Genomic DNA, 57,671 nt, shown 5'->3' with positions numbered 1-57,671 from the left:
CTGCCTGTGGAAATCGCCATCTCCATCGCCGGCGAAATCATCGCCACTTACAACGCCAATTTCGGCCAGCACAGCGCCCGCGCCGAACCGATTGCCCGATTGCTGCCCGCCTCGCGCCGCAGTCAGGCCGCCAAACTCAAAGCCTCAAACTGATTAGAGAACCCTCATGCCTCTGACTCGCAAAGCCTACCGCGCCGCCATTCTGCACAGCATTGCCGACCCTGCCGAAGTCGGCATCGAAGCCTCCTATGAATATTTCGAGGACGGCCTGCTGGTGATCGACGATGGCAAGATCAGCGCCCTCGGCCACGCCAGCGAACTGCTGCCAACCCTGCCGGCGGATATCGAGATCAACCATTATCAGGACGCGCTGATCACCCCGGGCTTTATCGACACACACATTCACCTGCCGCAGACCGGCATGGTCGGCGCCTACGGCGAGCAATTGCTCGACTGGCTGAACACCTACACCTTTCCCTGCGAAAGCCAGTTTGGCGACAAGGCCCACGCCGACGAAGTGGCCGATATTTTCATCAAGGAACTGCTGCGCAACGGCACCACCACGGCGCTGGTGTTCGGCAGCGTGCATCCGCAATCGGTGAATTCGTTTTTCGAGGCCGCCGAGAAGCTTGATCTGCGCATGATCGCCGGCAAGGTGATGATGGACCGCAATGCCCCGGATTATCTGGTCGATACCGCCGAATCCAGCTACGTCGACAGCAAGGCGCTGATCGAGCGCTGGCACGGCAAGGGTCGCTTGCACTACGCGGTGACGCCGCGCTTCGCCCCCACCAGCACACCGGAACAACTGACGCTGGCCGGGCAATTGCTGACGGAATATCCGGATCTGTACATGCAGACCCACATCAGCGAGAACCTCAAGGAGATAGAGTGGGTCAAGGAGCTGTTCCCGGAGCGCAAGGGCTACCTCGACGTCTACGATCATTACCAATTGCTCGGCGAACGCTCGGTATTCGCCCACGGCGTGCATTTGTGCGACGAAGAATGCGCGCGACTGGCGGAAACCGGCTCGGCGATCTCGTTCTGCCCGACCTCGAACCTCTTCCTCGGCAGCGGCCTGTTCAACCTGCCGATGGCGGAAAAGCACAAGCTCAATGTCGGCCTTGGCACCGACGTCGGCGGCGGTACCAGTTTCTCCCTGCTGCAAACCCTCAACGAAGCCTACAAGGTGATGCAATTGCAGGGTGCGCGGTTGAGCCCGTTCAAGTCGCTGTATCTGGCGACGCTGGGTGGTGCGCGGGCGCTGCGCCTGGAAGACAAGATCGGTAACCTGCAACCGGGTTCGGATGCCGACTTCCTGGTGCTGGATTACAACGCCACGCCGCTGCTGAGCTACCGCTTGAAGCAGTCCAATAACATTGCCGAGACGTTGTTTGTACTGATGACGCTGGGGGATGACCGGACGGTGGCGCAGACGTATGCGGCGGGGGCGCTGGTGCATCAGCGCTGAGTTTTTCCAGAGCATAAAAAATCCCCCGGCGGTGTTTACCCCGGGGGATTTTTGTTGCCGGTCAGGTTGTCTTCGCGAGCAGGCTCGCTCCCACCTTTGAAATGCATTCCCCTGTGGGAGCGAGCCTGCTCGCGAAAGCCGCGACTCGGTCTCAGCTTAGAGCTTGGCCGCTGGGCGCCCCGGCTTCTTGGTCTGCAACAAATGCGAGAACACCGCATGCAGATCATCCGACGCGCCTTCCTCGTCGAGGTTGAGCTTGCTGTCGATGTGATCCATGTGATGCATCATCAGGTTCACCGCCAGTTCGCCGTCGCGCTTTTCGATGGCGTCGATCAACTGGGTGTGTTCGTCGTAAGAGCAATGCGAGCGGTTGCCGCTTTCGTACTGGGCGATGATCAGCGAAGTCTGCGACACCAGGCTACGCTGGAAGCTGATCAACGGTGCGTTCATTGCCGCTTCCGCCAGCTTCAGGTGGAATTCACCCGACAGACGAATACCGGCACCACGATCGCCACGGGAGAAACTGTCGCGCTCGTCGTTGACCATCTGCCGCAGTTCGGCGATCTGCTCGGCAGTGGCATGTTGCACCGCCAGTTCAGTGATCGCCCGCTCGACCAGACGCCGGGCGAGAAACACCTGACGCGCCTCTTCAACGCTCGGGCTGGCGACCACGGCACCACGATTGGGCCGCAACAGCACCACGCCTTCATGGGCCAGACGCGACAGCGCGCGGCGAATGATGGTGCGGCTGACCCCGAAGATTTCCCCCAGCGCTTCTTCGCTCAACTTGGTGCCGGGCGCCAGACGCTGTTCGAGGATGGCCTCGAAGATATGCGCGTAGACAATATCGTCCTGGGTTCCGCTGCGGCCGGCTTTGCCTGCTCGCGGTTGTTTCTTGAGGGGTTGCAACTGTTCGTTCATGGGCACTCGAGTCGGGAAAACTGCGGCGAATAGACCGTGACTGTAATACGGCACAGTAGGTCGCTGGCAAGTATCGCGTAAAAAACAGCGCGATTGTACACAATGAATGGTGGCAACACGACTGTACGGCTGTTTGCGCCTGCGGCTGTATTGCAACGCTGGGTTACGTTTGAGTTTAGGCTTGATCGCAGAATCCGCTGAATGACTGTGATCCCCTGTGGGAGCGAGCCTGCTCGCGAAAGCCATTTCACATTCAATATGAATGTTGACTGACACTCCGCTTTCGCGAGCAGGCTCGCTCCCACATGGGTTCTTTGTTGTGGCGGACATCTCCATTGGTATAAGGAACACCGCCGTCATGACCGACGCCATCCAAGCTCGCTTGCGCCCTCTGGCCGACACATCGCCTTCCGCCATCGTCGCCGGTTTCATCGCGATGATGACCGGTTACACCAGTTCGCTGGTGCTGATGTTCCAGGCCGGGCAAGCGGCCGGCCTGAGCAGCGGGCAGATTTCCTCGTGGATCTGGGCGATTTCGATCGGCATGGCTGTGTGTTCGATCGGCCTGTCGCTGCGCTATCGCACACCGATCACCATCGCCTGGTCGACCCCCGGCGCGGCGTTGCTGATCACCAGCCTGGGCGGCGTCAGTTACGGCGAGGCGATCGGCGCCTACATCACGTGCGCGGTACTGGTAACGATCTGCGGCCTGACCGGCAGCTTCGAACGGCTGGTGAAAAAGATTCCGGCCTCTTTGGCGGCAGCTCTGCTGGCAGGGATTCTGTTCAAGATCGGCAGCGAAATCTTCGTCGCCGCGCAACACCGTACCGGTCTGGTGCTGGGGATGTTCTTCACCTATCTGCTGGTCAAGCGCCTGTCGCCACGCTATGCCGTGCTCGCGGCGCTGCTAATCGGCACCGCGCTGTCGGGCTTCATGGGGCTGCTTGATTTCAGCGGCTTTCATCTGGAAGTGGCCACCCCGGTGTGGACCACGCCGCACTTCTCCCTGGCCGCAACCATCAGCATCGGCATTCCGCTGTTCGTGGTGGCGATGACCTCGCAGAACATGCCCGGCATCGCCGTGCTGCGCGCCGATGGCTATAACGCCCCGGCCTCGCCACTGATCACCACCACCGGCATCGCCTCGCTGCTACTGGCGCCGTTCGGCTCCCACGGCATCAACCTCGCGGCCATCAGCGCGGCGATCTGCACCGGCCCGCATGCCCACGAAGATCGCAACAAGCGCTACACCGCAGCGGTGTGGTGCGGGGTGTTCTACGGCATTGCCGGGGTGTTCGGCGCGACGTTGGCGGCATTGTTTGCGGCGTTGCCCAAGGAACTGGTGCTGTCGATTGCCGCGCTGGCGCTGTTCGGCTCGATCATCAATGGCTTGAGCATCGCCATGAACGAGGTGAAGGAACGGGAAGCGGCGTTGATCACCTTCATGGTCACGGCATCGGGGTTGACGCTGTTTTCCATTGGTTCGGCGTTTTGGGGGATTGTTGCGGGGGTGCTGACCTTGCTGATCCTCAATTGGCGCAAAGCTTAAGGCAAAAGATCAAAAGCCCCTCACCCTAGCCCTCTCCCAAAGGGAGAGGGGACTGACCGAGGTGTCTGGAAGACATACGCCGACGTGGGATATCGAGTCGAACTCAGGTTTTGAAAAGCCCGCAAGTCGGCTCCCTCTCCTCGGGGAGAGGGCTGGGGTGAGGGGCGAGTCCACCACCAAACCCAAGCCGTACCACCCAAACCCCAGACGAAAAAAAACGGCGACCCGAAGGTCGCCGTTTTTTCAGTATCACTTGGCCGCGTTGATCGGCTTTTCCGGATACCACACGTCCAGCAGCGGGCTGACTTCGTACTTGGTCAGCTCGGAGCGGTTTTTCAGCCAGGCTTCAACGGCAGCGCGCTGCTCTTCGTTGACCGAGCCACGCTTCTGCAGGCACACCAGACCGAAGTCGTCGCCGCCAACATAACCCAGACCGTTGGCTTCCATGGCTTCTTTGATGAATGCTTCGAGGAAAGCGTCAATGGCTTCTTCGGACAAGTCTTCTTTGAAGTCCAGGTTCAATTCGAAACCCAGCTCTTGAAATTCATCAACGCACAGTTTTTTGCGCAGACGCTGGGAACGGTTAGTCGCCATTGGAACAATCCTCTTAAGTAATAACGGCCGGCACTTTACCAGTTTAAGCCGGCGATTGCCCGACTCTCTGGTCGCTGCGGCCGACCGCCTGTAAAAAAATAAGCAATTGGCCGGGCCTGACACGGCACAAGCTGTTACAGCTTGGGGCATAATGCCGACACTTTCATGACCACTGAGGGCCTTTTCATCCATGTCCTCGTCTTTTTTCCCCTCTTTTGCAGGGTTTTATTGCATATGATCAAATCGTTGCGTCCACTGTTTCTCGCCGGCCTTCTTCTGCCTCTGGCCCTGCCTGTCTCCGCTGCCACCATCAACACTTCCCTCACCCCGAACGTCGAAAAAGCCCTCAAGGCCAGCAAGTTGCAGCCCACTGCGCTGTCGCTGGTGATGGTGCCGCTCGACGGTCCGGGCACGCCGACGGTGTTCAACGCCGACGTCTCGGTCAACCCGGCCTCGACAATGAAACTGGTCACCACCTACGCGGCGCTGGAAATGCTCGGCCCCAACCATCAGTGGAAAACCGAGTTCTACACCGACGGCGACCTGAGCGGCGGCATTCTCAACGGCAACCTCTACCTCAAGGGTGGCGGTGACCCGAAGCTGAACATGGAAAAACTCTGGCTGCTGATGCGCGACCTGCGCGCCAATGGCGTGACCCAGATTACCGGCGACCTGATCCTCGACCGCAACTTCTTCGTGCAGCCGCAATTGCCGGAATTCAACGATGACGGCAACGACGACAACAAGCCGTTCCTGGTCAAACCCGACTCATTGCTGGTCAACCTCAAGGCCCTGCGCTTTGTTGCGCGCAATGACGGTGGCCGCGTACTGATTTCGGTTGAGCCGCCGATTGCCAGCATCCGTATCGAAAACACTGTCAAGGCGCTGCCGTCCAAGCAATGCACCGGCGGCGTGCGCTACAACCCGGTGCCGCAGGCCGATGGCAGCGTGACCGTAACCGTCGGCGGCCAGTTGGGCGAAGGCTGCAGTTCGCAGACCTACCTGTCGCTGCTCGACCACGCCACCTACACCGCCGGCGCCGTCCGCGCGATCTGGAAGGAGCTGGGTGGCAGCATTCAGGGCAAGGATCGTCTGGCGCCAACGCCGAGCGGCGCCAAACTGCTTGCCCGCGCGTACTCGCCGGATCTGGCCGAGATCATCCGCGACATCAACAAATACAGTAACAACACCATGGCCCAGCAGCTGTTCCTCAGCCTTGGTCAGCGTTTCCGCAACGATGCCGACGGTGATGACGCCCGGGCTGCGCAGCGCGTGGTGCGGCAGTGGCTGGCGAAGAAAGGCATCACCGCGCCGCATCTGGTGATGGAGAACGGCTCCGGTCTGTCGCGGGCCGAGCGGGTCAGCGCGCGTGAGATGGCCAACATGCTGCAAGCCGCCTGGCACAGCCCGTACGCCGCCGAGTACATCAGCTCGCTGCCGATTGCCGGCACCGACGGCACCATGCGCAAACGCCTGAAAACCACGGCGATGCGCGGTGAGGCGCACGTCAAGACCGGCACCCTGAACACCGTGCGCGCGATCGCTGGCTTCAGCCGTGATGTGAATGGCAATACCTGGGCGGTGGTAGCGATCCTCAACGACAAGGCCCCGTTCGGCGCCTCGTCGGTGCTCGATCAGGTGCTGCTGGATCTGTACAAACAGCCGAAACTGCCGCAGACCGCTTCGGTGCTGTAAGCGCGGCAGATTCATTTGTGGGAGCGAGCCTGCTCGCGAAGGCGTCAGTTCAGGCAGCATGTTCAGTGACTGTCAAACCGCTTTCGCGAGCAGGCTCGCTCCCACAGAAAATCAGCGCCAGGTCCCCTCTGCCCCACAGGATCAGGTGTCAGGTTGGAATCAGCTCATCTCCCGCTCAACCCGATCCCGGCCATTCTGCTTCGCTGCGTAAACCCCTGAGTCAGCGCGCAGCAACAGCGCATCTGCGCCCTCCCCCGGGCGCCAGCTGGCGATGCCGAAACTGGCGGTGACCAAGCCGACCACGTCCACCGGCGCGCTGCGCAAACCTTCCCACAACTCCATCGCCAGCATGTAGGCGTATTCACCGTCGATATCCGGGCACAGCACCATGAACTCTTCACCGCCCAAACGGCAGAACACGTCGGTGCGGCGCAGGCGATGGCCGATCCGCTCGCAGACTGCCTGCAGCACGCGGTCGCCGACGGCGTGGCCGAACTGATCGTTGATGCGCTTGAAGTGGTCGATGTCGAGCATGATCACCGACAACTCGCCGCCGCCACGCTCGACCCGGGCCATTTCGGTGGTCAGGCGCTCCTGGAAATAGCGGCGGTTGTGAATGCCGGTCAGCGAGTCGGTGATCGACAACGCGCGCAATTCTTCTTCCACGCGCTTGAGATCGGAGATATCCGATATATAACCGTGCCACAGCACCCCGCCGCCCGGCAGCTCTTCCGGTGTCGCCTCGCCGCGCACCCAGCGCAGACCGCGCTCGGGCAGTTGCACGCGGTACTCCTCGCGCCAAGGGCTGAGGTTTTCCGCCGATTCGCGGATCGAGCTGCGCACGCGAATCGCATCCTGCGGGTGGATACGACTGAAGATCGCCTCGGAGTCGAGCAGCAGCACATCCGGTTCCAGCTCGTAGATTTCGCGGATGCCATCGCTGGCGTAGATCACGCTGAAGCGTCCGTCGAATTCCATCTTGAATTGGTAGATGCCACCGGGAACATGGGCGCTGAGCTTCTTCAGCAATGTGTCGCGTGCTGCCAGCACCTCGTGCACTCGCTTGCGTTCGGTGATGTCGATGCAGATCGCCAGATGACCGACCCACAGGCCTTGCTCGTCAAGCACCGGGGTGGCGAGCATGTTCACCGGCAGGTGGCTGCCATCGCTGCGCACCAGCGTCCACTCGCGTGCTTCATGGCCACCGACTTCGCCGCCCTCGACCAGCATCGCGTGGCAAGTCGGAATACTTTTGCCGTAACGCGCGCTCAGCTCCGCCGAACGCGCTGCCAGCTCGCGGGGCAAATGCAGGTTTTCCAGGGTCATCCGCCCAACGACTTCGGCACTGCTGTAGCCGAGCATTTGCTCGGCACCGGGATTGAAAGTGTTGATCACGCCGCGCAGGTCGGTGGCAATGATCGCGACCTGAGTGGCGGCATTCAGCACGCCGCGCAGTTGACCGTGGGTGCCGCGCAGTTCCTGCTCGCGTTCATGCAACTCCTGGGTGCGCACCTCGACCAGGCGCACTGCGCGCTGACGCTGGCTGACCAGCACGTAAAGCAAGGCGCTGAGCAATGCGCTGAGCAAGCCGCCCAGAATGATCACGCTGCCCACCGAAGAATGGTTGGCCTGCATGAACGCGTAGCTTGGCAGGATATCGACCTGATAGTCATGATCGGCCATGCGCAGCAAGCGCGTCGCCGCCAGATCGCCGGGCACCGCTTCGTTGGTCGATTCGAACAACGCCTCGTGCTGCCCTTGGGTCGACAGGTCGAGAATGCGCACCGACAGGTAATCGTGCAGGGCATCGGGCAGCCCGTCGGCGAGCAACTGGCGCATGCTGATCACCGCCATCACATAGCCGAACGGCTGTGACCCGCCCGGGCGAGTGACCGGCGCCAGCAGCAACACCCCACGCGCGTATGACGGCTCGATCCCGACCAGATGCATCGGTTGCGACACTGCCATGCTGCCGAGCTGGTCGGCGCGTTGCAGGGTTTCGCGGCGCAAAGGTTGGGCGAGTAAATCGTAGCCCAGCGGTGGCGCCAGTCGGCTTTGGGTTTGCGTGTAGAGCACCGGCACGTATTCATCGCGCGGCGCCGCCAGTTGCAATTCGCCTTTGGCGTCCAGTTCGCGAATGGTGAAATCGCGCAGGCCTTCGTCACGCACGCGCTGTTCGAACGCGGCCCGATCGGCGCCAGCGACTCTCGGGGCATAGGTGTAGGCCTGGGTACGCAGCAATAAAGGTCGGGAGTACCCGTCGAATTCGGCGCGGGACACCGATTCGGAATTGGTAAAGAACCGGCGCAGGCCATCGAGACGTTGCTCTTGATCCTGAAAACGTTCGGCGATGCGGCTGTAGCGTTCGTTGGCCAGCAGTTGGAAACGCTGACGCGATTGTTGCTGAAACTGATTGAAAGTGCCCCATGCGAGCAGCCCGGTGAGAATCCCGCCGGCAAGCAACACCAGCAAAGCGACCAGCCAGGCTGAAACGTCTTCGCTGATGAAACCGAGGATTTTCGGGCGCACGGGGTGCAACGGCATAAGCACGACTCACTCCGCCAGATTCCCGGGAAAAACCCCATTGGCGGTGTGTGAGTTATAGCTATTAGCCACTAATTTAGCTAGCACCGCTGGATCCACCGAGCCGTTAAAAATCAACGCTCTGTGGATCCAACCAGTGAAAGCGTCAACGAGCCGTGATTTTCCAGGCGCGGTGGATCTTGGTATTGCGGGCGAAATCCGGATCAATGGTCTGCGCGCTGATTTCCTCGACCGCATAACGCTCGGCGAGGTTTTCCTCCAACTGGAACTTGCGGAAGTTGTTGGAGAAATACAGCACGCCACCCGGTGCCAGACGTGCCATGGCCAAGTCGATCAACTGCACCTGATCGCGCTGCACGTCGAAGATGCCTTCCATGCGCTTGGAGTTGGAGAACGTCGGCGGGTCGATGAAGATCAGGTCGTACTCGTCGCGGCTGCTTTCCAGCCACGCCATCACATCGCCCTGCTCCAGACGGTTCTTGTCCGAGAAGCCGTTCAGCGACAGGTTGCGCCGCGCCCAGTCCAGATAGGTTTTCGACAGGTCGACGCTGGTGGTGCTGCGCGCGCCGCCCTTGGCCGCGTGCACGCTGGCGGTCGCGGTGTAGCAGAACAGATTGAGGAAGCGCTTGCCGGCCGCCTCTTTCTGAATGCGCATGCGCATCGGCCGGTGATCGAGGAACAGGCCGGTGTCGAGGTAGTCGGTGAGGTTGACCAGCAACTTCACCCCGCCCTCATTGACCTCGACGAACTTGCCCTGCGCCGCCTGACGCTCGTACTGCTTGGTGCCGCTCTGCCGCTCGCGGCGCTTGACCACCACGCGGTTCTTGTCGACGTTCAACGCCTGCGGAATGGCCGCCAGCGCATCGAACATGCGCGCGGAGGCTTTTTCCGGGTCGATGGATTTCGGCGCGGCGTATTCCTGAACGTGCACCCAGTCCTGGTACAGGTCGATGGCCATCGCGTATTCCGGCATGTCGGCATCGTAAACGCGGTAGCAATCAATGCCTTCGCGCTTGACCCACTTGCCCATCGCCTTGAGATTTTTCTGCAAGCGATTGGCAAACATCTGCCCGCCTTCGCTCAGGCGCGGCTGCTCGATCACTGGCGCCGGGGCTGGCGTCGGCTTAATCGGGTTGCCGTTCTTGTTGAACTTGCGCTCTTGCGGCTCGTCCGGGGTCTGGTCGTAAGCCGCTTGCTCGCGCTCGGCCTGACGCTGTTCCGGAGTGCGACGTTCGCCAGTGACGAACTGATCGGGCAGAACCTTGATCAGCAGCAGTTTGCACGGCAGCGCGCCGTTCCAGAACGAATACTGCTTATGGCTGCGAATGCCCATGCGCTTGCCCAGATCCGGGGCGCCGGTGAAAACCGCCGCTTCCCAGTTCAGGCAGGCCTGACGCAGACGCTCGCCGAGGTTCTGGTAGAGATACAGCAGGCTGGCTTCGTCACCGAGACGCTCGCCGTACGGCGGGTTGCAGATCACCAGGCCTTTCTGGTTCTGGTCCGGGCGCGGCTCGAAGGTCGCCACTTCGCCCTGATAGATCTTGATCCACTCGCTGAGGCCGGCGCGCTCAACGTTATTGCGGCCTGGCTGAATCAATCGTGGGTCGGCTTCGTAACCACGAATCCACAGCGGCGGTTTGGCCAGACCGGCGGCGGCACGCTCGACGGCTTCTTCATGGAGTTTTTTCCACAGTGCCGGCACGTGACCGAGCCACGCGGTAAAGCCCCACTGCTCGCGACGCAGGTTCGGCGCCATGTCGGCGGCGATCATCCCGGCTTCGACGAGGAACGTACCGACACCGCACATCGGGTCAGCCAGCGCGCCGCCTTCGGCAGCAATACGCGGCCAGCCGGAACGAATGAGGATGGCGGCGGCGAGGTTTTCCTTCAGCGGCGCCGCGCCCTGCTGCAAGCGATAGCCACGCTGGTGCAGGCTGTGGCCGGAGAGGTCGAGGGACAGAATCGCTTCGCCGCGATCCAGACGCAGGTGAATGCGCAGGTCCGGGTTGAGTTTGTCGATGGATGGACGATCACCCTGCGGCGTGCGCAGTTTGTCGACGATGGCGTCTTTGACTTTCAGCGCGCCGAAGTGGGTGTTGTCGATGCCCGAGCCGTGGCCGCTGAATTCAACGGCCAGGGTGCCGTCGCTGAGCATGTGATCCTGCCAGTCGATGTCGAGCACGCCGTGGTAGAGGTCTTCGGCGTCCTTCATCGGGAAACGCTTGAGCACCAGCAACACACGGTTGGCCAGACGCGACCAGAGGCACAGGCGATAGGCGGTTTCCATGGTCGCCATGCCACGCACGGCGGAGGTGTGCTCGCGCGCTTCTTCAAGGCCAAGCCCGACGGCTTCCTCGATGAGCAGGCCTTCAAGGCCTTTGGGGCAAGTGAGGAAGAGTTCGAAACGATCGGACATGGTAATTCCAGAGCCTTTGGCTAGTGGGCCGGCAACGCATTGCCGACCCGGTTTTCAATCAGGCGCTTTTCTGAAAGAGCGCCCGCGTGGCACGAAGGTGTGCCGTTCCATCCCCGCTGCTCGGGTTAAAAGAGCTTAGATGCCGGGACAGATAAAAAAGTTGGTGCAACAAAAAGACTGAAAGCGACCCTTCGTCGAATATTACCCAAGCGCAAACGTGGGTCATTCTCACTAAAGGATTAACCCCCTGAGCCAGCGGGGCGCCGATCATACCGGGGTTTGCGCATTGAACGTTGAATAAATACGCGGTTACTTATCGCCATAGCATCCTTTACGTTACGTGCTTATGACAAAACGATCATTCCCTCGGTGTGACTCATTGGTTAGAACTGAGCACAGGTTGACGTCGCAACGGCGTCAACACCTTGGCTCGCCACGCCGGCAGCGAGCCGCACGATGGCAGGTTTTTTCTGCCAGACCTCAATTGAGGTCAACGCGACACTACAGTCAACAAGTGAGGGAAACACCCTATGAGAAGACTTAAGCGTGATCCGTTGGAAAGAGCATTTTTGCGCGGATATCAATATGGCGTTGGTGGCAAATCCCGTGAGCTTTGCCCATTTACTCTACCGTCGGTACGTCAAGCCTGGATCAACGGCTGGCGAGAAGGACGCGGCGACAACTGGGACGGTATGACCGGCACTGCGGGAATCCACAGACTCAACGAACTTCACGCCGTCGGCTGACACAGGGCATTTATTCCGACACGACAATCTGAATCTGCACTGAATTAACCACGCACGTCCTTCCCGGACGGCGGGCTACGGCCCAGGGGCTCCTTCGAGGAGCCCTTTTTATTGCCTGCAAAAAGGGTTAATCGGGATCCACGTGGCGAGGGGATTTATCCCCGCTCGGCTGCGCAGCAGTCGCGAAGTCGGAATTTCAATTTAACTGGCATATCAATGTGCAAGGTTTGGGGCTGCTGGGCAGCCCAGCGGGGATAAATCCCCTCGCCACAAAGGCCCCCCAACGCCTCGGCAATCCTCAGCGCAACGCGGCGATCGCATCCACCGATTCACGAATCAGCGCCGGGCCTTTGTAGATGAAGCCCGAATAGATCTGCACCAGGCTTGCACCGGCCGTGATCTTCTCCGCCGCGTGCTTGCCTTCGGTAATCCCGCCCGCGGCAATGATCGGCAAACGCCCGGCCAATTCGCCCGCCAGCACCTTCACAGTGTGGGTGCTCTTCTCACGCACCGGCGCACCCGACAGACCGCCCGCCTCGTCGCCATGCTCCATGCCTTCGACACCGACACGGCTCAAAGTCGTATTGGTGGCGATGACCGCGTCCATGCCGGTTTCGATCAATGCCTGGGCAACCTGCGCAGTCTCTTCGTCGGTCATGTCCGGCGCGATCTTGATCGCCAGCGGCACATGCTTGCCGTGACGCAGGGCCAGTTCGGCGCGACGGGTGGCCAGATCAGCGAGCAATTGCTTGAGCGAGTCACCGAACTGCAGGCTGCGCAGGCCCGGGGTGTTTGGCGAGCTGACGTTGACGGTGACGTAGCTGGCGTGGGCGTAAACCTTGTCCAGGCAGATCAGGTAATCGTCGACCGCACGCTCGACGGGAGTGTCGAAGTTCTTGCCGATATTGATGCCCAGCACGCCCCGGTATTTCGCCGCGGCGACCCGCGCCAGCAGGTTGTCCACGCCGAGGTTGTTGAAGCCCATGCGATTGATGATCGCCTCGGCTTCCGGCAGGCGGAAGATCCGTGGTTTCGGGTTACCCGGCTGCGGACGCGGGGTCACGGTACCGATTTCGACAAAGCCGAAACCCAGTTGCGCAAAGCCGTCGATGGCCGCGCCGTTCTTGTCCAGACCTGCCGCCAGCCCCACCGGGTTCGGGAACTCCAGCCCCATGACGGTCACCGGCATTTTCGCCGGCGCCTTGCACAGCAAGCCGTTGAGGCCCAAACGTCCACCCGCGCCGATCAGATCCAGCGACAGATCGTGGGAGGTTTCCGGGGAAAGTTTGAACAACAGCTGACGGGCCAGGGTGTACATGGGCGGCAATGACTCGGGCGGCGAAAAGAGGCGGCGATTATAGCCGGGCATCGTCCCCCGGCGCGAGGCGCCTGCGCGAATCAGGCGACTGGCATATGCCTTGCACCACCCCGCTCATCAGTCTGCCGCCAATGATGGCGCGCAGGCCAGGACAATGGCGTCGTCCCCGGGTTTTGCCTGCGCAGAATCCGGGACGACGTTTTTTTTGAGGTAGCGTATGAACGAAACGTCCTTGGGGCCTCTGGCCTGGGTCAATGGCAGCGATGCGCCGGAAAAGAGCGCGATCGATCTAGGCTTCATGGCGCTGAGCGACTGCGCATCGGTGGTGGTCGCCGCCACTCAGGGCTTCGCCCAGCCCTACGGCCTGACCCTGAACCTCAAGCGTCAGGCGTCATGGGCCAACTTGCGCGACAAACTGGTCAGCGGCGAACTGGATGCCGCGCACAGTCTGTACGGGCTGATTTATGCGGTGCACCTGGGCATCGGCGGCGTCGCCCCGACCGACATGGCGGTGCTGATGGGCCTGAACCAGAATGGCCAGAGCCTGAACCTGTCCCATGGTTTGCAACAGGCTGGCGTGAACAGTCCTGAAGCGCTCGATCGGCATGTGCACCAAAGCCGCGCAAAACTGACCTTCGCCCAGACCTTCCCCACCGGCACCCATGCGATGTGGCTTTATTACTGGCTGGCGAGCCAGGGCATTCATCCGTTGCAGGACGTCGACAGCGTGGTGGTGCCGCCGCCGCAAATGGTTGCGCACCTGCAAGCCGGGCGCATCGACGGCTTTTGCGTCGGCGAACCGTGGGCGGCCAGCGCCGTGCAGCAGGATCTCGGTTTCACCTTGGCGACCAGCCAGAGCATCTGGCCCGACCACCCGGAAAAAATCCTCGGCTGCACCCGGGAATTCGTCGAGCAATATCCCAACACCACGCGGGCGCTGGTCATGGCCATTCTTGAGGCCAGCCGCTTCATCGAAGAAAGCCCGGAAAACCGCCGCAGCACCGCGCAATTGCTCAGCGCTGCGGAGTACCTCGACACTCCCGCCGCGTGCATCGAGCCGCGTTTTATGGGTGACTACGCCGATGGCCTCGGCAATCGCTGGCAGGACCCGCATGCGCTGCGTTTTCATGGCGATGGCGAGGTCAATCTGCCCTACCTTTCCGACGGCATGTGGTTCATGACCCAGTTCCGTCGCTGGGGTCTGTTGCGCGAGGATCCGGATTATCTGGCCGTTGCCCGCCAGGTTCAGCGCCTGGATCTGTATCGCGAGGCAGCGAGCGCTGTTGGCGTCGCGTCTTCCTGCGCAGACCTGCGCAGCAGCCAGTTGCTCGATGGCAAGGTCTGGGACGGCAGCGATCCGGCGGGCTATGCGCGCAGTTTCAAGCTGCATGCCCTGAGCGACGCCGCCCCGCTTCTCGCCCAGCGCTGACAGGAGACCGCGAACATGTTGCGCATTCTGCTGATCAACGACACCGCGAAAAAAGTCGGACGCCTGAAAGCGGCGCTGACCGAGGCCGGCTTCGAGGTAATCGACGAGTCCGGCCTGACCATCGACCTGCCGGCGCGCGTCGAAACGGTGCGCCCGGACGTGATCCTGATCGATACCGAGTCACCGAGCCGCGATGTCATGGAGCAAGTGGTGTTGGTCAGCCGCGACCAGCCACGGCCGATCGTGATGTTCACCGACGAACATGATCCGGGGGTGATGCGTCAGGCGATCAAGTCCGGGGTCAGTGCCTACATTGTCGAAGGCATTCACGCACAGCGATTGCAGCCGATTCTCGACGTGGCGATGGCGCGCTTCGAGAGTGACCAGGCCCTGCGCGCGCAATTGCAGGCCCGTGACCAGCAACTGGCCGAGCGCAAGCGCATTGAACTGGCCAAGGGTTTATTGATGAAGATGAAGGACTGCAACGAGGAAGAGGCCTACACGCTGATGCGCCGCCAGGCCATGAGCCGCCAGCAGAAGCTGATTCAGGTGGCGGAGCAGATCATTGCCATGAGTGAGTTGCTGGGCTGAAATTTTCGCTGCAAATCAAGAGCCCCTCACCCTAGCCCTCTCCCGGAGGGAGAGGGGACCGACCGCGTTGTCTTGCGCTGTCCGCCGACCTGAACGACCGAGTCGATTATGGATTCACTCGAAATCGTTCAGATCGGCAAATGACTCGGCCATCCCCCGCTCGGTTCCCTCTCCCTCTGGGAGAGGGCTAGGGTGAGGGGCTTTTGCTTTTCAGCTGTTGGCACAAATCTCGCTAAGTAAACCGCACAGGTAACCAACGGCGGTTGCCCCACCTACGACAAAGACGTCGCTCACCCCGTTCGCCCCTCGGCGAACCAGGTAGCGGCGTTTTTGCGTTTTGGCCCCACAGAGCGGGGCCGGTGGTGCGGCCGTGAGGCGCTCCACCTGCTGTGCATGACTCCTTTCGAGACTCTTTTCAGCCGAGGTGCGCGATGAATTCAAGCTTCTGGAAATCCGGCCATACCCCGACCCTGTTCGCGGCCTTTCTGTATTTCGACCTGAGCTTCATGGTCTGGTACCTGCTCGGCCCGCTGGCGGTGCAGATTGCCGCCGACCTGCACCTGACCACCCAGCAGCGCGGCCTCGTCGTCGCCACGCCAATTCTCGCCGGCGCGGTGTTGCGCTTCGCCATGGGCATGCTCGCTGATCGCTTGTCGCCGAAGACCGCCGGACTGATCGGCCAGGTCATCGTCATCTGCGCGCTGTTCGGCGCCTGGAAACTCGGCATCCACAGTTATGAACAGGCGCTGATCCTCGGTCTGTTTCTCGGTATGGCCGGCGCGTCGTTCGCCGTAGCCCTGCCGCTGGCCTCGCAATGGTATCCACCAGGACATCAGGGCAAAGCCATGGGCATCGCCGGCGCCGGCAACTCCGGCACCGTGTTCGCCGCGCTGCTGGCGCCAGTGATTGCCGCCGCGTTCGGCTGGAGCAATGTCTTCGGTTTCGCCCTGATCCCGCTGGTTTTGACCTTGGTGCTGTTCGCCCTGTTGGCAAAAAACGCCCCGCAGCGGCCGAAACCGAAAGCCATGGCCGACTACTTCAAGGCCCTCGGTGATCGCGACAGCTGGTGGTTCATGTTTTTCTACAGCGTCACCTTCGGCGGCTTCATCGGCCTGGCCAGCGCCCTGCCCGGTTACTTCAACGATCAATACGGTCTGAGCCCGGTGACCGCCGGCTACTACACCGCTGCCTGCGTGTTCGGCGGTAGCCTGATGCGGCCATTGGGTGGCGCGCTGGCCGATCGCTTCGGCGGCATCCGCACTTTGCTGGCGATGTACACCGTCGCTGCCATCTGCATTGCAGCGGTGGGCTTCAATCTGCCAAGTTCCTACGCCGCGCTGGCGCTTTTCGTCTGCACCATGCTCGGCTTGGGCGCCGGCAACGGTGCGGTTTTCCAACTGGTGCCGCAGCGTTTTCGTCTGGAGATCGGCGTGATGACCGGGCTGATCGGCATGGCCGGCGGTATCGGCGGCTTCGCCCTCGCGGCGGGCATGGGCGCGATCAAGCAAAGCACCGGCAGCTATCAACTGGCGCTGTGGTTGTTCGCCAGCCTGGGTGTGTTGGCTTGGTTTGGCCTGCACGGCGTCAAGCGTCGCTGGAGAACCACCTGGGGTTCGGCGGCAGTAACGGCGGCGCGGGTCTGAGGCCCCAATGGCCCTGCAACTGAGCTTCGCCGAAGCCAGCGCCACCGGCCCGCGCGCGGAGAATCAGGACGCCCTGCGCTCGGTGACACCGGCGCCGGCACTGGCGGTGAGCAAGGGATATCTGTTCGCCATCGCCGACGGCGTCAGCCAGTGCGCCGATGGCGGCCTCGCCGCGCGTTCGACCTTGCAGGCGCTGGCGCTGGACTACTACGCGACATCGGAAACCTGGAGCGCGGCCCAAGCGCTGGATCGCCTGCTGCTCGCGCAAAATCGCTGGCTGCAGGCCAACGGCGGCGGGCAACCGCTGCTGACCACGGTCAGCGCGCTGGTGATGCGCGGTCGACGCTTCACCCTCGCCCACGTCGGCGATTGCCGGGTCTATCGCTGGCACGCCGAGCGCTTGCAGCGCATCAGCGAGGATCACGTCTGGGAACAACCGGGCATGCAGCATGTGCTCAAGCGTGCGCTCGGGCTCGATCAACATCTGGTGCTGGATTTCCTCGACGGCGAACTGCGTGAGGGCGAAAGCTTCGTTCTGCTCAGCGACGGCGTCTGGTCGACCCTGGGCGATACCGCGATCGCCGCGATTCTGCGTGATCAAGCGGATCTGCCCAGCGCGGCGCAAACCTTGGTCAACGCCGCGCATCTGGCCGGCAGTCAGGACAACGCCAGTGCCCTGCTGGTGCGCGTCGATGCGCTGGGCGAAGCGAGCATTGGCGATGCGCTGGTGCAATTGCAGCAATGGCCACTGCCGCCAACGCTGAAACCCGGGCAAGCGTTTGAAGGCTGGCAGGTGCAAGGCATCATCGGCCAGAGCCAGCAATCATTGCTGTATCGCGTGCTCGATAGTCAGGGCCAGCCTTGGCTGTTGAAGACCTTGCCGACGCGGCTCGCTGACGATCCGCAAGCCGGGCAGGCGCTGCTGTCGGAAGAATGGTTCCTCAAGCGCGTGGCCGGCCGGCATTTTCCGCAAATCCATGCCTGCACTCAGCGTCAACATTTGTATTACGTCATGCGCGAATACGCCGGGACGACGCTGGCCGACGTGTTTCAACACAGCGGCCCGTTGCCTTTGGCGCAGTGGCAGGACATCGCCGAGCGCCTGTTGCGCGCGGTCGGGTTGCTGCATCGACGGCAAATTCTGCATCGCGACATCAAGCCGCAAAACCTGTTGCTGGGGGATGACGGCGAGCTGCGCCTGCTGGATTTCGGCTTGGCTTATTGCCCGGGACTGTCGGAGGACGCGCCGTCGACCCTGCCGGGAACGCCTAGTTTCATCGCCCCGGAAGCGTTTCGCGGCGAACCACCGAGTGCACAGCAGGATTTGTATTCTGTCGGTGTCACTCTCTATTACCTGCTCACCGGGCATTTTCCCTACGGCGAAATCGAAGCATTCCAGCGGCCCCGATTTGGCGTACCGGTGAATGCCAGTCGCTATCGCCCGGACCTGCCGGAATGGCTGGCGCAAAGTCTGGAACGCGGCGTCGCCGCCGATCCGCAGCAACGCTTTGAAACCGCTGAAGAGTGGCTGCTGGTGCTGGAACAGGGTGAGCGGCAAAGTTTGAGTGTGCGGCCCCGGCCTTTACTGGAGCGAGAGCCGTTGAAGGTCTGGCGGACCATGGCGTTGGTGGCGTTGCTGGGGAATGTGGTGCTGCTGGTTTTGTTGTTTCATGGCTGAGATTGAGTTGCGCCATTCGCGAGCAGGCTCGCTCCCACAGGGGATTGGTGTCGTTCGCAGACACCTTGTGGAAGCGAGCCTGCTCGCGAAGGCATTCGGCGTCACACCGCATAACCCCAAGAATTAACGCGCCACGAACGAGCAACACGCCTCGATTCGGTGCAAAAAAACCTCCTGTCACAACCCCAATCACCAATAAATCCGCGTCCACCCAAGTTGGCACAACCACTGCATTACCCTTTTCACCATACATAAAGCCCAACCTTCAACGACGAAGGCTGCGCTTCCCGAGAGAACGGGACCAGGACAAAGGCGTCCTCGCTAGGCAACTAGCGGGACGCCTTTTTTTGTTTGCGCAAAATTTGTCGAGCAAGGCCCGACGGCCCACCAGAGGCCAGCCGCAGCTCCCGGAGAACCTGATGAAAAAACTCAAACTGGTGATGATCGGCAATGGCATGGCCGGGGTGCGTACCCTGGAAGAACTGCTCAAGCTGAGCGACGAGCTCTACGACATCACCGTCTTCGGCGCCGAACCGCACACCAACTACAACCGCATCCTGCTGTCGCCGGTGCTGGCCGGCGAGCAGACTTTCGAAGAGATCGTCCTCAACGACCTCGACTGGTACCTGGAAAACAACATCAAGTTGCTGCTCAACCGCAAAGTGGTGGAGATCGACCGGGTCAAACGCCGAGTGATTGCCGAGGACGGCACCGAAGCCGAGTACGATCGCTTGCTGATCGCCACCGGCTCGACCCCGTTCATCCTGCCAATCCCCGGCAACACCTTGCAGGGTGTGATCGGCTATCGCGACATCGCCGACACCCAGGCCATGATCGACACCGCCAGGACCCACAAGCACGCCGTGGTCATCGGCGGCGGCCTGCTCGGCCTCGAAGCCGCCAATGGCCTGATGCTGCGAGGCATGCACGTGACCGTGGTGCACCTCGGCGAATGGCTGCTGGAGCGGCAACTGGACAAGACCAGCGGCCAGTTGCTGCAATCGGCGCTGGAATCCCGTGGCCTGCATTTCCGCCTGTGCGAACAGACCCAAGCCCTGCACGACGCCGGCAATGGCCGGGTCGGCTCGGTGCAGTTCAAGAACGGCGATATCATCCCTGCCGACCTGGTGGTGATGGCCGCCGGCATCCGCCCCAACACCGAACTGGCAGAAAAGGCCGGCATCCCGTGCAATCGCGGGATTCTGGTCAACGACACCCTGCAAACCTACGACCCACGCATCTACGCGATCGGCGAATGCGCCAGCCATCGCGGCATCGCCTACGGTCTGGTTGCGCCGCTGTTCGAACAGGCCAAGGTCTGCGCCAACCACCTCGCGCAACTGGGTTTCGCTCGCTATCAGGGCTCGGTGACTTCGACCAAATTGAAAGTCACCGGCATCGACCTGTTCTCCGCCGGCGATTTCATGGGCGGCGAAGGCACCGAGACCATCACCCTCTCCGACCCGATCGGCGGCGTGTACAAAAAACTGGTGATCAAGGATGACGTGCTGGTCGGCGCGTGTCTGTACGGCGATACAGCAGATGGCGGTTGGTATTTCCGGCAGATTCGTGAGAATCACGCCATCGGTGAGATCCGCGATCACCTCATGTTCGGCGAAAACGCTCTGGGCGACGTAGGACATCAGGGCCAGGACAAAGCCATGGTCATGGCCGACAGCGCCGAAGTCTGCGGCTGCAACGGTGTGTGCAAGGGCACCATCGTCAAGGCGATTCAGGAACACGGCCTGTTCAGCGTCGATGAAGTCAAGAAACACACCAAGGCTGCCAGCTCCTGCGGTTCCTGCGCCGGCCTTGTTGAACAGATCCTGATCAATACGGTGGGTGGCGCGGCCGACGTCAAACCGAAAAGCGAAAAAGCCATCTGCGGTTGCAGCGACCTCAACCACGGGCAGATTCGTCAGGCGATCCGCCAGGAACACCTGCTGACCATCGCCGAGACCATGAGTTACCTGAACTGGCGCACGCCCAATGGCTGCGCGACCTGTCGCCCGGCGCTCAACTATTACCTGATTTCCACTTGGCCGGGCGAAGCCAAGGATGATCCGCAATCGCGTCTGATCAACGAACGCGCCCACGCCAACATCCAGAAGGACGGCACCTATTCGGTGGTGCCGCGCATGTGGGGCGGCGTGACCAATCCGTCGGAACTGCGGCGGATCGCCGATGTGGCCGACAAGTACAACGTGCCGATGGTCAAGGTCACCGGCGGTCAGCGCATCGACTTGCTGGGGATCAAGAAACAGGATCTGCCCGGCGTCTGGAAAGACCTCGACATGCCGTCCGGCCACGCCTACGGCAAATCCATCCGCACCGTGAAAACCTGCGTTGGCAGCGAGTTCTGCCGCTTCGGCACGCAAAACTCGACGCAACTGGGCATCGAACTCGAGCACGACCTGTTCAACATGTGGTCGCCGCACAAGGTCAAGCTGGCGGTGTCCGGTTGCCCACGCAACTGCTCGGAAGCGGGCATCAAGGACGTAGGAATTATCGGCGTCGACTCCGGCTGGGAGATGTACATCGGTGGCAACGGCGGGATCAAGACCGAAGTCGCCGAGTTCTTCGTCAAGCTCAAGACTGCCGAAGAAGTCCGTGAATACAACGGCGCGTTCCTGCAGCTCTACCGCGAAGAAGCCTTCTACCTCGAGCGCACCGTGCACTACCTGCAACGGGTCGGCATGGAGCACATCAAGAAGAACGTGCTCGAAGACGCCGAGCGGCGCAAGGCCCTGAATGAGCGCCTGCAATTCTCCCTGTCGTTCGAACAGGACCCATGGAAAGAGCGCCTGGCGCAGCCGCAACTGAAGAAAGAATTCGACGTTATCCCCGTGAAAAACCTGGAGGTGCCGGCATGAACTGGCTCGATATCTGTGCGCTGGAAGAGATCAACGCCCTCGGTTCGCGGATCATTGCCGGGCCGAAAGGTGACATCGCGATTTTTCGTACAAGCGACGACGAGGTTTTCGCCCTCGATGACCGCTGCCCGCACAAGGGCGGCCCGCTGTCGCAAGGCCTGATCTACGGCAAGCGCGTGGCCTGCCCGCTGCATAACTGGCAGATCGACCTCGAAACCGGCGAAGCCCAGGCGCCGGACATCGGCTGTGCGCACCATCATCCGGCGCGGGTCGAGAACGGCCGGGTGCAACTGGCCCTGCGGGACGCCATCTGATGAACCGCCAGACGACCGCCTCGACCTGCTGTTACTGCGGGGTCGGCTGCGGCGTACTGATCGAGCATGACGGCGAGCGCATCCTCGGCGTCAGCGGCGATCCGGCGCACCCGGCCAACTTCGGCAAACTGTGCAGCAAAGGCTCGACGCTGCACCTGACCGGCGACGTCGCCGCCCGCGCCTTGTACCCGGAACTGCGCCTGGGCAAAGGCCTGGCGCGCAGCCGTACTGACTGGGATACCGCCCTCGACCACGCGACCAACGTGTTCGCCGAAACCATCGCCGAACACGGCCCGGACAGCGTGGCGTTCTACATCTCCGGGCAGTTGCTCACCGAGGACTACTACGCCTTCAACAAACTGGCGCGGGCGCTGGTCGGCACCAACAACATCGACAGCAATTCGCGGCTGTGCATGTCCTCGGCGGTCGTCGGCTACAAACGCAGCCTCGGCGCCGATGCCCCGCCGTGCAGTTATGAGGATCTGGAGCTGAGCGACTGCGTGATGATCGTCGGCAGTAACATGGCCTACGCCCATCCGGTACTTTTCCGTCGACTTGAAAAAGCCAAATCCCGTCGCCCGCAGATGAAAGTCATCGTGATCGACCCGCGTCGCACCGACACCTGCGATTTGGCTGACCTGCATTTGGCTATTCTTCCAGGCACCGATGTCGCGTTGTTCCATGGGATTTTGCATCTGCTGCTGTGGGAAGACTGGATCGATCGCGATTTCATCAAGGCGCACACCGACGGCCTCGCCGAGCTTAAAACGCTGGTACGCGATTACACCCCGCAGATGGTTTCGCAGCTGTGCGGCATCAGCATCGAACAACTGCAGCAATGCGCAGAATGGGTTGGCACTGCGCCGAGCTTCCTGTCGCTGTGGTGCATGGGCCTTAATCAGTCCAGCGCCGGCAGCGCAAAAAACAGCGCGCTGATCAATCTGCACCTGGCCACCGGGCAAATTGGCCGTTCCGGTGCAGGACCTTTCTCCCTGACCGGTCAGCCAAACGCCATGGGCGGGCGGGAAACCGGCAGTCTGTCGAATCTGCTGCCCGGTCACCGCGATGCCGCCAACCCCGAGCATCGCGCCGAGGTGGCGGCGTATTGGGGCGTGGAGAGCTTGCCCGAGGCGCCGGGCCTGAGCGCCATCGAGCTGTTCGAAAGCGTGAGAAGCGGCAAGATCAAGGCTTTGTGGATTGCCTGTACCAATCCGGCGCAATCGATGCCAGACCAGAGCGCAGTCCGCGCAGCGCTAGAGACCTGCCCTTTTGTGGTATTGCAGGAAGCCTTTCGCACTACCGAAACCGCTGCATTTGCCGACCTGCTGTTGCCTGCCGCCAGTTGGGGCGAGAAGGAAGGTTCGGTGACCAACTCCGAGCGGCGCATTTCCCACGTGCGCAAAGCGGTTGACGCACCGGGCGAAGCGCGGCCGGACTGGGCAATCACGGTGGATTTCGCACAGCGTCTGGAGAAACGTCTGCGCCCCAAGCAGCCAAGCCTGTTCGCTTTCGATCAACCTTCGCAGTTGTTTGATGAATTCAAAGCGCTGACCCGTGGGCGAGACCTGGATCTGTCCGGGATCAGTCATGCCTTGATCGACGAGCTCGGCCCGCAGCAATGGCCCTTCCCTGCCGGCGCCCGCCAAGGCACGCCACGCTTGTACGGCGACGGCATTTTTCCTACAGCCAATGGCCGCGCGCAGTTCATTGCCGATCCGTATCGCGCCGCCAAGGAACAACGCGACGCGCGCTTTCCGCTGACTTTGATCACCGGTCGCCTGCGTGACCAGTGGCACGGCATGAGCCGCACCGGCACCGCCGCGCAATTGTTCGGCCACGTCAGCGAAGCCGTGCTGAGCCTGCACCCTGACGAAATGCGTCGGCACCGCTTGCAGCCCGGCGATCTGGTCAATCTGAAAAGCCGCCGTGGCGCGGTGATTGTTGCGGTCGGCAGCGACGACAGCGTGCGTCCGGGCCAGGCGTTTCTGCCGATGCACTGGGGCGATCGCTATCTCAAGGGCGGCGTCAACACGCTGACCTTGCCGGCGTTTGATCCACTGTCCAAACAACCGGAGCTCAAGCACAGCGGCGTGCGTCTGGAAGCAGTCAATCTGCCTTGGCAACTGTTCGCCTTGATCGAGGGTGATATTCAACGGCATTTCGAGACGCTACGACCGCTGTGCGAGGCGTTTTCCTACGTCAGCCTCAGCCTTGTCGGTCGTGAGCGGCCAGCGCTGCTGATACGCGCTGCACACGGCCAGGCGCCGGATCCACAGCTGCTGGGCGAGATCGACCAATGCCTGTCACTGCTGGATGGCCCAGTTCTGGCCTATGACGATCCGCGTCGCGCTATCGGCAAGCGGGTGCGCATCGAAAACGGCCGTATCACTGCGATTCGCCTGGCCGGCGAAACCCTCGCGCAACATTGGTTGCAGAGCCTGTGGCTGGAGGGCCGCGCCGACCAACAACTGCGGCGCTGGCTGCTCGCGCCGATGAGCACGCCGCCGGGCGCTGTCGGCGCCATTGCGAGCGACAAGACCTTGTGCAATTGCGAAAACGTCAGCCTCAACGCAGTCTGCGCCGGCATTCGCCAGGGCATGGATCTGCAAGGCCTGAAAAACAATCTCCGATGCGGTACGCAATGCGGTTCCTGCGTGCCGGAAATCAAGCGTCTGCTGGCTGCCGAAGCGCGGCCGGTCGCGGTCATTTAACGAGGACAACACCATGAATGCGAAAGTCTGGCTGGTGGGCGCAGGCCCTGGCGATCCGGAGTTGCTGACGCTCAAAGCGGTGCGCGCATTGCGCGAGGCCGATGTGGTGATGATCGATGATCTGGTCAACGACGCGGTGCTGGAGCACTGCCCGGCTGCGCGGGTTATCCCGGTGGGCAAACGCGGCGGCTGCCGTTCGACGCCGCAGGCATTCATTCATCGCCTGATGCTGCGTTACGCACGCCAGGGCAAATGCGTGGTGCGGCTCAAGGGCGGCGATCCGTGCATTTTCGGCCGCGGTGGCGAAGAAGCGCAGTGGTTGCGCGAGCGCGGGGTTGAAGTGGAATTGGTCAATGGCATCACCGCCGGTCTGGCCGGGGCGACCCAGTGCGATATTCCGCTGACGTTGCGGGGCGTGGCGCGCGGAGTAACGTTGGTGACTGCGCACACCCAGGATGACAGCCAGTTGAACTGGCAGGCGCTGGCGCAAGGCGGGACGACGCTGGTGGTTTACATGGGCGTGGCCAAGCTGGGCGAGATTCGTGATCAGCTGCTGGCCGGAGGGATGGCGGCGGATACGCCGGTGGCAATGATCGAAAACGCCTCTTTGGCGCATCAGCGTGAGTGTCGCAGTGATCTGAGTGCGATGGCTGAGGATGCCTCGGCGTTTGAATTGAAGAGCCCGGCGATTCTGGTGATTGGTGCGGTGGCAGCTGTCGTGGAAGAGCAAAAGATCGCAGCCTTCGGCAGCTCCTACAGGACACATATGATCTGAATGCAGGAGCTGCCGCAGGCTGCGATCTTTCAAGATTCAAAGCCAAATCGCAGACAAAGAAAAGCCCGGCCTGAGCCGGGCTTTTCCATCAGCGGCAGCTAATTACTTAGCTTGAGCTTCAACCTGCGCTTCTACGCGACGGTTTACAGCGCGGCCAGCGTCAGTTTTGTTGTCAGCAACTGGGCGGGATTCGCCGTAGCCAACAGACTGAACGCGGGACGATTCAACACCGTACTGGTTGGTCAGAACTTGCTTAACGGCGTTTGCACGACGCTCGGACAGTTTCTGGTTGTAAGCGTCAGGACCGACGGAGTCAGTGTGACCTTCAACAGTAGTGGTGGTGGATGGGTACTGCTTCATGAAGTCAGCCAGGTTCTTGATGTCGCCGTAGCTGTTTGGCTTGACTACCGACTTGTCGAAGTCGAATTTCACGTCCAGCTCAACACGAACAACTTCAGCAACTGCTGGGCAGCCATCAGCGTCAACGGTTACGTTGGCTGGGGTGTCCGGGCACTTGTCAACGTTGTCGCAAACGCCATCGTTGTCGCTGTCGGAGCAGACTTCAGCAGGTGCTGGAACTGGAGCAGCAGCTGGCTTGGAGCCGCCACCGAAGTTCACACCGATACCGACGCTAGGAGCCCACTCGGTGTCGCCCTGGTCGATGTTGTACTGAGCTTCAACGCCGGCACGGGCGTAGAAGTTCTCGGTGAAGTACAGCTTGGCACCGCCGCCAACGTTGGCGAAGGTGGAACGGTTACGACCGTTCGAACCGTTCTGGTCGATGCTCTGGTCAGAGAAACCGGCCGAAACGTATGGACGAATCATGTCGCCTGGGTTGTTGAAGTGGTACAGAGCGTCCAGAGCGGTGTTAGCGCCTTTGACGTTCTTGCCATCGTCGGCACGTACGTTGTGCACTTCGTCGTAGCCCAGACGCAGTTCAACGTCGTCGGTCAGGAAGTAACCGATCGAACCGCCGAACAGGTTGCCGTTGTTCTTGAAGTTACGAGCGCTGTCGAATTGTTCTTTCTTAGCGAAGCCTTCGATTTCAACTGCGCCTTGGCCTTGTGCCAGAGCGCCGAACGAAGTGGCGGCAATCAGAGAACCAATGGCCAAGCCCAAGGTGTTTTTCAGTTTCATCCGTTAAATCCCCATCTGGTGATTGTGAAGCAGTCCCGCAAACCGGGGGACAACTCGGCGGCAAGTCTATCAGAACTTGCCTACACGTAAGAGATATTTGCGCTGAACTAAGTTTCAGCAATGCCTGCAAATTTCTCACGCAATTTATCTAGAGCGCGTTTGTAACGCATTTTTGTCGCACTCAAACCCATGTGCATGATGTCTGCGATCTCCTGAAACTCCAGCTCTGCGACAAATCGTAGCACCAGAATTTCGCGGTCAATCGGATTCACATACACCAGCCAGCGATCAAGCCCACCCTTCTCCTCCGGCTTCGGCGCCTTTTCTTCAGACGCTTCTTCAAGAGGGTCCAGACTGAGAGCGTCCATCAAGCGACGCTTACGCCGTTCCTTCCGATACTGCGTGATGCATTCGTTGTAAGTGATGCTGTAAAGCCAGGTTTTGAACTTCGATTTCCCCTCGAAGTTCTTCAGGCCGTACAGCACCTTCAGCATCACTTCCTGACAGACATCGTCTGCGTCGCGATCGTTCCCAAGATATCTCGCGCAGACGTTAAATAATGTTCGCTGGTAACGCCGCATCAACTCTTCGTAGGCGCGCGTTACGTGAAACAGCTCGGTATGCGAGCGCGCGACCAACTCCTCATCAGAGAGCTCGCGGGGGTCGTAGCGCGTGGATAGCGGTTGGGCTTTATTCAAAACAAGTCGTGCCGACAGTCAGGTCAATGTCCGCCACAACCAGCCTCGGCTGGCATTTTGCGGCGGCATACATTAGCAGGGTTTGCCGGTTTAGCGGCTACTCACATGCTGTTCCAGCAGGATCCGATTGGAGAGAGAGACTAGCTCACCCTCATCGGTCAGCAATGTGGTTTTAACCGTGCCGATCTCTTCGATCTGGCCTTCGACCTCGCCAACACGCACTTGTTGCCCAACCTCGTACAGCTCACGCACATAGATTCCCGCAAGAATCTGACCGGCGATTTCCCGGCTTCCCAAACCCATGGCCAGCGCAACTGCCAGACCAACGGTAATCAATACGATAACAATCACATGGTTCAGCAGGTCGGTCTTGACCTCGAGCTGGCTGATCGCGACCGAGATGCTGATGATGATCACCAGCCCCTGCGCGATCCGTCCCAACCCCGAAGCGTAGTCCAGGCCTACGCCTTCTGCTGCGCCGCGAACCAGCCCGTTGGCCAGTTGCGCCAGCAGGACACCGACCAGCAATACCAGCGCGGCGCCGAATACTTTCGGCAGATACAACGCCAGCATGTCCAGCGTAGCTGAAACTCGCTCAAGGCCAAGGGATTCTGCCGCAGAAACCAGGAAAATCAGCAGAACGAACCAGTAGACGATTTTACCGATCAGCGTCGAGATCGGCACTTGCAGCCCGGCGCGCGACATCAGCTTGGTCAGCCCGGTGCCGCCCATCAGGCGATCGAGGCCCAGTTTGGCGAGCAATTTGGAGAGCAAGGTGTCGAGCAGCTTGGCCACGACGAAACCCAACAGCAGCACAACCAGTGCGCCGAACAGGTTCGGAATGAAATTAGCGACTTTGGTCCACAACGCAGTCATTGCAGTGACGAGGCTCTGAGTCCAGAGATCAAGTTCCATATTCAATCAGCCTTATCAGCAGTGCGAGCGGTAGTTTTACGAAGACGGGAAACCGGCGAGACATGCGCCGAGCCATTGTTCAGGGCGATCATCAGCGCGGGCAGCCAGCGGCCCAGCAGGCTGAACAGATCACCGGCGCCGACCTGGCGGTTGGCGGTTTTGAGTACGCGGCCCAGGCACGCATCGTCGTCGCGGCTGGACGGCGAAGCGTTGAGCATGTCGCGCAAAGACTGTTCAAACGGATCGTGCATACGCACCTCTCGTGATGTCTGTGAAAGACGCGGGCAGATTTGCTCGGGTCACATGCGCCATGTTCACACCCAGCGCAATCGACGGAACAACCACCACTGGCCGAATGCCAGGGCGAGCACCGTCAGACAGGCGATCAGGAAGCCATACGGGCTTTCGGCGAACGGAATACCGCCGACATTTATCCCGAGCAGACCGGTGATGAAACTCATCGGCAAAAAGATGCAGGTAATGATGCCGAAGCGGTACATGGTGCGGTTCATGTGCACGCTCAAACGCCGGTCTTCGGCCTCCAGCACAAGCCCCACGCGCTCTCGGGTCAATTCGAGCTCTTCCAGATAACGGGTGAGGCTGTTGTTCAATTCGTTCCAGTAGTCGGCGTCGTCTTCGACGAACCACGGCAGTTTGATCCGCGTCAGCTGTCCGAAAATGTCCCGCTGCGGCGCTAGAAAACGCTTCAGCCCGGCCGCTCTGCGGCGGATGTGCAAAATGGCCCCATGCTCGGGGGTATACCGTTCGTCGGCGTCGAGTTTTTCTTCTTCTTCATCGACCACTTCCGACAGGCAAGTGACCAGATCCTGCACTTTATTGGTGAGGAACTGCGCCAGATACAGCATCAATTCAGAGGAAGTTTTCGGCCCTTTGCCCTCAGCCAGCAGCGCCAGCAACTCATCCGTAGCGCGCAACGGACGCAAGCGCAGGGAAATCACTTGCTGAGCCGAGGCGAAAATCCGCACCGAAACCATGTCTTCCGGCTCGGCGCCCGGGTTGAGATTGACCCCGCGCAGAAACAGCAACAGCTCGGAGTCGGGCAATGGCAACAGACGCGGTCGGGTGTTCTCTTCCAGCAACAGATCGCAGGTGAATTCATTGAGCCCGCTGGATTTGCGCAGCCAGGTACGGGTCTGCGGATGGCTGCGATCCCAGTGCAGCCACAGGCTTTCATGGGCCTGCAACTGCAAATCGTCGAGCTCAGTCCGGGCTATCGAACGCGCACCGCCCTTGCCGTCCAGCACCAGGGCATGCACCAGCCCCCATTGCGCGTTTTCTTCCTCGAACATCCGCATCCCTTGTCGAAAAGCTTATTCAGGCATTTTCAGCGGAGTCGGCGAAACGATCACGCCGTTGTTGTCCGCATAAATGTACTGGCCTGGGTGGAACGTCACGCCGGCGAAAGTCACCGGGACGTTGAGGTCGCCAATGCCGCGCTTGTCGGTTTTCATCGGGTGGCTGGCCAGCGCCTGCACGCCGAGATCGGTCTGGGCGATGACGTCGACGTCACGGATGCAACCGTAGATCACCAGCCCTTCCCAACCGTTCTGCGCGGCCTTGGCGGCGATCATGTCGCCCAGCAGGGCGCGGCGCAGCGAACCGCCGCCATCAACCACCAGCACTTTGCCTTTGCCGTTGAGTTCGGCCTGCTCCTTGACCAGCGAATTGTCTTCGAAGCATTTGATGGTCACGATTTCGCCGCCGAAGGAATCCCGGCCGCCGAAATTGCTGAACATCGGTTCCAGCACCTGCACCAGCTCCGGGTAGGCGTCGCACAGGTCAGGCGTAAGGTAATGTTCCATCGAAAAACTCCTGTAACAAGGAAGACGATCAAGGGATGCCGCATTCTGATGAGACGAGTTCCGGCGGTCGCTGTTTACCTTAGTCCATGCCATGGTCGCTGAGCGAACCTGAACCGCGGCTGAAACGTTATCGCTAAACAGTCACGAAATATGACCGGAACCGCACAATGCGTCATATCTTAGCCGCAAGCCAGGCTGAACGGAACGCCCCTCACACTGCAGCGGCCAGATCCGTCGTCTGCGCCAGCAATGGCGTCTGCTGATCGTTCAACCAGCGCGCCACCAGCGGCCACACCTCAGCCTGCGCTGCTTTGCTCACCAGCATTTCGACATGGCCGAAATTATCCGAGAAGCCCTGCTCGCGCCCCAGATTGATGAACTGCTTGTGCTCGGAGCCGATCTGCTCGAATAGCTTGCGGCAGGCCCACGCCGGATCCTGATGATCGCCCGCTGCGGTCACGGCCAGCACCGGCAGCTGAACCTCGGCAAGTCCGGCCCACCAGTCCTTGTCCTTGTCGCCGAAGCGACCGAACAAGCCGTACCAGCGCATGCTTTCGATGGCCAGGCCGATCGGCTCGTCTTCCGGACCGCGTTTGAGGCGTGAGCCGGACAGCTGCGCGAACCGCTTGAGAATGAAGCGCCCGCCCCACTCCACCGGTGGAATCTTCAGTGGCCAATAGGTACGGCTGACCTGGGTGCCGAAAAACGCCGCCGAGGCCACGGCCGGTTCGCCGAGGTATTCGCCACCGAGTGCCGCCGCCAGGGTAATGCCGCCGAGCGAATGGCCGATCCAGTGCGGGATCTGTCCACTTTGCTCACGCACGAACGCGGCAATCGCCGGCAGATCGTAACGGGCGTAGTCGGCCACGCGGTTGCGCCGATAGTCTTCGTTGCGCTGGGACAAGCCGTGACCACGCATTTCCGGGATCCACACGTCGAAGCCCAGCCGCGTCAGATACGCGCCGAGCCCGAGGCCTTTGGGGGAAAACCAGAAGCGCCGATTGGAAAAGCTGCCGTGCAACAGAATCACCGGCACGCCGCGTGGCGCCGTGTCATCGGCCATGCCCAGGCGGGTGACGGCGATCTCCACGGACCAGTCCGGGCTGTTGCCGGGTTTCAATCGATAGACGTCTTCGCTCAGATCGCCGCGCCGCTCGGCGCTGATCAGCGCGACAGGAAACAGGTTGCTGCTGCTTTGCATAATGCTCTTGCACAAAAAAGGGCGGCATCCGCTGGAGCCCGCCCTACTTAAATCTCAAGGCCCGCTCCCACATGGGGTGCGGGCCAATTACATACTGATCAAGCCTGACCTTCGGCGAGGAAGAACCAGGTTTCCAGCACGGTGTCCGGGTTCAGCGACACGCTTTCGATGCCCTGTTCCATCAGCCACTTGGCCAGATCCGGGTGGTCGGAAGGACCCTGACCGCAGATGCCGATGTACTTGCCGGCCTTGTTGCAGGCCTGAATGGCGTTGGCCAACAGCTTCTTCACCGCTGGATTCCGCTCGTCGAACAAGTGCGCGATGATCCCGGAGTCACGGTCCAGACCCAAAGTCAGTTGGGTCAGGTCGTTGGAGCCGATCGAGAAGCCGTCGAAGAATTCGAGGAATTCCTCGGCCAGAATCGCGTTGGATGGCAGCTCGCACATCATGATCACGCGCAGACCGTTCTCGCCGCGCTTCAAGCCGTTCTCGGCGAGCAGATCGACCACCTGGCTGGCTTCGCCGAGAGTACGGACGAACGGCACCATGATTTCAACGTTGGTCAGGCCCATCTCGTTGCGCACGCGTTTCAGCGCGCGGCATTCGAGTTCGAAGCAGTCGCGGAACGATTCGCTGATGTAACGCGAAGCACCACGGAAACCCAGCATCGGGTTTTCTTCTTCCGGCTCGTAGAGCTTGCCGCCGATCAGGTTGGCGTATTCGTTGGACTTGAAGTCCGACAAACGCACGATGACTTTTTTCGGCGTGAACGCTGCAGCCAGGGTGCTGATGCCTTCCACCAGTTTGTCGACGTAGAAGTCGACCGGGTCGCTGTAACCGGCAATACGCTTGTCGACGCTGTCCTTGATTTCCTGCGGCAGGCCGTCGTAGTTCAACAGCGCTTTCGGGTGCACGCCGATCATGCGGTTGATGATGAATTCCAGACGCGCCAGACCAACGCCGGCGTTCGGCAATTGGGCGAAGTCGAAGGCGCGGTCCGGGTTGCCGACGTTCATCATGATCTTGAACGGCAGCTCCGGCATGGCGTCGACGGAGTTCTTCTTGATGTCGAAGCCCAGTTCGCCTTCGAAGATGTAGCCGGTGTCGCCTTCGGCGCAGGATACGGTCACGCCCTGGCCATCCTTCAGCAGCTGGGTAGCGTTGCCGCAACCGACCACCGCCGGGATGCCCAGCTCACGGGCGATGATCGCCGCGTGGCAGGTACGCCCGCCACGGTTGGTGACAATGGCGCTGGCGCGCTTCATCACCGGTTCCCAGTCCGGGTCGGTCATGTCGGAAACCAGCACGTCGCCCGGCTGGACCTTGTCCATTTCCGAGACGTCTTTGATGATCCGTACTTTGCCGGCGCCGATGCGCTGGCCGATCGCCCGACCTTCCACCAGCACGGTGCCGGTTTCTTTCAGCAGGTAACGTTCCATGACGTTGGCCTGGGTGCGGCTTTTCACGGTTTCCGGACGCGCTTGCACGATATATAGCTTGCCGTCGTCACCGTCCTTGGCCCACTCGATGTCCATCGGGCAGCCGTAGTGCTTCTCGATGATCATCGCCTGCTTGGCCAGCTCGCTGACTTCGGCGTCGGTCAGGCAGAAACGCGCACGTTCGGCCTTGTCGACATCGACAGTCTTGACCGAACGACCGGCCTTGGCCTCGTCGCCGTAGATCATCTTGATGGCTTTGCTGCCCAGATTGCGACGCAGGATGGCCGGACGACCGGCCTCCAGCGTGCCTTTGTGGACGTAGAACTCATCCGGGTTGACCGCGCCTTGTACGACGGTTTCGCCCAGGCCGTAAGCGCCGGTGATGAACACCACGTCACGGAAACCCGATTCGGTGTCGAGGGTGAACATCACGCCGGCGGTGCCGGTTTCCGAACGCACCATGCGCTGCACGCCAGCCGACAGGGCGACCAGTTTGTGGTCGAAGCCCTGGTGCACGCGGTAGGAAATCGCACGGTCGTTGAACAGCGAAGCGAACACCTCTTTGGCGGCGCGGATTACGTTTTCCACACCACGGATGTTCAGGAAGGTTTCCTGCTGACCGGCGAAGGACGCGTCCGGCAAGTCTTCGGCGGTGGCGGAAGAACGCACGGCCACGGCCACGTCAGGGTTGCCGGCCGACAGCGCGGCGAACGCGGTGCGGATCTCGGCGTTGAGCTTTTCAGGGAATTCGGCGTCCATGATCCATTGACGGATCTGCGCACCGGTCTTGGCCAGCGCATTGACGTCGTCGACGTCGAGCGCGTCGAGGGCCTTGTGGATCTGCTCGTTCAGGCCGCTCAGTTCGAGGAAGTCACGATAGGCCTGAGCCGTCGTGGCGAAGCCGCCGGGGACCGAAACACCGGCGCCTGCCAGGTTACTGATCATCTCGCCCAGGGATGCGTTCTTGCCCCCCACATGCTCAACATCGTGTTTGCCGAGCTTATCGAGGGAAACTACGTACTCTACCAAGGTGATCTCTCCACTAACTGTGTTGGAAAAGCTCAGAAACCGGCGGCCCGGGGGAGCCTTGGCCGGTTGTATGGCCTGGACCTGGAAAATAAGTGAGAATGCGGGCCAATGGCGGCCGGCAAATCGCGCCTATCATATCCAAGATTCGTTACTAGCTTAAGGCCCAAGGTGCAAATGAAACGATCTGCTTTCTTCATCTCCGATGGCACCGGCATTACCGCCGAAACCCTGGGTCAAAGCCTGCTGGCGCAGTTCGAAAACATTACCTTCAGCAAATTCACGCGGCCCTACATCGACAGCGTGGAAAAAGCGCGGGCCATGGTACAACAAATCAACAAAGCCGCTGAAACCGACGGCTTTCGGCCGATCATCTTCGACACCATCGTCAATCAGGACATTCGTGAGATTCTCGCAACGTCCAATGGTTTCATGATCGACATTTTCTCGACCTTCCTCGCGCCGCTCGAACAGGAGCTCACCGAGCATTCTTCCTATACCGTGGGCAAGTCCCATTCCATCGGGCACAACTCCAATTACATGGAGCGCATCGAGGCGGTCAACTTCGCCCTCGACAACGACGACGGCGCGCGCACCCACTATTACGACAAAGCCGATCTGATACTAGTGGGCGTGTCGCGATGCGGCAAAACGCCGACGTGTCTGTACATGGCCATGCAGTTCGGTATCCGCGCAGCCAACTATCCGCTGACCGAAGACGACATGGAACGCCTGACCCTGCCGACGGCTCTGCGCGCCCATCAGCACAAGCTGTTCGGCCTGACCATCGACCCCGACCGCCTGACCGCGATCCGCAACGAGCGCAAGCCCAACAGCCGTTATTCGAGCTACGCCCAGTGCGAATTCGAAGTGCGCGAAGTGGAGAACCTGTTCCGCCGCGAGAACATTCCGCACATCAATTCCACGCATTTCTCGGTGGAAGAGATTTCGGCGAAGATTCTCGTGGAAAAAGGCGTTGAGCGGCGGTTCAAGTAGTCCGGCGTCGCCTGATCTGGCGCCTTCGCGAGCAGGCTCGCTCCCACAGTAGACCTGCATCGTAACGACTGTGGGAGCGAGCCTGCTCGCGAAGAACGATAACGCGGTCTGTCAGAGCACAAACAGATCGATGAATCGATTCACCGCTGTGGCTTCCAGCCGCGCCTGATCCTCGCACAGCGCAAATATCTCAGCGCAACGTTGGCCGGCAAACCGCGTGGCCAGGTTGGCCTTGAACTTGTCCTCCAGCAACGGAATGCCCTCGGCGCGGCGGCGGCGATGGCCGATCGGGTACTCCACCACGACGTTCTCGGTGCTGCTGCCGTCCTTGAAAAACACCTGCACGGCATTGGCAATCGAGCGTTTGTCGGGCTCGAGGTATTCACGGGTGAAACGCGGCTCTTCGACAATCACCATTTTTTCTCGCAGCACGTCGATGATCGGATGCGCCTTGTGGAAGTCGTCTTCGTAGTGCTCAGCCACCAGATTGCCGAATGCCAGCGGCACGGCGGTCATGTATTGCAGGCAATGATCGCGGTCGGCAGCGTTGGCCAGCGGGCCGACCTTGGAAATGATGCGGATCGCCGATTCATGGGTGGTGATGACGATCCGGTCGATCTCGTGCAGGCGATTGCGAACCAGCGGATGCAAGGTCACCGCCGCCTCGCACGCCGTCTGCGCGTGGAATTCGGCGGGGAAACTGATCTTGAACAGCACGTTTTCCATCACGTAACTGCCGAACGGCCGGGAAAAGCTGAAAGCGCGCTTCTCTTCGGACTTGAGCGCCAGATCATTGTTGGTGTGGCTGAACGATACGTCATAAAAGCCCCACTGCTTCGCGCTCAGCACCCCGGGAATGCCCATCTCGCCGCGCATGGCGATGTCGGCCAGCCTTACACCACGACTCGCCGCATCCCCCGCCGCCCAGGATTTCCGCGAGCCGGCGTTGGGCGCATGCCGATAGGTGCGCAGCGCCTGACCGTCGGCGAAGGCGTGGGACAGTGCCGACAACAGCTGCTCGCGATTGGCGCCCATCAGTCGGGCACTGACGGCCGTCGAGGCGACTTTCACCAGAATGACGTGATCGAGTCCTACCCGGTTGAAGGAGTTTTCAAGGGCGATCACGCCTTGAATCTCGTGGGCCATGATCATTGCTTCCAGCACATCGCGGACCGTCAGCGGCGTCTCGCCGTTTGCCACGCGTTTCTGCGACAGGTGATCAGCAACGGCGAGGATGGCGCCGAGGTTGTCCGATGGATGGCCCCATTCGGCGGCGAGCCAGGTGTCGTTGTAGTCGAGCCAGCGGACAATGCAGCCGATATCCCAAGCGGCTTTGACCGGATCGAGGCGATAAGGGGTACCTGGGACTCGTGCACCGAACGGTACTACCGTGCCTTCGACGATCGGGCCGAGGTGTTTCGTGCATTCGGGGAAACGCAGGGCCAGCAGACCGCAGCCCAGCGTGTCGATCAGGCAATTGCGCGCGGTGTCCAGCGCCTCGGCGGATTCGGGCTTGAAGGTGAGAACGTAGTCGGCGATGTCCTGCAGGACTGCGTCGTAATCGGGGCGGTTGTTCAGGTCGACGTTGGCGCTCACGGTGGTTCTCCTGTTCGGGGAAATGAGTGGTTAGGTCTTCCTCAAGGGCTTGGCTGGTTTATGGTTCGTGGTCTCTGGTTTCTTCGTGTTGTGTCAGAGGGTAGCCCCTCACCCTAGCCCTCTCCCGAGGGAGAGGGGACCGATTGGGGGATGCCGTGGAGGTTCACCGACCTGAAGGTCCATCGCCAAATCCATAATCGTCTCGATCTCTCATGTCGATGTACCTCGCAAGACACCTCGGTCAGCCCCCTCTCCCTCAGGGAGAGGGCTGGGGTGAGGGTAAAATGTCGAGTCAGAACGAGTCAGCAGGCACGCGGACGTAACCTTCCATGAGCACCCGCGCACTGCGGCTCATGATGGCTTTCTTCACCACCCACTCGCCATTCTCCAGCGTTGCCTCAGCGCCCACGCGCAACGTCCCGGACGGATGGCCGAAACGCACCGCATTGCGCTCAATCCCACCCGCCGCAAGATTGACCAACGTCCCGGAAATCGCTGCCGCCGTGCCGATCGCCACTGCCGCCGTGCCCATCATCGCGTGGTGCAGCTTGCCCATCGACAACGCGCGCACCAGCAGATCGACATCTCCAGCGGCAATCGCTTTCCCGCTCGACGCCACGTAATCCGCAGGCTTGGCGACGAACGCAACTTTCGGCGTGTGCTGCCGCTTGGCGGCTTCTTCCAGATTGGCGATCAGGCCCATGCGCAACGCACCGTAGGCACGAATCGTCTCGAACATCAGCAGCGCTTGCGGATCGCCGTTGATCGCACCTTGCAGTTCGGTGCCGGTGTAGCCGATGTCTTCGGCGTTGACGAAAATCGTCGGGATCCCGGCATTGATCATCGTCGCCTTGAACGTGCCGACACCTGGCACTTCCAGCTCATCGACCAGATTGCCGGTGGGGAACATCGAGCCACCACCGCCCTCTTCTTCCGCCGCCGGATCCATGAACTCAACCTGCACTTCGGCCGCTGGAAAGGTCACGCCGTCGAGTTCGAAATCACCGGTTTCCTGCACTTCGCCGTTGGTGATCGGCACGTGGGCGATGATGGTCTTGCCAATGTTGGCCTGCCACACGCGCACCACCGCCACACCGTTGTGCGGAATGCGGTTGGCATCGACCAGACCGTTGCTGATGGCGAACGAACCGACCGCCGCCGAGAGATTGCCGCAGTTGCCGCTCCAGTCGACGAACGGCTTGTCGATCGACACCTGGCCGAACAGGTAATCGACGTCGTGATCGGCGCGGGTGCTTTTCGACAGGATTACGGTTTTGCTGGTGCTCGACGTCGCGCCGCCCATGCCGTCGATCTGCTTGTCGTAGGGATCGGGGCTGCCGATCACCCGCAGCAACAAAGCGTCGCGCGCCGGGCCTGGAACCTGCGCTGCTTCGGGCAGATCGGTGAGGCTGAAGAACACGCCTTTGCTGGTGCCGCCGCGCATGTAAGTCGCAGGGATTCTGATTTGTGGTGCGTGAGCCATGGTGCTCCTTACCGAAGGCATGGGACTTGAAATCCCATGCCCACACGTTGATTTAAACGGCTACCGCCGATCCTTCGAGGAAGTCCTGTGCGAAGCGCTGCAACACGCCGCCGGCCTCGTAGATCGACACTTCTTCAGCGGTATCGAGACGGCAGGTCACCGGCACTTCGACGCGCTCGCCATTCTTGCGATGAATCACCAGCGTCAGATCCGCGCGCGGCTTGCGCTCGCCGATCACGTCATAGGTTTCGCTGCCATCGATGGCCAGGGTGTGGCGGTTGGTGCCGGGTTTGAATTCCAGCGGCAACACGCCCATGCCCACCAGGTTGGTGCGGTGAATGCGTTCGAAACCTTCAGCGGCAATCGCCTCGACACCGGCCAGGCGCACGCCTTTCGCCGCCCAGTCGCGGGACGAACCCTGGCCGTAGTCAGCGCCAGCGATGATGATCAGCGGCTGCTTGCGCTGCATGTAGGTTTCGATGGCTTCCCACATGCGCATGACCTGGCCTTCCGGCTCGACACGCGCCAGCGAACCCTGTTTGACCTTGCCGTTTTCCACAACCATTTCGTTGAACAGTTTCGGGTTGGCGAAGGTCGCGCGCTGGGCCGTCAGGTGGTCGCCACGGTGGGTGGCGTAGGAGTTGAAGTCCTCTTCCGGCAGGCCCATTTTCGCCAGGTATTCGCCGGCGGCGCTGTCGAGCATGATCGCGTTCGATGGCGACAGGTGATCAGTGGTGATGTTGTCCGGCAGCACCGCCAATGGGCGCATGCCCTTTAGCGGACGGGCGCCGGCCAGCGCGCCTTCCCAGTACGGCGGACGGCGGATGTAGGTGCTCATCTCGCGCCAGTCGTACAGCGGCGCGACTTTCGGCCCGGTGTCTTCATGCACGGCGAACATCGGGATGTAGACCTGACGGAACTGCTCAGGCTTGACTGAAGACTTCACCACCGCATCGATTTCTTCGTCGCTCGGCCAGATGTCCTTGAGGCGGATTTTCCGGCCATCGACCACGCCCAGCACATCCTTCTCGATATCGAAACGGATGGTCCCGGCGATCGCGTAAGCAACCACCAGCGGCGGCGAGGCGAGGAATGCCTGTTTGGCGTACGGGTGAATGCGGCCGTCGAAGTTGCGGTTGCCGGACAGCACGGCGGTGGCGTACAGATCGCGGTCGATGATCTCTTGCTGGATCACCGGATCAAGCGCGCCGGACATGCCGTTGCAAGTGGTGCAGGCAAATGCCACAACGCCGAAACCGAGCTGTTCCAGCTCAGTGGTCAGCCCCGCTTCATCGAGGTACAGCGCCACGGTTTTCGAACCCGGTGCCAGCGAGGATTTGACCCACGGCTTGCGGGTCAGGCCGAGCTTGTTGGCATTGCGCGCCAACAGGCCGGCGGCGATGACGTTGCGCGGGTTGCTGGTGTTGGTGCAACTGGTGATGGCGGCGATGATCACTGCGCCGTCGGGCATTTGCCCCGGTACGTCATCCCACTGGCCGGAGATGCCTTTGGCCGCCAGATCCGATACCGCAACACGGGCGTGCGGGTTGCTCGGGCCGGCCATGTTGCGCACCACCGAGGACAGATCAAAAGTCAGGCCGCGCTCGTATTGCGCATCTTTGAGGCTGTCAGCCCACAGGCCGGTGAGTTTGGCGTACTGCTCGACCAATTGAACCTGCTGGTCTTCACGACCGGTCAGTTTCAGGTAATCGATGGTCTGCTGATCGATGTAGAACATCGCCGCCGTGGCGCCGTATTCCGGGGCCATGTTGGAGATGGTCGCGCGGTCGCCGAGGGTCAGCGCTGCTGCACCTTCACCGAAGAATTCCAGCCAAGCGCCGACGACTTTCTGTTTGCGCAGGTATTCGGTCAGGGCCAGGACCATGTCGGTAGCGGTAATGCCCGGTTGCAGCTTGCCGGTCAGTTCGACGCCAACGCTCTCCGGCAAACGCATCCACGACGCGCGTCCGAGCATCACGCTCTCGGCTTCGAGGCCGCCGACACCGATGGCGATCACACCCAGCGCATCGACGTGCGGCGTGTGGCTGTCGGTGCCGACGCAAGTGTCCGGGAACGCCACGCCTTCGCGCACCTGAATCACCGGCGACATTTTCTCCAGGTTGATCTGGTGCATGATGCCGTTGCCCGGCGGGATCACATCGACGTTCTTGAAGGCCTTTTTGGTCCAGTTGATGAAGTGGAAACGGTCTTCGTTGCGGCGGTCTTCGATGGCGCGGTTCTTCTCGAAGGCCTGGGCATCGAAACCGCCCGCCTCGACGGCCAGCGAGTGGTCGACGATCAATTGCGTCGGCACCACCGGGTTGACCTGCGCCGGGTCGCCGCCCTGCAAAGCGATGGCATCGCGCAGGCCAGCGAGGTCGACCAGCGCGGTCTGGCCGAGGATGTCATGGCAGACCACCCGCGCCGGGAACCACGGGAAATCAAGATCGCGCTTGCGCTCGATCAGTTGCTTGAGCGAATCGGTGAGCGTGGCCGGGTCACAGCGACGCACGAGGTTTTCCGCCAGCACGCGGGAGGTGTACGGCAGGGTGTCGTAGCTGCCAGGCGCAATCGCCTCGACCGCCGCGCGGGTGTCGAAGTAATCCAGCGGCGTGCCGGGCAGGTTCTTGCGGAATTCTGTGTTCATCGGGTCAGGACTCGGGTCACGGTGATTTCAAAGGGTGAGGCCAGACACCTGAGTTGCACACCGTCCACTGTGGGAGCGAGCCTGCTCGCGAAAGCGGTAGATCAGTCGACATCCTTGTTGGATGCCAGTCCGTCTTCGCGAGCAGGCTCGCTCCCACAGGGTCTAGCGGGGTTCTCTGGTTCCGGCTCAGCTCACCATTCAGCGACGTTCGATTGGCACGAACTTGCGCTGTTCGACGCCGGTGTATTCGGCGCTTGGGCGGATGATGCGGTTGTTGGCGCGCTGTTCGAACACGTGCGCGGCCCAGCCGGTCAGGCGCGAGCAGACGAAGATCGGCGTGAACAGCTTGGTCGGGATGCCCATGAAGTGGTATGCCGAGGCGTGATAGAAGTCGGCATTCGGGAACAGCTTCTTCTGCTCCCACATGGTCTTGTCGATGGCCTCGGAAACCGGGAACAGCACCTTGTCGCCGACCTCGTCCGCGAGTTTTTTCGCCCAGCCCTTGATCACCTCGTTGCGCGGGTCGCTGTCCTTATAGATCGCGTGGCCGAAGCCCATGATCTTGTCCTTGCGCTCGAGCATGCCGAGGGTGCCTTTGATCGCCTCTTCCGGCGACGAGAAGCGCTCGATCATTTCCATCGCCGCTTCGTTGGCGCCGCCGTGCAATGGACCGCGCAGCGAACCGATGGCCGCTGTAACGCAGGAATACAGATCGGAAAGGGTCGAGGCGCAAACGCGCGCGGTGAAGGTCGAGGCATTGAATTCGTGTTCGGCGTAGAGGATCAGCGACACGTTCATCACTTTGACGTGCAGTTCGCTTGGCTTCTTGTCGTGCAGCAGGTGCAGGAAGTGGCCGCCGATGGTCGGTTCGTCGCTGACGCAGTCGATGCGCTTGCCGTCGTGGCTGAAGCGATACCAGTAGCACATGATCGCCGGGAACGCGGCGAGCAGACGGTCGGTCTTGTCGCGCTGTTCAGAGAAATCTTTCTCCGGTTCGATGTTGCCGAGGAACGAGCAACCGGTGCGCATGACGTCCATCGGATGCGCGTCAGCCGGGATGCGTTCAAGCACTTCCTTGAGCGCTTGCGGCAGGTCGCGCAGCTTGCTCAGTTTGCTTTGATAGTCGGCCAGTTGCGCTTTGGTCGGCAGTTCGCCGTACAGCAGCAGATAGGCGACTTCTTCGAATTGCGCGTCGGCGGCCAGTTCACGCACGTCGTAGCCGCGATAGGTCAGCCCGGCACCGGCCTGGCCCACGGTGGACAATGCGGTTTGCCCGGCAACCTGGCCACGGAGCCCGGCGCCACTGAGTACTTTTGCTTCGGCCATTGTGTTCTCCAATCTTCTTGAATTTGTATGGGGAAACTTGTGGGAGCGAGCCTGCTCGCGAAAGCGCTGGATCAGTCGACATCAATCTTGGATGTCAGTCCGTCTTCGCGAGCAGGCTCGCTCCCACAGGGTTTTGTTCAGCCTTTCTTCTGTGCAAACAACGCATCGAGCTTCTGCTCGAACGTGTGGTAATCGATACGATCGTAGAGCTCCATGCGAGTCTGCATGGTGTCGATGACATTCTGTTGCGTGCCATCGCGGCGGATCGCCGTGTAGACGTTTTCCGCTGCCTTGTTCATCGCGCGGAACGCCGACAGCGGATACAGCACCAACGAGACGTCGGCGCCGGCCAGTTGTTCGGTGGTGTACAGCGGCGTTGCGCCGAACTCGGTGATGTTGGCCAGGATCGGCGCTTTCACACGATTGGCGAACAGCTTGTACATGTCCAGTTCGGTAATCGCCTCCGGGAAGATCATGTCGGCGCCGGCCTCGATGCACGCTGCCGCGCGATCAAGTGCCGATTCCAGACCTTCCACCGCCAGTGCGTCGGTACGCGCCATGATCACGAAGCTGTCGTCGGTACGGGCATCGACGGCGGCTTTGATGCGATCGACCATTTCCTGCTGGCTGACGATTTCTTTATTGGGGCGATGGCCGCAGCGCTTGGCGCCGACTTGGTCCTCGATGTGAATCGCCGCCGCGCCGAACTTGATCATCGACTTGACGGTGCGCGCGACGTTGAACGCCGACGAGCCAAAACCGGTATCCACATCCACCAGCAGCGGCAGGTCGCAGACATCGGTGATGCGGCGCACGTCGGTCAGCACATCATCCAGCCCGGTGATGCCCAGATCCGGCACGCCCAGCGAGCCTGCGGCCACGCCGCCGCCGGACAGGTAGATCGCCTTGAAACCGGCGCGCTTGGCCAGCAGCGCGTGGTTGGCGTTGATCGCGCCGACCACTTGCAAAGGATGCTCGCTGGCGACCGCATCGCGGAAGCGCTGGCCCGGCGTGTTCAGGTTGGAAGTCATGCATCACCTCGTTCAGTGGCTGTCTTGTTGTGGGCGCCGTCCTCGTAGTGACGGGCGATGTTGCGTTTCGAGGCGCCAATGTGGCGGCGCATCAACAATTCCGCGAGCTCGCCGTCACGGTCGGCGATGGCATCTAGAATGCGGTGGTGTTCGGCGAAGGCCTGGTGCGGGCGGTTCGGCGTGGTGGAAAACTGGATGCGGTACATGCGCACCAGTTGATACAGCTCGCCGCAGAGCATCTGCGTCAGCGTGCGATTGCCGCTGCCCTGGATGATCCGGTAATGAAAGTCGAAATCGCCTTCCTGCTGGTAGTAACCGACGCCGGCCTGAAACGCCGCATCGCGCTCGTGGGTTTCCAAGACGCGGCGCAGCTCGTCGATTTCCTCGACGCTCATGCGCTCGGCGGCGAGGCGGCAGGCCATGCCTTCGAGAGATTCACGGATTTCGTAGAGCTCGATCAGTTCGGCATGGCTGAGCGAGACCACCCGCGCACCGACGTGCGGCACGCGCACCAGCAGGCGCTGCCCTTCCAGACGATGGATCGCCTCACGCAGCGGCCCCCGACTGATGCCATAAGTACGCGCCAGTTCCGGCTCGGAGATCTTGCTGCCCGGGGCGATCTCGCCTTTGACGATAGCCGCCTGGATACGGCGGAAGACGTTTTCCGACAGCGTCTCGGAATCGTCGCCATTGATGACCGGGGGATCGAGTTGATCCAGCATGATTGTCGACACCTTTAAATCCAATGCGGCAAAAACTAGCCAATAAGACCGCATCAGTCAAAGGATAAATAGGTATTGTCGACAATCGTCTAATAAGCGCAGCCAATCGTTCATCTATTAATGTGGGAGCGAGCCTGCTCGCGAAGGCGGCAGGTCAGTCGGTTTCTGCATCGAATGACACAGCGCTTTCGCGAGCAGGCTCGCTCCCACAAGAGTGGCATCCCTTGCAGCTCATGGGTCGGCGCAAGCGCTGGCGCCATAAAACCACCGTGCTAGAATGCCGCCCGCATTTGCGGGTCTTTAGTACGGCTTGCCATAAAAAGCTGCCAGGCACACGCAGGGGCTTGCGCACGGTTGTGCGGGCACCTGAACCGATAACGGAACGCTGCGCACCAGGATTTATGAGACTCAAGCCTTTCCCCACCTTTTTTGCTCTGTTTTGCCTGCCCGGCCTCGCCGCCGCGGGGGAAAAAACCGTGTATGGCCTCAACGAATACGCTTCGCTTGACGGCATCAATCTCGAAGTCGCGGCCAAACTCGACACCGGGGCGAAAACCGCCTCGCTCAGCGCCCGCGACATCAAACGCTTCAAACGCAACGGTGAATCCTGGGTACGTTTCTACCTGGCCATCGACACCGCGCATTCGCACCCCATCGAACGGCCGCTGGCGCGGGTCAGCAAGATCAAGCGCCGTGCCGGCGACTACGATCCGGAAGAAGGCAAGCAGTACACCGCCCGTCCGGTGATCGAGCTGGATATCTGCATGGGTTCGGCAATGCGCAGCATCGAAGTGAACCTCACCGACCGAAGTGCGTTCCAATACCCGCTTTTGATCGGCTCCGAGGCGCTGAAACGCTTCGACGCGCTGGTCGACCCCAGTCTTAAATACGCTGCCGGCAAACCTGCCTGCACCATCGCCGCTCACACCGCCGAGTAATTTCCATGCGTTCTCTAACCTTCCACCTGAAAATCCTGATCGCCGTGCTGGTGCTGCTGGGCGTTTCGGTTACGGCCTATCAGATTTTCGTGCTCGGCATCCCGGTGACCGAAGACGCTACCGACGATTTGTGGAACATCGACGCCAAGGTCGAGTTCGTCGCCAGCACCAAGGATCCGGTGAAGATCCAGATGTTCGTGCCGCCGCTGAGCCGCGATTACGTGAGCCTCAACGAAAGCTTCATCTCCAATAACTACGGCGTAGCGGTGAACCGCATCGACGGCAACCGCAAGGTGACCTGGTCGGCCCGTCGCGCCAAGGGCAACCAGACGCTGTATTACCGTCTGGTGCTGACCAAGCGCTACACCGCGGAAAAATCCAAGGTCAAAGGCCCGACCTTCCGTGACAGCATGGTCATCGAAGGCCCGGAAAAAATCGCCGCCGAAGCCCTGCTCGCGCCGATCCGCCAACACTCGGCCGACGTCGAAACCTTTATTGGCGAGGCGATCAAGCGCGTCAACAATGTCAACGACGATAACGTCAAATTGCTGCTGGCCGGCGATCCGTCGACTTCGCACAAAGCCAAGATCGTCGAACTGCTGCTGTCCATCGCCCACGTCCCGGTGGAAAAAGTTCACACCATCCGCCTCGTCGCCGATCAGCCACAGACCCCTGAACTGTGGCTGCGCAGCTTCAACGGCAACGACTGGCTGTACTTCAACCCGGAAACCGGTGAGCAAGGCCTGCCGACCGACCGCCTGCTGTGGTGGACCGGCGATGAAAACCTGATCACCGTCGACGGCGGCAAGAAAGCCAACGTGACCTTCAGCCTGAACAACAGCGAGATGAACGCGATTCGTCTGGCCAAGCTGACCGACGAAAACACTGACGCCAACTTCCTCGATTATTCGCTGTACGGCTTGCCGCTGCAGACCCAGCAGACCTTCATGATCATGGTGATGATCCCGATCGGCGTGCTGGTGATTTTGATCCTGCGCAACCTGATCGGCCTGCAAACGCTGGGCACATTTACCCCGGTGCTGATCGCCCTCGCCTTCCGCGAAACGCAGCTGGGCTTCGGCATTCTGCTGTTCACAGTGATCACCGCGCTGGGCCTGTCGCTGCGCTCGTATCTCGAACATCTGAAGCTGCAAATGCTGCCGCGCCTGTCGGTGGTGCTGACGTTCGTGGTGGTGTTGATTGCGGCGATCAGTCTGTTCAGCCACAAGCTTGGCCTTGAGCGTGGCTTGTCGGTGGCGCTGTTCCCGATGGTGATTCTGACCATGACCATCGAACGCCTGTCGATTACCTGGGAAGAACGCGGCGCCAACCATGCGCTGAAAGTCGCGATCGGTACGCTGTTCGCCGCCTCCCTGGCGCACCTGATCATGACCGTGCCGGAGCTGGTGTACTTCGTGTTTACCTTCCCGGCGATCCTGCTGATTCTGGTCGGTTTCATGCTGGCGATGGGTCGCTATCGCGGCTACCGCCTGACCGAACTGGTGCGTTTCAAGGCCTTCCTGAAGAAGGCTGACGCCTGATGTTCGGTTTCTGGAAGACCTGGAAGGCCCTCGAGGCGCGCGGCATCATGGGCATCAACCGCCGAAACGCGGACTACGTGCTCAAGTACAACAAGCGCAGCCTGTACCCGATCGTCGATGACAAGATCCTTACCAAGGAACGCGCCATTGCCGCCGGCATTCACGTGCCGGAGCTGTACGGGGTGATCTCCACCGAGAAGGAAATCGACAAGCTCGACGAGATCATCGGCGGGCGCAGCGACTTCGTGATCAAACCGGCGCAGGGCGCGGGTGGCGATGGCATCATCGTCATCGCCGACCGCTTCGAAGGCCGTTATCGCACGGTCTCGGGCAAGATCCTCGCCCACGAAGAGCTGGAGCATCACATCTCCAGCATCCTCACCGGCCTGTACTCGCTGGGCGGCCACCGCGACCGCGCGCTGATCGAATACCGTGTGACCCCGGACCAGATATTCAAGAGCATCAGTTACGAAGGCGTGCCGGACATCCGCATCATCGTGCTGATGGGTTACCCGGTGATGGCGATGTTGCGTCTGCCGACCCGTCAGTCCGGCGGCAAGGCCAACCTGCACCAGGGCGCCATTGGCGTCGGCGTCGATCTCGCCACCGGCCTTACGCTGCGCGGCACCTGGCTGAACAACATCATCACCAAACACCCCGACACCACCAACGCGGTGGATGGCGTGCAACTGCCCTACTGGGACGGTTTCATGAAACTCGCCGCCGGCTGCTATGAGCTGTGCGGGCTGGGTTATATCGGTGTGGACATGGTGCTCGATCAGGAAAAGGGGCCGTTGATTCTCGAACTGAATGCGCGGCCGGGGCTGAACATTCAGATCGCCAACGATTGCGGCCTGACCTTGCGTACCCATGCGGTTGAAGCGCGGCTGGAAGAGCTGAAGGCGCGTGGCGTTAAGGAATCGGTAGAAGAGCGGGTGGCGTTTACTCAGGAAATGTTTGGGCATATTCCTGCGGTCGAGGGCTGATCCAGAATCGAGTCGCGGCCTTCGCGAGCAGGCTCGCTCCCACATTGGAATGCAATCCCCTGTGGGAGCGAGCCTGCTCGCGAAAGCGGACTTGCTGCCAACACGAGCCTCAAGCCTGCCGCCCATCTGCCAATCGCCGACATCCCCTCTAGGAGCAATTCCCGCAGAGGACTACAATCCCCACCCCGCCTCAACGGCCGATCTGCCCCGCCCATGCTGACCTGCTCCGTACACCCTCTGCCCTACCGCGCCAACCCCGCCGACTATTTCGCGGCCATCCGCAATGCTCCCGGCGCCGTGCTGCTCGACAGCGGCCGGCCGAGCGCTGAACGCGGCCGTTATGACTTGCTCAGCGCCTGGCCGCTGGAACAACTGGCGGTGTTGCCGGAGGAAAGCGGCGCGCACTTTGTGCAGCGCCTGCGTGACCACCTCAGCCGGTTGGGCGAAGCGCAGTTGCCCGCCGGATCCGAATTGCCGTTCGCCGGCGGATTGATCGGCTATTTGAGCTACGACTTCGGCCGGCATCTGGAAAACCTGCCGAGTCAGGCGCTGGATGACCTGCAACTGCCCGATGCGCGTTTTGGCCTGTACGACTGGGCGCTGATCAGCGATCACCACGGGCAAACCAGCCAATTGGTCTTTCATCCATCGCTTGTCGACAGTGAGCGGCAGCGATTGGTCGCGCTGTTCACTCAGCCTCAAGTTGACGCGCTGGCGCCCTTCAAACTGAACGCCCCCATGGCCGCTGATCTCTCGGCTGACGATTACCGTCAGGCGTTCGAACGCATTCAGGACTACATCCAGGCTGGCGACTGCTATCAGGTCAACTTCGCGCAACGCTTTCGTGCTGAATGCCAGGGCGATCCGTGGCTGGCTTACTGCGCTTTGCGTCAGGCCTGCCCGACGCCGTTCTCCGGGTTCCAGAGCCTGCCCGACGGCGGCGCAGTGCTGAGCCTGTCACCGGAACGTTTCGTCAGAGTCAGCCAGCGCCAAGTCGAAACCCGTCCGATCAAGGGCACCCGCCCCCGTGGCGTCACCCCAGCCGAGGACGCCGCCAACGCCGCCGAACTGCTGGCCAGCCCCAAGGATCGCGCGGAAAACCTGATGATCGTCGACCTGCTGCGCAACGATCTCGGGCGCACCTGCCGCATCGGCTCGGTGCGGGTGCCGGAGTTGTTCAGTCTGGAGAGTTATCCGAACGTGCATCACCTGGTCAGCAGCGTGACCGGTGAACTGGCGACGGATCGTGATGCGCTCGACCTGATCGCTGGCAGTTTCCCCGGCGGCTCAATCACCGGCGCACCGAAGATTCGGGCGATGCAGATCATCGACGAGCTGGAGCCAACCCGGCGCGGTCTGTATTGCGGCTCGTTGCTGTATCTGGACGTACGCGGCGAGATGGACAGCTCCATCGCCATTCGCAGTCTGTTGGTCAAGGATGGCCAGGTGTGCTGCTGGGGCGGCGGCGGGATCGTCGCCGATTCGGACTGGCAGGCGGAGTATCAGGAGTCGATGACCAAAGTGCGGATCCTGCTCGATACCCTGCAGAACCTCTAAAAACTTCGCGAGCAGGCTCGCTCCCACAGGGAAATGCATTCCAATGTGGGAGCGAGCCTGCTCGCGAAGACGTCCTTCCAGGCGACTACAAACTCAACTCTCTATTAGAGGCCTTGAGAAATTCCTGCTTCAGCTCTTCAAACGTATGCACCGCCGGGAACTGCGGAAACTCGCGAATCACGTTATCCGGCGCATGGAACAGAATCCCCGCATCCGCCTCGCCGAGCATGGTCGTGTCGTTGTACGAATCCCCCGCCGCGATCACCCGGTAGTACAGACTCTTGAACGCCAGCACCGACTGGCGCTTGGGATCTTTCTGACGCAGTTGATAGCCGGTCACCCGACCGCTTTCGTCAGTGATCAAGCGGTGGCAAAGCAGAGTCGGGAAGCCCATCTGGCGCATCAGTGGCTGTGAAAACTCATAAAAAGTGTCCGAGAGAATCACCACCTGAAAGCGCTCGCGCAGCCAGTTGACGAACTCCACCGCGCCATCCAGCGGTTTCAGTGTGGCGATCACTTCCTGAATATCCGAGAGCTTGAGACCGTGCTCATCGAGGATGCGCAGGCGCTGCTTCATCAAAACGTCGTAATCGGGAATGTCCCGAGTGGTGGCCTTGAGGGAGTCGATTCCGGTTTTTTCGGCGAAGGCGATCCAGATTTCCGGTACCAGTACCCCTTCAAGATCCAGGCAAGCAATTTCCACAAGACACTCCCGTTTGTAGTGATTATTGAGTCGAGCGAGGCCGAACTCTAGCGTTTGCACCCGAGGCGCGCAACGCAGAGGACGCCCCGGCCGCGGCAGCTTTTTGTTACCATCGGCCCCCTATAGAGCGCCCGAGCGCCATTGACCTGTAGGAAGCCGCCCTGATGAGCCCATCGTTCGACGTCGTGGAACTCGCCACGACCTATGCCAACAAATCCGCCCAGGACATCCTCAAGCTCGCCTTCGCCGAGTTCGGCGATGACTTGTGGATATCTTTCAGCGGCGCCGAGGACGTGGTGCTGGTGGACATGGCGTGGAAGCTGAACAAGAACGTCAAAGTGTTCAGCCTCGACACCGGCCGCCTGCATCCGGAGACCTACCGTTTCATCGAGCAGGTGCGCGAGCATTACCAGATCGATATTGAAATCGTCTCGCCGGACTACACGAAACTCGAACCGTTCGTGAAGGAAAAAGGCTTGTTCAGTTTCTACAAAGATGGCCACGGCGAATGCTGCGGCATCCGCAAGATCGAACCGCTGCGGCGCAAGCTGTCCGACGTCAAAGCCTGGGCCACCGGCCAGCGCCGCGACCAGAGCCCGGGCACCCGCAGCGCTGTGGCGGTGCTGGAAATCGACACAGCCTTCTCGACACCGGAACGCACCCTGTACAAGTTCAACCCGCTGGCGCAGATGACCAGCGAGGAGATTTGGGGCTACATTCGCATGCTCGAACTGCCGTACAACAGCCTGCACGAGCGCGGTTTCATCAGCATCGGCTGCGAACCGTGCACCCGCCCTGTGTTACCGAACCAGCACGAGCGCGAAGGCCGTTGGTGGTGGGAAGAAGCCACGCAGAAAGAATGCGGGCTACATGCCGGGAATATCATCAGCAAGAGCAAGGTTTGATCCCCCATTTATAGAAGGACCTGTGGGAGAGAGCCTGCTCGCGGAAGCGCCGTTCCAGTCAACGTTTCAGTTGCCTGATCCACCGCATTCGCGAGCAGGCTCGCTCCCACATTGATATGTGCCAGGCACACAAAAGGTGTACACAAGGTTGTCACCATCAGTGCCATTTATGTGTGCACTTTCAGTTCTGACGCCCTGAAAAGTTACACTCCCCAGCAGAATCCCCATCTGCTCGCCCCTCTGCAAAATCCCTCCCCTGAAAAAAATTCCTGGCCGATCTATCAATTTATATCGCCTGTTTTTCAGCCACTTATGCCGCATTGATAACTATTCGAAATGAGCCCTGCCGCTTATAGATTGGCACTGGCACAAATCTGGCTTTATCGCATACATGTTTTGTATACAAAACTGCAAAGCATGCACACTTTCGATCCGCAAGCCTGAAGCGCCCTATCCCGTACAGGCTGCAGATGCCCCGTAACCAGTGATGTTTTCACCGCCGCGACGAAGATTTGTCGAGCCTGAGCGCTCATGCACAGTCATCGCGGTGGCGAACGTCAGGAGCCTGCCGGAATGCGTACAAGTCTTTCAAATAACATCGCGCTGAATCTGCCCTCCGCCACGCTCGATCAACCGTTGCCCCATGACGGAGTGAGCGAGCCGCTGCAACTGAGCCCGCGTCTGCACAACAGCGATCTGGCGCCGACCAAAGCCGAAGGCCGGCGCTGGGGCCAGTACAGCATCTTCGCCCTGTGGACGAATGATGTGCACAACATCGCCAACTACTCGTTCGCCATCGGCCTGTATGCGTTGGGCCTGGGTGGCTGGCAGATTCTGTTGTCGCTGGGGATCGGCGCGGCGCTGGTGTACTTTTTCATGAATCTGTCGGGTTACATGGGGCAAAAAACCGGGGTGCCGTTTCCGGTGATCAGCCGGATCAGTTTCGGCATTCACGGTGCGCAAATTCCTGCATTGATCAGGGCGGTTATCGCCATCGCCTGGTTCGGTATTCAGACGTACCTCGCCTCAGTGGTATTCCGTGTCTTGCTGACTGCCGTGCATCCAGGCTTCGCCGAATACGATCACGACTCGATTCTGGGCCTGTCGAGCCTGGGCTGGGTGTGCTTTGTAGCAATCTGGCTGGTGCAACTGGCGATTCTCGCCTACGGCATGGAGATGGTGCGCCGTTACGAGGCGTTTGCCGGGCCGGTGATTCTGCTGACCGTTGCCGCTCTCGCCGGGTGGATGTACTTCCAGGCCAACGCGACCATTGCCTGGTCGATCCGCGAGCCGCTGACCGGTGGCGAGATGTGGCGCAACATCTTCGCCGGCGGCGCGTTGTGGCTGGCGATCTACGGCACGCTGATCCTCAACTTCTGCGACTTCGCCCGTTCTTCACCGTGCCGCAAAACCATCAAGGTAGGAAATTTCTGGGGCTTGCCGGTGAACATTCTGGTGTTCGCTGCGATTACTGTGCTGCTGTGTGGCGCGCAGTTCCAGATCAACGGGCGGATCATCGAAAGCCCGACCGAAATCATCGCCTCGATCCCCAACACATTCTTTCTGGTGCTCGGCTGCCTGGCCTTTCTGATCGTCACCGTCGCGGTGAACATCATGGCCAACTTCGTCGCCCCGGCGTTCGTCCTCAGCAACCTGGCGCCGAAGTACCTGACCTTCCGCCGCGCCGGGTTGATCAGCGCGACCATTGCCGTGCTGATCCTGCCGTGGAATCTCTACAACAGTCCGCTGGTGATCGTGTATTTCCTGTCGGGCCTCGGCGCCCTGCTCGGCCCGCTGTACGGAGTGATCATGGTCGACTACTGGCTGATCCGCAAAGGCCGGATCAACGTGCCGCAGCTCTACAGCGAAGACCCCAACGGCGCTTATTACTACAGCCGTGGCATCAATTTCCGCGCGGTGGCGGCGTTTATTCCTGCAGCGCTGATCGCCATCGTCCTGGCATTGGTGCCCGGTTTCCACAGCGTCTCGCCGTTCTCCTGGCTGATCGGTGCCGGTATCGCCGGCATGCTTTACCTGATCATCGCCAAACGCCAGACGCATTACGCCGAAGTCAGCGGCGAATGCATCGCTGTGGATAACGTCAGCCACTGATCCCTTCGCGGCCCGGTTTTCGGGCCGCACCACTGCCCGCAATAAGGATTTTCCATGCGTATTCTCGTGGTCAACGTCAACACCACCGAATCCATCACCGACGCCATCGCCCGCTCGGCGCAGGCCGTCGCTTCACCCGGTACCGAAATCGTCGGCCTGACCCCGTACTTCGGCGCCGAATCGATTGAAGGCAATTTCGAAAGCTACCTGGCCGCCATCGCCGTTATGGATCGGGTGATGGCTTACGACCAACCCTTCGATGCGGTGATTCAGGCCGGCTACGGCGAACATGGCCGCGAAGGCTTGCAGGAACTGCTCAACGTGCCAGTGGTAGATATCACTGATGCGGCGGCCAGCACCGCGATGTTCCTCGGCCATGCCTACTCGGTGGTGACCACACTGGATCGCACCGTGCCGCTGATCGAGGATCGGCTGAAATTGTCCGGTCTGTGGGATCGCTGCGCCTCGGTGCGCGCCAGTGGTCTGGCGGTTCTGGAGCTGGAACATGAACCGCAGCGCGCACTGGAAGCGATCGTGCAGCAGGCCGAACTGGCGGTGACCCAGGACAAGGCCGAGGTGATTTGCCTGGGCTGCGGCGGTATGGCCGGGTTGGACGAGCAGATTCGCCGGCGCACCGGCGTGCCGGTGGTGGATGGCGTGACGGCGGCGGTGACGATTGCCGAATCGCTGGTGCGCTTGAAGTTGTCGACGTCGAAGGTGCGGACTTATGCGACGCCACGGCCGAAGAATATTGTTGGCTGGGCGCAGCGCTTTGCTCGATAGACCGAGTTATCGTGCATCGCGAGCAGGCTCACTCCTACATTTGGAATGCGTACCCCTGTGGGAGCGAGCCTGCTCGCGAATGCATACGACTCGGTCCCAAGCCTTACTTAGATGGCACTAAACCGCCGTCCCAGTCCCTGCTCAGCAAACTGTTCAATCACGAAATCCACAAACGCCCGCGTCTTGCCCGGCAACAATTTGTGCTCGGCGTAATAGATCGAAATGTTGCCGTCATCGACAAACCAGTCCGGCAGCACCCGCTGTAACGTCCCTGCCTGAAGGTACGGCACCGCAAAGGGCATGCTCACCAGCGCAATGCCCAAACCTTGCATCGCCGTCGCGCACGCCGCCTCGGAATCACTCATGGTCATCCTCGCCCGCAACGTTAGCGGACTGTGTTGCTGATCGCGGTGAGTCAGTTGCCAGGAACGCACGCGCCCGGTCTGCGGTGAGCGAATCAGAATGCCGTCGTGTTGCCTGAGGTCATCGGGATGGCTGATCGGCGCATTTTTTTGCAGATAATCCTCCGATGCCACCAACACCCGATGTGCCGGCGTCAGCCTGCGCGCAACCACGCCTTGTGGCAGTTCAAAGCCGCCGCCAATCGCCGCGTCGAAGCCCTGCCCGATCAGGTCGACCTGACGGTTATCGAAATGCCAGTCCGGGTTGATCGCTGGATAGCGCCGCAGAAACTCACCGAGCAGCGGCACGATATACAGACGACCGAACACCGTGCCCATGCTGACTTTCAGCGTGCCGGCCGGTTGCCCACCGGCACTGGCCAGATTGGCCACGGCATTCTGGATGGTGGTCAGGCTGGCGCTGACTTCACTCAAAAACAGCTGCCCCGCTTCGGTCAGGGTCAGGCTGCGTGTACTACGCTGGAACAGCCGCACGCCAAGCCGCGCCTCCAGTTTCGCCACGCTCTTGCCGACCGCCGCCGGGGTCAGGCTCAAGCGTCGCGCCGCTTCGGCAAAGCTGCCGACTTCGGCACTGCGCACAAAGCATTCGATACTGCTGAACGTTTCCATGATCGGCACTATAAACTTCTGGTTTACACAGACTATAGCAATCATGGTCTACCCGGTTGTCGATGCCACGCCGATACTCGGCACCAACACCAAGGCATTCCGCCTTGAACACTTGGAGATCGAACATGACCACTCAACACCTCAGCGGCAAAGTCGCTCTGATTCAAGGCGGTTCGCGCGGCATCGGCGCGGCCATCGTCAAACGTCTGGCCGCTGAAGGCGCCGCCGTCGCGTTCACTTACGTCAGCTCCGCCGCCAAAGCCGAAGAACTACAGAACAGCATCACCGGCAACGGCGGCAAAGCCTTGGCGATCAAGGCTGACAGCGCCGATGCCGGCGCGATTCGCCACGCCGTCAGCGCCACCGTCGAAGCGTTTGGCCGGCTGGACATTCTGGTCAACAACGCCGGCGTACTGGCCATCGCGCCGCTGGAAGATTTCAAACTGGAAGACTTCGATCAGACTTTGGCCATCAACGTGCGCAGCGTGTTCATTGCGTCCCAGGAAGCAGCGAAACACATGGGCGAAGGCTCGCGGATCATCAACATCGGCAGCACCAACGCCGACCGCATGCCCTTCGGCGGTGGCGGCGTGTACGCGATGAGCAAGTCGGCACTGGTCGGCCTGACCAAAGGGCTGGCCCGCGACCTCGGCCCACGCGGCATCACCATCAACAACGTACAACCTGGCCCGGTCGACACCGACATGAACCCGGCCCATGGCGAATTCGCCGACAGCCTGATCCCGCTGATGGCCGTCGGTCGTTACGGCACCGCCGATGAAGTCGCCAGCTTCGTCGCCTACCTGGCCGGGCCGGAAGCCGGTTACATCACCGGTGCCAGCCTGACCATCGACGGTGGTTTCGGCGCCTGACAGACCGGCAAAAAAAACGCCGCCCTTCTTTATAGAAGGGCGGCGTTTATGTTTAAGCGGTCAAGCCAGTTCCAGCATCGGCAGGCCAAATACGCTGGGCGTGAAATCTTTCAGCGAGCGGATAATGCCGTCAGCGTGAGCATATTTCTCGTCTGCCATTGCTGCGTCGGGGATGGCGATTGCGGTCATGCCTGCCGCTTTCGCTGCGGTGACGCCAAACGGCGAATCCTCGAACACCAGACAATCCTTGGGCGCAACGCCCAAACGCCGGGCGGCGGTGAGGAAAATATCCGGCGCCGGTTTGGCCGCGCCGACTTCCGGATCGTCCGCCGTGACGATGAAATCGAACAGCGCAAACCACTCACGGTGCAAGGTGGTTTTCTGCCCGAACGACTGGCGCGACGAACTGGTGCCCACCGCGATCGGGATGTTGTGCGCCTTGAGGTGACGCACCAGCGCTTCGGCCCCCGGCATCGCCTGCGCCTTGGGGAAACGCTCGCGCATCAGCGGCTCGCGGATCTGCAGAAATTCTTCCGGAGTGATCGGTAACTCCAGCGCCTGCACCACGTAATTGGCCAGGTCATTGGCACCGCGACCAATGATGTTTTGTTTGACGCTCCAGTCGAAGGTTTTCCCGTAGCGCCCGGCAATCAGCGAGGTGACCTCGGTGTAAATGCCCTCGGTGTCGAGCAGCAAACCGTCCATATCGAAAATCACGGCCTTGATCGGGCCGAACGTCTTCAGCGGTGCATTCATCATCGGATCCGTTAACAAAGACATCCCGGGCGACAGGCAACGTGCCGCAACGCGGATCTGATTAATGGGTTCAGCAGCATAGCGAGGCCGATGGACATTGAGCAACGGGCAATGCCATCGACGCCTTTTCGCATTTAGCGAAAACTCCTACAGACACTGCCTACTTCCCCGACTTCTTTCCTCTTTGATCCCCCGCAAAGTCCGCGCTCCCGTTTCTTCATATGCGCGAGCGACTGCGAATGTTTCAACCCGATCGGCTCCTGGCCCTGAACAACAGCATCGGACTGCTGGTAGTAGCCGCCCTGAATCCCCGGCAGCCAGATTTCGAAGCGCTGATCGATGAGTTCCGCCTGTGCCTGAACCACTACGACGCCTGGGCGGAGCAATTCTGGACCGGGACGGCGCTGGACATCGAGCAAGTGTTCAAGGTTGGCAATGACGTGCAACTGAGCGCGCCCATCACCTCGCGCGCCCCCATCAGTTCATCGGTGGTCATGTGTTCGGCCAGCGGTCCGTTGACCTTGGTGCACATGTTTGAAGCGGCGCGCTTTGTGCCGATCGGCGACACCCCGGTGACCCTCGAACCGCTGCTCAGCGAAGTCGACGGCGTACAGACCTTCGGCCAGCCGCTGCGCCACACCATCGGCCCGAGCGGGATCCTCGAGGTGACCGATTGCATGCGCGGCCAGCGCTACCGCGTCACTTTCTTTCCAGACGTTTCCACCGCCCATGTCCGCGCACTGTATGCCTCTTATGAAGGTGTCATCGCCGGTCTGGAAAACTGGCTGCGCGCTGAGTGGACCGGTTTTCAGCCGCAATGGACGGAGTTTTCCAGCGCCGGTTTTCTCGATCGTTACGGGCAGTTGCAACGGGCCGATTGGCGCGGACTGGAGAAAGCCCTGAATGGCGTCTGGGATGAGATCCAGCAACTGTTTGCCCTCCTCGCCGATCTGCAGGAGCACAGCGAAAAGCTTCTTGAATATTTGAGCGAAGTCGAACTTGAGGCGCTGCTTGCCGCTCCAAACGAGGCGATTGCCAACGCCTTGTTGATGCTCAGCGACGAGCCGTTGCTGTTTATTCATCTGGCCGCGTTCACCAGTTGGCTGAAGATGCTGCCGCCGCAATACCTCGCCGAAGTGGTGGCCGAAGTTCGCACCGAGTTGCTCATCAGCTTTCTGTTGATGCGCGTGGCGGGCGGTGCCGGCGTATCGCTACGTTTGAGCAGCAAGGTCCTGGCGAAAATCAAGTCGCCACGGGCGCGGGAATGGCTGGCCGCGTCAGCCTTGCGTCTGGCTGAGCTGACTTCAACGCCGGAACTCAAGCAGCACGCGAGCACGCTGAAGCCGCTGATGTTTCATGCGCGCGAGGTGGAGCTGAAGCCGACTCCATCGATTCCGCTGAACATTCGCCAGGCCGACGCGGTGGTGCTCAGCGTGCCGAATCCGGCGCCACTCGCGCGGGAAAAATCCCGAGGCATGGCCCGTCTTGAGCGCCACGAGCCCCACGACGACGCGCCCGACCAAGCAAAAAACCCCAACGGCGATGCCGCCGATTGCGTGCCCAACACCTGCAAGAACGGCTGTCCGGTGTCGATGGTCACCGGCGAAGAACTGCTGACCCTGACCGACGCCGTGCTCGACGGCGTGCTGCCGTTCGAGTTCACCCGCTTGTACCGCAGCAGCGCGGTCGAGATCGACATCGGCCTGGGTTTCGGCTGGAGCCATACGCTCGCGCATCGCCTGGCCTTCGACGGCGATGGCGTGATCTGGTTCGACCACGAGAACCGCCGCACCCGCTTTCCCCTGCCCAACGTCGCGCGCCCGGCGATCCACAACAGCCTGTCGCGGGCGGCGATCTTTCTTGGTGATGAGCCGGAAGAACTGATTCTGGCTCTGGCCGGGGAAACCGCGCGGTTCTATCACTTTCGCGCCGGCCGGCTGACCGCAATCAGCGATGTCTACGGTAATCGTCTGACCCTGCAACGCGATCGCTCCGACCGCATTCAGCGTCTGGACAATGGCGCCGGCCGCTCATTGCTGTTGCGTTATGACCGCACGCAACTGGTGGCGGTCGATTACCAAGTTTTTGTTCAGGGCGAGTGGACCACCGAGCAGAACCTCGCCACCTACAGCTTCGATGCGCGGCAACGCCTGTTGATCGCGACCAACGCAGTCGGCGA

General features: G+C 60.9%; 45 protein-coding genes (1 of these 45 running past the window's edge). 23 read left to right on the top strand and 22 right to left on the bottom strand.

Annotation, left to right across the window (positions count from 1 at the left end; all coding sequences use genetic code 11):
• Both xdhC and guaD read left to right on the top strand, forming a co-directional pair.
• On the top strand, nt 1-153 hold the final stretch of the coding sequence (gene xdhC, locus PS14A_RS08365; RefSeq protein WP_212615732.1) for a xanthine dehydrogenase accessory protein XdhC. It extends 705 nt beyond the left edge of the window; the window shows 153 of its 858 coding nt (coding positions 706-858); the start codon falls outside the window, past its left edge; it ends in the stop codon at nt 151-153.
• 13 nt (nt 154-166) lie between these two features.
• Complete coding sequence (guaD, locus tag PS14A_RS08360) at nt 167-1,471, top strand: guanine deaminase (protein WP_212615731.1); 1,305 nt, start codon at nt 167-169, stop codon at nt 1,469-1,471.
• Between the two features lie 156 nt (nt 1,472-1,627).
• Here guaD and PS14A_RS08355 read toward each other — a convergent pair whose 3' ends face one another.
• On the bottom strand, nt 1,628-2,392 hold the full coding sequence (locus tag PS14A_RS08355; RefSeq protein WP_007918375.1) for a GntR family transcriptional regulator: 765 nt from the start codon (nt 2,390-2,392) through the stop codon (nt 1,628-1,630).
• Between the two features lie 358 nt (nt 2,393-2,750).
• Here PS14A_RS08355 and PS14A_RS08350 point away from each other — a divergent pair, with 358 nt between their 5' ends.
• Nucleotides 2,751-3,941: a benzoate/H(+) symporter BenE family transporter gene (locus PS14A_RS08350; protein WP_212615730.1), complete on the top strand. Its 1,191-nt coding sequence runs from the start codon at nt 2,751-2,753 to the stop codon at nt 3,939-3,941.
• A 249-nt stretch (nt 3,942-4,190) separates the two neighbouring features.
• Here the strand turns inward: PS14A_RS08350 and PS14A_RS08345 are convergent, their stop codons facing one another.
• Nucleotides 4,191-4,535 carry a YggL family protein gene (locus tag PS14A_RS08345; protein WP_016773843.1) on the bottom strand — a complete coding sequence of 115 codons (345 nt, stop codon included), beginning with the start codon at nt 4,533-4,535 and terminating at the stop codon, nt 4,191-4,193.
• A gap of 234 nt (nt 4,536-4,769) precedes the next feature.
• On the opposite strand from PS14A_RS08345, the gene dacB reads away from it, so the two are divergent.
• Complete coding sequence (gene dacB, locus PS14A_RS08340; protein ID WP_024012313.1) at nt 4,770-6,230, top strand: D-alanyl-D-alanine carboxypeptidase/D-alanyl-D-alanine-endopeptidase; 1,461 nt, start codon at nt 4,770-4,772, stop codon at nt 6,228-6,230.
• A gap of 159 nt (nt 6,231-6,389) precedes the next feature.
• Here the strand turns inward: dacB and PS14A_RS08335 are convergent, their stop codons facing one another.
• Both PS14A_RS08335 and rlmKL read right to left on the bottom strand, forming a co-directional pair.
• Nucleotides 6,390-8,774, bottom strand: a complete 2,385-nt coding sequence (locus PS14A_RS08335) for a diguanylate cyclase (protein WP_212615729.1) — start codon at nt 8,772-8,774, stop codon at nt 6,390-6,392.
• Nucleotides 8,775-8,919: 145 nt separating this feature from the next.
• Nucleotides 8,920-11,190 carry a bifunctional 23S rRNA (guanine(2069)-N(7))-methyltransferase RlmK/23S rRNA (guanine(2445)-N(2))-methyltransferase RlmL gene (gene rlmKL / locus PS14A_RS08330; RefSeq protein WP_212615728.1) on the bottom strand — a complete coding sequence of 757 codons (2,271 nt, stop codon included), beginning with the start codon at nt 11,188-11,190 and terminating at the stop codon, nt 8,920-8,922.
• A gap of 530 nt (nt 11,191-11,720) precedes the next feature.
• Here rlmKL and PS14A_RS08325 point away from each other — a divergent pair.
• Nucleotides 11,721-11,936 (top strand): ribosome modulation factor, encoded by a 216-nt coding sequence (locus tag PS14A_RS08325; protein WP_003223300.1) that lies wholly within the window; start codon nt 11,721-11,723, stop codon nt 11,934-11,936.
• A 298-nt stretch (nt 11,937-12,234) separates the two neighbouring features.
• On the opposite strand, the gene PS14A_RS08320 is transcribed toward PS14A_RS08325, so the two are convergent.
• Entirely contained in the window at nt 12,235-13,254 is a 1,020-nt protein-coding gene (locus PS14A_RS08320) for a quinone-dependent dihydroorotate dehydrogenase (protein ID WP_212615727.1), read from the bottom strand.
• 217 nt (nt 13,255-13,471) lie between these two features.
• Here PS14A_RS08320 and PS14A_RS08315 point away from each other — a divergent pair, with 217 nt between their 5' ends.
• The 8 genes from PS14A_RS08315 (at nt 13,472) to cobA (ending at nt 25,268) form a co-directional block, all read left to right on the top strand.
• Nucleotides 13,472-14,683: a CmpA/NrtA family ABC transporter substrate-binding protein gene (locus PS14A_RS08315; RefSeq protein ID WP_212615726.1), complete on the top strand. Its 1,212-nt coding sequence runs from the start codon at nt 13,472-13,474 to the stop codon at nt 14,681-14,683.
• Nucleotides 14,684-14,698: 15 nt separating this feature from the next.
• A complete protein-coding gene (locus PS14A_RS08310; RefSeq protein WP_007916390.1) occupies nt 14,699-15,274 on the top strand; it encodes an ANTAR domain-containing protein in 576 nt (191 codons plus the stop codon).
• Between the two features lie 431 nt (nt 15,275-15,705).
• The gene (locus PS14A_RS08305) at nt 15,706-16,917 is read left to right on the top strand and encodes a nitrate/nitrite transporter (RefSeq protein WP_212615725.1); all 1,212 of its coding nucleotides are present in this window, start codon (nt 15,706-15,708) and stop codon (nt 16,915-16,917) included.
• Nucleotides 16,918-16,924: 7 nt separating this feature from the next.
• Entirely contained in the window at nt 16,925-18,595 is a 1,671-nt protein-coding gene (locus PS14A_RS08300; RefSeq protein WP_212615724.1) for a bifunctional protein-serine/threonine kinase/phosphatase, read from the top strand.
• Between the two features lie 419 nt (nt 18,596-19,014).
• A complete protein-coding gene (nirB, locus tag PS14A_RS08295) occupies nt 19,015-21,468 on the top strand; it encodes a nitrite reductase large subunit NirB (RefSeq protein ID WP_016773837.1) in 2,454 nt (817 codons plus the stop codon).
• Nucleotides 21,465-21,782: a nitrite reductase small subunit NirD gene (gene nirD / locus PS14A_RS08290; protein WP_016773836.1), complete on the top strand. Its 318-nt coding sequence runs from the start codon at nt 21,465-21,467 to the stop codon at nt 21,780-21,782. The genes nirB and nirD overlap by 4 nt, the downstream gene beginning before the upstream one ends.
• Nucleotides 21,782-24,493 carry a nitrate reductase gene (locus PS14A_RS08285; protein ID WP_212615723.1) on the top strand — a complete coding sequence of 904 codons (2,712 nt, stop codon included), beginning with the start codon at nt 21,782-21,784 and terminating at the stop codon, nt 24,491-24,493. Before nirD ends, PS14A_RS08285 begins: the two co-directional genes overlap by 1 nt.
• Nucleotides 24,494-24,506: 13 nt before the next feature.
• Nucleotides 24,507-25,268, top strand: a complete 762-nt coding sequence (cobA, locus tag PS14A_RS08280; RefSeq protein ID WP_212615722.1) for a uroporphyrinogen-III C-methyltransferase — start codon at nt 24,507-24,509, stop codon at nt 25,266-25,268.
• Between the two features lie 102 nt (nt 25,269-25,370).
• Here the strand turns inward: cobA and PS14A_RS08275 are convergent, their stop codons facing one another.
• From PS14A_RS08275 to ppsA, 8 genes are all read right to left on the bottom strand, one after another.
• Nucleotides 25,371-26,405 carry an OmpA family protein gene (locus tag PS14A_RS08275; RefSeq protein ID WP_016773833.1) on the bottom strand — a complete coding sequence of 345 codons (1,035 nt, stop codon included), beginning with the start codon at nt 26,403-26,405 and terminating at the stop codon, nt 25,371-25,373.
• A gap of 107 nt (nt 26,406-26,512) precedes the next feature.
• Nucleotides 26,513-27,103, bottom strand: coding sequence for an RNA polymerase sigma factor SigX (gene sigX, locus PS14A_RS08270; RefSeq protein ID WP_016773832.1), 591 nt, complete (start codon nt 27,101-27,103; stop codon nt 26,513-26,515).
• Between the two features lie 90 nt (nt 27,104-27,193).
• Nucleotides 27,194-28,018: a mechanosensitive ion channel domain-containing protein gene (locus PS14A_RS08265; protein ID WP_016773831.1), complete on the bottom strand. Its 825-nt coding sequence runs from the start codon at nt 28,016-28,018 to the stop codon at nt 27,194-27,196.
• A 2-nt stretch (nt 28,019-28,020) separates the two neighbouring features.
• Nucleotides 28,021-28,269, bottom strand: a complete 249-nt coding sequence (locus PS14A_RS08260; RefSeq protein ID WP_003223293.1) for a hypothetical protein — start codon at nt 28,267-28,269, stop codon at nt 28,021-28,023.
• A gap of 63 nt (nt 28,270-28,332) precedes the next feature.
• A complete protein-coding gene (locus tag PS14A_RS08255) occupies nt 28,333-29,328 on the bottom strand; it encodes a zinc transporter ZntB (protein WP_212615721.1) in 996 nt (331 codons plus the stop codon).
• A gap of 21 nt (nt 29,329-29,349) precedes the next feature.
• The gene (rraA, locus tag PS14A_RS08250) at nt 29,350-29,841 is read right to left on the bottom strand and encodes a ribonuclease E activity regulator RraA (RefSeq protein ID WP_039762996.1); all 492 of its coding nucleotides are present in this window, start codon (nt 29,839-29,841) and stop codon (nt 29,350-29,352) included.
• A gap of 211 nt (nt 29,842-30,052) precedes the next feature.
• Entirely contained in the window at nt 30,053-31,042 is a 990-nt protein-coding gene (locus PS14A_RS08245) for an alpha/beta fold hydrolase (RefSeq protein WP_137215829.1), read from the bottom strand.
• A 98-nt stretch (nt 31,043-31,140) separates the two neighbouring features.
• On the bottom strand, nt 31,141-33,510 hold the full coding sequence (gene ppsA / locus PS14A_RS08240; protein ID WP_122692172.1) for a phosphoenolpyruvate synthase: 2,370 nt from the start codon (nt 33,508-33,510) through the stop codon (nt 31,141-31,143).
• 174 nt (nt 33,511-33,684) lie between these two features.
• Between ppsA and PS14A_RS08235 the strand changes: the two genes are divergently transcribed.
• Nucleotides 33,685-34,503 (top strand): pyruvate, water dikinase regulatory protein, encoded by an 819-nt coding sequence (locus tag PS14A_RS08235; protein ID WP_016773826.1) that lies wholly within the window; start codon nt 33,685-33,687, stop codon nt 34,501-34,503.
• A 111-nt stretch (nt 34,504-34,614) separates the two neighbouring features.
• Here PS14A_RS08235 and prpD read toward each other — a convergent pair whose 3' ends face one another.
• The 6 genes from prpD to PS14A_RS08205 form a co-directional block, all read right to left on the bottom strand.
• Nucleotides 34,615-36,099 carry a 2-methylcitrate dehydratase gene (gene prpD, locus PS14A_RS08230; RefSeq protein WP_212615720.1) on the bottom strand — a complete coding sequence of 495 codons (1,485 nt, stop codon included), beginning with the start codon at nt 36,097-36,099 and terminating at the stop codon, nt 34,615-34,617.
• 292 nt (nt 36,100-36,391) lie between these two features.
• Nucleotides 36,392-37,582, bottom strand: a complete 1,191-nt coding sequence (gene prpF / locus PS14A_RS08225) for a 2-methylaconitate cis-trans isomerase PrpF (RefSeq protein WP_212615719.1) — start codon at nt 37,580-37,582, stop codon at nt 36,392-36,394.
• Nucleotides 37,583-37,634: 52 nt separating this feature from the next.
• On the bottom strand, nt 37,635-40,229 hold the full coding sequence (gene acnD / locus PS14A_RS08220; protein ID WP_212615718.1) for a Fe/S-dependent 2-methylisocitrate dehydratase AcnD: 2,595 nt from the start codon (nt 40,227-40,229) through the stop codon (nt 37,635-37,637).
• Between the two features lie 198 nt (nt 40,230-40,427).
• Nucleotides 40,428-41,555 (bottom strand): 2-methylcitrate synthase, encoded by a 1,128-nt coding sequence (gene prpC / locus PS14A_RS08215; protein WP_130911978.1) that lies wholly within the window; start codon nt 41,553-41,555, stop codon nt 40,428-40,430.
• 137 nt (nt 41,556-41,692) lie between these two features.
• Nucleotides 41,693-42,586: a methylisocitrate lyase gene (prpB, locus tag PS14A_RS08210; RefSeq protein ID WP_024012298.1), complete on the bottom strand. Its 894-nt coding sequence runs from the start codon at nt 42,584-42,586 to the stop codon at nt 41,693-41,695.
• Entirely contained in the window at nt 42,583-43,305 is a 723-nt protein-coding gene (locus PS14A_RS08205) for a GntR family transcriptional regulator (protein ID WP_172834046.1), read from the bottom strand. Before PS14A_RS08205 ends, prpB begins: the two co-directional genes overlap by 4 nt.
• A gap of 404 nt (nt 43,306-43,709) precedes the next feature.
• On the opposite strand from PS14A_RS08205, the gene PS14A_RS08200 reads away from it, so the two are divergent.
• The 4 genes from PS14A_RS08200 (at nt 43,710) to pabB (ending at nt 48,330) form a co-directional block, all read left to right on the top strand.
• Entirely contained in the window at nt 43,710-44,246 is a 537-nt protein-coding gene (locus PS14A_RS08200) for an ATP-dependent zinc protease (protein WP_016773819.1), read from the top strand.
• A 5-nt stretch (nt 44,247-44,251) separates the two neighbouring features.
• Nucleotides 44,252-45,787 (top strand): inactive transglutaminase family protein, encoded by a 1,536-nt coding sequence (locus PS14A_RS08195; RefSeq protein WP_016773818.1) that lies wholly within the window; start codon nt 44,252-44,254, stop codon nt 45,785-45,787.
• Nucleotides 45,787-46,773 (top strand): alpha-L-glutamate ligase-like protein, encoded by a 987-nt coding sequence (locus PS14A_RS08190; protein WP_016773817.1) that lies wholly within the window; start codon nt 45,787-45,789, stop codon nt 46,771-46,773. Before PS14A_RS08195 ends, PS14A_RS08190 begins: the two co-directional genes overlap by 1 nt.
• 213 nt (nt 46,774-46,986) lie before the next feature.
• Nucleotides 46,987-48,330 (top strand): aminodeoxychorismate synthase component I, encoded by a 1,344-nt coding sequence (pabB, locus tag PS14A_RS08185; protein ID WP_212615717.1) that lies wholly within the window; start codon nt 46,987-46,989, stop codon nt 48,328-48,330.
• Nucleotides 48,331-48,415: 85 nt separating this feature from the next.
• On the opposite strand, the gene thrH is transcribed toward pabB, so the two are convergent.
• A complete protein-coding gene (thrH, locus tag PS14A_RS08180; RefSeq protein WP_212615716.1) occupies nt 48,416-49,033 on the bottom strand; it encodes a bifunctional phosphoserine phosphatase/homoserine phosphotransferase ThrH in 618 nt (205 codons plus the stop codon).
• A gap of 164 nt (nt 49,034-49,197) precedes the next feature.
• Between thrH and PS14A_RS08175 the strand changes: the two genes are divergently transcribed.
• The 3 genes from PS14A_RS08175 (at nt 49,198) to PS14A_RS08165 (ending at nt 52,833) form a co-directional block, all read left to right on the top strand.
• The gene (locus PS14A_RS08175; RefSeq protein WP_122611940.1) at nt 49,198-49,938 is read left to right on the top strand and encodes a phosphoadenylyl-sulfate reductase; all 741 of its coding nucleotides are present in this window, start codon (nt 49,198-49,200) and stop codon (nt 49,936-49,938) included.
• Between the two features lie 573 nt (nt 49,939-50,511).
• The gene (locus tag PS14A_RS08170) at nt 50,512-52,050 is read left to right on the top strand and encodes an NCS1 family nucleobase:cation symporter-1 (RefSeq protein ID WP_212615715.1); all 1,539 of its coding nucleotides are present in this window, start codon (nt 50,512-50,514) and stop codon (nt 52,048-52,050) included.
• A 54-nt stretch (nt 52,051-52,104) separates the two neighbouring features.
• Nucleotides 52,105-52,833 (top strand): aspartate/glutamate racemase family protein, encoded by a 729-nt coding sequence (locus PS14A_RS08165; RefSeq protein ID WP_212615714.1) that lies wholly within the window; start codon nt 52,105-52,107, stop codon nt 52,831-52,833.
• A 107-nt stretch (nt 52,834-52,940) separates the two neighbouring features.
• Here PS14A_RS08165 and PS14A_RS08160 read toward each other — a convergent pair whose 3' ends face one another.
• Nucleotides 52,941-53,864: a LysR family transcriptional regulator gene (locus PS14A_RS08160; protein WP_212615713.1), complete on the bottom strand. Its 924-nt coding sequence runs from the start codon at nt 53,862-53,864 to the stop codon at nt 52,941-52,943.
• A gap of 125 nt (nt 53,865-53,989) precedes the next feature.
• Here PS14A_RS08160 and PS14A_RS08155 point away from each other — a divergent pair, with 125 nt between their 5' ends.
• Nucleotides 53,990-54,736 carry a 3-oxoacyl-ACP reductase family protein gene (locus PS14A_RS08155; RefSeq protein WP_212615712.1) on the top strand — a complete coding sequence of 249 codons (747 nt, stop codon included), beginning with the start codon at nt 53,990-53,992 and terminating at the stop codon, nt 54,734-54,736.
• A gap of 60 nt (nt 54,737-54,796) precedes the next feature.
• Here PS14A_RS08155 and PS14A_RS08150 read toward each other — a convergent pair whose 3' ends face one another.
• Entirely contained in the window at nt 54,797-55,492 is a 696-nt protein-coding gene (locus PS14A_RS08150) for an HAD-IA family hydrolase (protein ID WP_038861408.1), read from the bottom strand.
• Nucleotides 55,493-55,731: 239 nt separating this feature from the next.
• Between PS14A_RS08150 and PS14A_RS08145 the strand changes: the two genes are divergently transcribed.
• Nucleotides 55,732-57,671, top strand: a 1,940-nt coding sequence (locus tag PS14A_RS08145) for a DUF6531 domain-containing protein (protein WP_249121223.1), incomplete at its 3' end; no start/stop codon positions are given.

Source organism: Pseudomonas sp. 14A, from assembly GCF_018132745.1.
Classification (GTDB): domain Bacteria; phylum Pseudomonadota; class Gammaproteobacteria; order Pseudomonadales; family Pseudomonadaceae; genus Aquipseudomonas; species Aquipseudomonas mercuritolerans.
This window is presented reverse-complemented; position numbering and strand designations above follow the sequence as displayed.

What these genes read in the sequence shown, in the direction of transcription:
- guaD (WP_212615731.1), top strand. Translation starts at nt 167, where the DNA reads ATGCCTCTGACTCGCAAAGCCTACCGCGCCGCCATTCTGCACAGCATT.
- PS14A_RS08355 (WP_007918375.1), bottom strand. Translation starts at nt 2,392, where the DNA reads ATGAACGAACAGTTGCAACCCCTCAAGAAACAACCGCGAGCAGGCAAA.
- PS14A_RS08350 (WP_212615730.1), top strand. Translation starts at nt 2,751, where the DNA reads ATGACCGACGCCATCCAAGCTCGCTTGCGCCCTCTGGCCGACACATCG.
- PS14A_RS08345 (WP_016773843.1), bottom strand. Translation starts at nt 4,535, where the DNA reads ATGGCGACTAACCGTTCCCAGCGTCTGCGCAAAAAACTGTGCGTTGAT.
- dacB (WP_024012313.1), top strand. Translation starts at nt 4,770, where the DNA reads ATGATCAAATCGTTGCGTCCACTGTTTCTCGCCGGCCTTCTTCTGCCT.
- PS14A_RS08335 (WP_212615729.1), bottom strand. Translation starts at nt 8,774, where the DNA reads ATGCCGTTGCACCCCGTGCGCCCGAAAATCCTCGGTTTCATCAGCGAA.
- rlmKL (WP_212615728.1), bottom strand. Translation starts at nt 11,190, where the DNA reads ATGTCCGATCGTTTCGAACTCTTCCTCACTTGCCCCAAAGGCCTTGAA.
- PS14A_RS08325 (WP_003223300.1), top strand. Translation starts at nt 11,721, where the DNA reads ATGAGAAGACTTAAGCGTGATCCGTTGGAAAGAGCATTTTTGCGCGGA.
- PS14A_RS08320 (WP_212615727.1), bottom strand. Translation starts at nt 13,254, where the DNA reads ATGTACACCCTGGCCCGTCAGCTGTTGTTCAAACTTTCCCCGGAAACC.
- PS14A_RS08315 (WP_212615726.1), top strand. Translation starts at nt 13,472, where the DNA reads ATGAACGAAACGTCCTTGGGGCCTCTGGCCTGGGTCAATGGCAGCGAT.
- PS14A_RS08310 (WP_007916390.1), top strand. Translation starts at nt 14,699, where the DNA reads ATGTTGCGCATTCTGCTGATCAACGACACCGCGAAAAAAGTCGGACGC.
- PS14A_RS08305 (WP_212615725.1), top strand. Translation starts at nt 15,706, where the DNA reads ATGAATTCAAGCTTCTGGAAATCCGGCCATACCCCGACCCTGTTCGCG.
- PS14A_RS08300 (WP_212615724.1), top strand. Translation starts at nt 16,925, where the DNA reads ATGGCCCTGCAACTGAGCTTCGCCGAAGCCAGCGCCACCGGCCCGCGC.
- nirB (WP_016773837.1), top strand. Translation starts at nt 19,015, where the DNA reads ATGAAAAAACTCAAACTGGTGATGATCGGCAATGGCATGGCCGGGGTG.
- nirD (WP_016773836.1), top strand. Translation starts at nt 21,465, where the DNA reads ATGAACTGGCTCGATATCTGTGCGCTGGAAGAGATCAACGCCCTCGGT.
- PS14A_RS08285 (WP_212615723.1), top strand. Translation starts at nt 21,782, where the DNA reads ATGAACCGCCAGACGACCGCCTCGACCTGCTGTTACTGCGGGGTCGGC.
- cobA (WP_212615722.1), top strand. Translation starts at nt 24,507, where the DNA reads ATGAATGCGAAAGTCTGGCTGGTGGGCGCAGGCCCTGGCGATCCGGAG.
- PS14A_RS08275 (WP_016773833.1), bottom strand. Translation starts at nt 26,405, where the DNA reads ATGAAACTGAAAAACACCTTGGGCTTGGCCATTGGTTCTCTGATTGCC.
- PS14A_RS08265 (WP_016773831.1), bottom strand. Translation starts at nt 28,018, where the DNA reads ATGGAACTTGATCTCTGGACTCAGAGCCTCGTCACTGCAATGACTGCG.
- PS14A_RS08260 (WP_003223293.1), bottom strand. Translation starts at nt 28,269, where the DNA reads ATGCACGATCCGTTTGAACAGTCTTTGCGCGACATGCTCAACGCTTCG.
- PS14A_RS08255 (WP_212615721.1), bottom strand. Translation starts at nt 29,328, where the DNA reads ATGTTCGAGGAAGAAAACGCGCAATGGGGGCTGGTGCATGCCCTGGTG.
- rraA (WP_039762996.1), bottom strand. Translation starts at nt 29,841, where the DNA reads ATGGAACATTACCTTACGCCTGACCTGTGCGACGCCTACCCGGAGCTG.
- PS14A_RS08245 (WP_137215829.1), bottom strand. Translation starts at nt 31,042, where the DNA reads ATGCAAAGCAGCAGCAACCTGTTTCCTGTCGCGCTGATCAGCGCCGAG.
- PS14A_RS08235 (WP_016773826.1), top strand. Translation starts at nt 33,685, where the DNA reads ATGAAACGATCTGCTTTCTTCATCTCCGATGGCACCGGCATTACCGCC.
- prpF (WP_212615719.1), bottom strand. Translation starts at nt 37,582, where the DNA reads ATGGCTCACGCACCACAAATCAGAATCCCTGCGACTTACATGCGCGGC.
- acnD (WP_212615718.1), bottom strand. Translation starts at nt 40,229, where the DNA reads ATGAACACAGAATTCCGCAAGAACCTGCCCGGCACGCCGCTGGATTAC.
- prpC (WP_130911978.1), bottom strand. Translation starts at nt 41,555, where the DNA reads ATGGCCGAAGCAAAAGTACTCAGTGGCGCCGGGCTCCGTGGCCAGGTT.
- prpB (WP_024012298.1), bottom strand. Translation starts at nt 42,586, where the DNA reads ATGACTTCCAACCTGAACACGCCGGGCCAGCGCTTCCGCGATGCGGTC.
- PS14A_RS08200 (WP_016773819.1), top strand. Translation starts at nt 43,710, where the DNA reads ATGAGACTCAAGCCTTTCCCCACCTTTTTTGCTCTGTTTTGCCTGCCC.
- PS14A_RS08195 (WP_016773818.1), top strand. Translation starts at nt 44,252, where the DNA reads ATGCGTTCTCTAACCTTCCACCTGAAAATCCTGATCGCCGTGCTGGTG.
- PS14A_RS08190 (WP_016773817.1), top strand. Translation starts at nt 45,787, where the DNA reads ATGTTCGGTTTCTGGAAGACCTGGAAGGCCCTCGAGGCGCGCGGCATC.
- pabB (WP_212615717.1), top strand. Translation starts at nt 46,987, where the DNA reads ATGCTGACCTGCTCCGTACACCCTCTGCCCTACCGCGCCAACCCCGCC.
- PS14A_RS08175 (WP_122611940.1), top strand. Translation starts at nt 49,198, where the DNA reads ATGAGCCCATCGTTCGACGTCGTGGAACTCGCCACGACCTATGCCAAC.
- PS14A_RS08170 (WP_212615715.1), top strand. Translation starts at nt 50,512, where the DNA reads ATGCGTACAAGTCTTTCAAATAACATCGCGCTGAATCTGCCCTCCGCC.
- PS14A_RS08165 (WP_212615714.1), top strand. Translation starts at nt 52,105, where the DNA reads ATGCGTATTCTCGTGGTCAACGTCAACACCACCGAATCCATCACCGAC.
- PS14A_RS08160 (WP_212615713.1), bottom strand. Translation starts at nt 53,864, where the DNA reads ATGGAAACGTTCAGCAGTATCGAATGCTTTGTGCGCAGTGCCGAAGTC.
- PS14A_RS08155 (WP_212615712.1), top strand. Translation starts at nt 53,990, where the DNA reads ATGACCACTCAACACCTCAGCGGCAAAGTCGCTCTGATTCAAGGCGGT.
- PS14A_RS08150 (WP_038861408.1), bottom strand. Translation starts at nt 55,492, where the DNA reads ATGAATGCACCGCTGAAGACGTTCGGCCCGATCAAGGCCGTGATTTTC.